The sequence below is a fragment of the Eudoraea algarum genome (assembly GCF_050589645.1).
In the GTDB taxonomy this organism is placed as follows: domain Bacteria; phylum Bacteroidota; class Bacteroidia; order Flavobacteriales; family Flavobacteriaceae; genus JBNGOQ01.
In genome coordinates, this window is sequence record NZ_JBNGOQ010000004.1 from 173,015 (window position 1) to 230,685 (window position 57,671).

The window sequence follows — 57,671 nt, forward strand, 5'->3', positions numbered from 1 at the left end:
ACCAGACAGGTCAGGAAGACCAGGTGGTCCTCGGCTTCCGGTTCTGTACAAGGTTTTGTAGATGATATATTGATTAACGCATCGGAAAAAAAGAGAAGGGAAATCCCAGCCAAGATCAGCCATTGGAATTTGAAGGAATTGGTGGTTTTTAACTCCAAATATTTGGCGGGCTTTGTTACTGAAAAGTACACGATATCCCTTAAGGACGGTCACCATTTGTCCTTTCAAAAGGCCAAACAAATTGCCCATAGCTGGATACGACGGGACATAGGCGGGGATACCCAACGGATCCATCATGCAGACATAAAACTTACGGAGGAGACCTTTAAACACATTCTTTTACCTCTATACATAAGCTCCTATCGCTACAAAAACAAGGAATACCACTTTTATGTCAATGGGCAAACAGGTAGCATTAGTGGAACGCATCCCTATTCCTTCTGGAAAATCTTCCTATTGATTGTAGCGGTGTTGGTAGCAATAGGATTAATTGTAATATTTGCCCAATGAGAACATTGGTAATTGGGGATATCCATGGCGGACTAAGGGCACTTGAACAGGTTATGGACCGAGCAGGGGCCTCCCCTAGAGATCATCTTATTTTCTTGGGAGACTACGTGGATGGCTGGAGCGAGGCCGTGGAAACGGTCAATTTTTTAATACGCTTGGGCAACACCCACCAGTGTACCTTTTTAAAGGGAAATCACGATGAGCTCTGTATGGATTGGTTGCTGGAGGCCAAGGACAGGCCTCTTTGGTTCCAACACGGTGGAAAAACCACTGTAGCGTCCTATGCCAAGGCAGATAGCGCTACCAAGAAACGTCACATGGTGTTCTATCAGAATTTGGAGAACTATTATTTGGATGAAGGGAACAGGTTGTTTCTTCATGCCGGGTTTACCAACCTTAAAGGGGTGGCCTACGAATACTTTTCCAAAACATTCTATTGGGATAGGACGCTTTGGGAGCTGGCGCTTTCCCTTGATCCCCACCTTCCGAAGACCGATGCACGGTATCCTAAAAGACTATTGCACTACAAGGAGGTCTATATTGGGCATACCCCTGTAACCCGAATTGGGAAGACTACTCCCCAACGGGCGGTCAATGTGTGGAACGTGGATACAGGAGCAGCATTTAAAGGTCCTTTGTCCATAATTGATGTGGAAAGCAAGGAAGTTTGGCAAAGCGATCCGGTCTTTAGTTTATATCCAGGAGAAAACGGGCGGAACCAAAATTAATAGTCCTTTGTGACTATATTCCAATATTAATAGGGATATTTACCAAAAATACCAACATGTCTCCCAAGAATATCCGCATAGAAGTAATGAATGCCATAGAACATAAAGTGGATGGGTTTATAGATTCCTTCCTTATTCCTATTGAGGAAATATGGCAGCCCACGGATTTTTTACCCGATTCCCAAGGCGAAGGATTTATGGAAGACGTACATCAAATACGGGAAGAAGCCAAGGAATTGGGATATGATTTTTGGGTCACCATGGTCGCCGACACCATCACGGAAGAGGCATTGCCCACTTACGAGTCCTGGCTAATGGATGTTGAAGGGATCGATCAGCACGATGGGAACAAAAACGGTTGGTCCAAATGGGTCCGGGCCTGGACGGCGGAGGAGAATAGGCACGGTGACGTACTGAACAAGTATTTGTATCTCTCGGGACGGGTAAATATGCGGGAAATGGAAATTACCACGCAGCATCTAATCGCCGATGGTTTTGATATAGGCACCGATAGGGATCCCTATAAGAATTTTGTATATACCAGTTTCCAGGAACTGGCTACCTATATCTCCCACAAACGTGTGGGGCAAATGGCCAAGAAAAAGGGCAATACCCTTTTGGGAAAAATGTGTACCATCATCTCCGGGGATGAGATGCGCCATCATTTGGCCTATCGGGAATTTGTGAAAACCATCTTCGGGGAGGATCCCAGCGGAATGTTATTGGCCTTTGCGGATATGATGAAAAAGAAGATTGTGATGCCGGCCCACTTTTTAAGGGAGTCCGGTGGAAGCATAGGGACGGCCTTTGAAACCTTTTCCAATTGTGCCCAACGTTTGGGAGTATACACCGCCCAAGATTATATTGATATTCTTGGGAAGCTCAACACCTATTGGGATTTGGCCTCTTTAAGAAGCCTTAGCGACGACGCCGAAAGGGCGAGGGACTATTTGATGAAGTTACCCGATCGTTTAAAGCGCATTTCGGACCGTATGAAATTTCCCGAGGAGCAATACCATTTTAAATGGGTGGAAGCCAATGGCATCATCTAAAGAGGGACCTATAGACGTATCTTAGGCCCCGCTTTTTGGGCTTATAGTTTTCCGTGCTTGTGCTTGTCCTGCCATTTGGCAAGATCTTTCCATTTACCTTCATAACACATTTTACCCTGCATGGGCCATGAGGCCGGGTCGTGCATTTTATAACGATTTCCACCCGAATTTAATACGTCGCGGCATTTGGCCACCGTAGTTTCCGATAAGGCCTTCCAAGTCTTGATATCATGGTTATGGAACAAACCTTCTATTTTTGGACCTATTCCTTCCACGATGGTCAGATCGTCCTGTTTTATTTTGAAGCCCATGTCCGATTTGGCTGCAGCTGCATTGAACACCGGGCCCTTTGCAGCGGTGGTACCGGACGGTGCCATGGAGGCCACGGGAGTACTATCCGAGCTTGAGGTCAGTTTTTTGTTGCAGGCCGCAAGCTCGGCCTCCAATTTTGCGTTTTTGTCCTGAAGCAGTTTTAGGTTGGCCGGGCCATCGGTGGTTTGCGCACCGCTTTTACCGATCAGATATCCAAAATAGGCGCAGAGTACCCCTACCAGAAGGGGTATGGCCCAACACCATAGGTTCATATTTTCAAAATCCATGTCTCTTGTTTTACGGGTTAGTTGTTTAGTGTAGGTTCAGCTTTGCCTGTCCATGATCGGGTCTTTCCTTTCCACTTTGTGCAGTAGTTTCCATTTGCGGAAGATCGTCCTTGGGCACTGTGGCTTCGCTTGCAGAGACCTCCTTAGGGTTGGCCCCACATTCGCTGCAGTACATCACAAAAAAATAGGTCCCCGCCAGAATCGCAATGGCTATTCCGATCAGGTTGGTCGTTGTTTTTGTCATTGTTATAGTTATTTAGTGTTCGCTATACAATGTATTAAAAAAATCCTAAAAACTGTTTGCTGATACGGCTTAAATCTTACTATTCAGTTACTTATCCTTGAGGTCTCGCCGATAAAAAAAAACCTTTTTATTGTTCCGAAATGCACGAATAATTGATCAAATGAACCAATTATACAGTTTTTACTACCAATTGTGAAGTAACGGAATGCCGTCCCATATATAATTCGGACTTTAGTACCATCAATAAGGATAAACCCTATTTCTCCCGACAAAGATCCGGCATTGAGATAGGGTTCAACATATTTTAAGTGTAGTTTGATTTAGTTTAGTTGGTTGGAAAGACCCGCTGCCACTTTGGGTCCATCAAAGGGGCAGCGGGTTTTCTTATGGCATATGACCAAATACACGATCCCAGCATCCGTCCATATTATTTTTTAGGCAAGGAACACACAAGCGATAGGCATTCCATCATAGATGGGCTACTTTTACCTTGTCCATACCTTAAGAACCCGAGGATTATGAAAAGATCGATAAAAGAATTTGTGAATTTTTGCTGCATGCTCCTGATACTTGGCACACAAGCCTTGTTGCGAGGCAGTTGGACGGCAGAGACCAAACCAGTGAAAGTTGGGCCACAACCCAAAAATGGAATACGTTTAAAATAATAGAATAAGCCGAAAACCTTTCAAACGGTTTCCATATATATCCGGTTGTTAAGCTGAATTGAAAGCCCGCCGATGCTTTGAGCCAGTTACGCCTTTGACGTAATGAAGGAGCTAAGGCATCGGCGGGCTTTTTTTGGTGCCATTTGAGATAGTGCTATGCTATTTTTTAGCCAGCATTGCATGTAAAACTGCCTGACATTTTTCTTCTTTTTTCCATTGGTACACGATACCTCTTCGACTAGACTTTTTTATACACCAAATACACATAAATCCCTTATAATCAGATGTTTATATTATAATTTTAATGCTATATATAATCGTAAAATCATACAATTATGAAAAAAGCAATGAGATTTTTAATGTTGGGAACCATGGTCCTTGCCATGGTGTTGACCTCCTGTTCCGCGGAGGATGGGGAAGACGGTGCAATTGGCCCTCAGGGTCCTCAAGGAATTGCAGGAACCGATGGGGTAGATGGTGTTGATGGGAATGCCAATGTAATCTACTCGGAATGGGTAGATTTTGTAGCTGCAGAATGGAGTGCATTGTCGAGCGATTTTGGTATCGATGTTCGTAACTACCCTGTAGTGGCAAATGATCTTACCCAAAATGTCCTTAACAACGGGGTGGTCTTGTTATATGTTCGATTTATCGGATTTGGTGATGACGCCATTATTACCCCATTTACCGGAGGTATTCTTTCAGGGGTTCAAACCATATTTCATCACGACAGTGAAGCACTTATCACTATCAAGTTTATCAATTCCGACGGGGTTGGCGATCCTGGGACATTTGGCGGTTCCGGAAACGCATTTAGATATATTTTAGTCCCCGGGAGCCAATTGGCTTCCAAAGGGTTTTCAAAACAGGATTTTGAAAAAATGTCCTACTACGAGGTCATGGACCATTTTGGGCTGGAATATTAGGATCCTTAAAACCAATGGGGTTTGTGAAGCCCCTGACCGTTAGAGCGGCCAGGGGTTTTTTAGTTGAGGTTTACAGGTCAAATTTGATGCCCTGGGCCAAGGGCAGTTCTGTTGTATAATTGATGGTATTGGTTTGCCGGCGCATATATACCTTCCAGGCATCCGACCCAGATTCCCGGCCACCACCGGTTTCTTTTTCCCCGCCAAAGGCGCCGCCTATTTCTGCACCTGAAGTTCCAATATTTACGTTGGCTATACCACAATCACTTCCGTTAGCCGATAGAAAACGCTCGGCTTCCCTAAGATTGTTGGTCATAATTGCAGAAGAAAGTCCCTGAACAACACCGTTCTGCAAGGCAATGGCGTTTTCCACGCCACCCGAATATTTTAGCAGATAAAGTACGGGGGCAAAGGTTTCATGCTGCACTATCGCAAAGGAATTATCCGCTTCCGCAATAGCGGGTTTCACGTAGCATCCACTTTCATAGCCCTCACCTTGTAGCACCCCACCTTCTACAATGAGTTTGCCTCCTTCGTCCACGACTTTCTGTAACGCTTGCTCATAGAGCGCAACGGCATCCGTGTCGATAAGTGGGCCAACATGGTTGTTTTCATCCAGAGGATTTCCGATACGCAACTGTTGGTAGGCGTCCACCAGGGCATCCTTTACCTTGTCGTAAATGGAATCATGGATAATCAATCTGCGGGTCGAGGTGCAGCGTTGTCCTGCGGTACCCACGGCTCCAAATACCGCACCGATGACGGTCATCTTAATATCAGCGTCCGGACTTACGATAATGGCATTGTTGCCACCGAGCTCCAACAGGGACTTTCCCAAACGCGAGGCCACTGCCTGTGCCACGATTTTCCCCATTCGGATAGATCCCGTAGCAGAAACCAGTGGAATTCGGGAATCCGAAGTCATCATTTCCCCTACTTTGTAATCCCCGTTGATTAGGCATGAAATTCCTTCGGGCAGTCCATTGGCGCTAAATACGTCCGCTGCAATATTTTGGCAGGCAATCCCACATAAAGGGGTCTTTTCCGAAGGTTTCCAAACACAAACATCCCCGCATATCCATGCCAGGGCGGTATTCCATGCCCAAACGGCAACCGGAAAATTAAAGGCGGAGATAATGCCCACAACGCCCAAGGGATGGTATTGTTCATACATGCGGTGTCCGGGTCTCTCAGAATGCATGGTGAGCCCGTGGAGTTGCCTGGACAATCCCACGGCGAAATCGCAGATATCGATCATTTCCTGTACCTCACCCAGGCCTTCTTGATAGGATTTTCCCATCTCGTAGGAAACCAATTTTCCCAAAGGCTCCTTAAGTTCGCGCAGCTTTTCCCCAAATTGACGCACTATTTCCCCGCGTTGCGGAGCTGGTACCGTCCTCCAATGGGCAAAGGCCTTGGTGGCGACCTCCATAACTTTTTCATAATCTTCTTTGGTGGTGCTTTTTACGGTAGCGATCAGGGCACCGTCCACTGGGGAATAGGAGGAGATTATCTCTCCTGATGCAAAATTGTCCGAGCCGGTAGCGGTACCATTATTTACGGTTTGGATCCCCAGTTTGTCCAGGGCTTCCTGAATTCCAAATGCAGCAGCAACTTTATTCATTTTATAACTTTTTAAGCAAGAATTGTTAGATTTTCAGCAAAGCTACAAATTAGAAGCAACTTTTATAGGGCTGGGAAAGGATATCTTGAGCGCATCTATGGCAATAGGACGAAAAGGATGCCCAAGAGGGCAGGAAGCGCCTGTACAAAAAATATTTTGCGATCGGCGGTAAGGGCTCCGTAAATTCCGGCAATGGCCACACACCCAAGAAAGAACAGGGAAATATTATCCCGCCAAAGGGGATCTTCTATAAAAAAGGTCCAAATAAGACCTGCCGCCAAAAAACCGTTGTACAATCCCTGATTGGCGGCGAGCGGCTTGGTCGGTTCAAATAGTTCTTTAGGGAAGTTTTTGAATACCTTTCTTCCTCTAGTGGTCCACGCAAACATTTCGAACCATAGAATATAACAGTGGATAAACGCCACTAATCCTACCAAAATCCTAGCAATACTATCCATATGTTTTTATTCTTGTGCAATAAACCTTGGGTCTACCGGCATTATGGTTCCACAGTTATCGCAGGTACGTAGTTTTTCCGATCCGTAAAAGGTCTTGAAATGACCTAAAAAATCCTTTTCGATGTCATGTAAGGTAAAATACGCCTCATACAGCTTGTTGTTGCAGTTGTCGCAGAACCATAGGAGTCCATCATCCACATTCATATCGGCCCTTTTCCGCTCTATGACGAGCCCTATGGAACCCTCGTGCCGTACTGGGGAATGGGGCACCTTGGCTGGGTGCAGATACATATCACCTGGGCCCAGTTCCATGGTCTTTTTTTTGCCATCCTCCTGAATATGTACTTCAATTTGGCCTTCCAACTGATAAAAAAGTTCCTCGGTCTCGTTATAGTGATAATCCTTTCTGGCATTGGGGCCGGCCACCACCATGACAATATAATCGCCCGCCTCCTTGTATAGATTTTTATTGCCAACGGGAGGTTTAAGCAAATCCCTGTTTTCGCTTATCCAATGATGGAGGTTAAATGGGGCTCGTATCGCCATAGCCATATTGTTCTTATGCTAATGTAAGAAAAGAAAATGGCTTTGACGGAGCCTATCTGTAGAATAACTGGGTAAAGTAGAGATTGCCACTTGGGTCCTTTTTGACGCTCACGGCCGTATCGGTAAAATCCCCCTCCATGGTTTTTTTGTGGTTGGTGCTGTTTAACCACCCCTGTAGGGCGGCGGCGGCATTGGAATAATCTTTGGCCACATTCTCCGCTACCTGAGCTGCATTTACCTCCGAAGATATTCCAGAAGCCCTGGAAGAAAAATTATCGTGACTTAAGCTTCCCTTGGAAATCATATAATCCGTGTGGGCATTGGCATATTCATAGGCCACGGCGCTGAATTTCAGGGCAGGTTGCCCTATAGATATCCTGTGCTCATTGACCAGGGCCAACAATTCCTCTTCAACTTCAACGGCATTTGCTGCCTCCGCAATAGGTTTGGGCGATTCCTCCAAGGATTCCGTACTGCAGGAACCGAGGACAACAACGAGCAATGCCCATGCCATACCCTTCATTTTCATTTTCATATAGTGTTCTATTCGCCATAAATAGAAAAAGGAAGAATGGGGTGTTCTTGTATTCCAGGGATAAGTAGAGGGAAGAGTTGGGGGTTCTCGTGCTATCGATACAAATCGAATCAACTGGGTAATATTAAAAAATATTATCGGAATAATCCATGAAAAAAGTGTTTTTTTCGACCATCTGCACCTTTTTTATCGCTTTTGCAAGTCGAAAACGGCTCTGCGGCATGCTTTCTGAAAAATACGTGGAAGGGACAAACCAACAGGATTGGAAGCCCGGGACAATGATGGTAATTTTTGCCCGGAATGGGCCGGGATTTTGCGTTAACCGCCGCCGCAAGAATGTTCTAAACCGTTATATTTACATGTACAAACACTTTCCATGAAAACAAAATCACTTTTATACTTACTCGCCTTCTGCATGGCGGTAGGTTGCACAACAAAAAAAGAGGGCGAGGCACGTTCCTATGATGACCTCAGTGCCTATGAGGCCTACGTTGCAGAGGTCTCCCCTGGGATAATTTCGGCAAAAAGCGATATCCGGGCCGTACTAAACCAGCCCGTGACCTCATGGAACAAGGGAGACGAGTTAAACGAAGATTTGATTCGCCTTTCCCCTAGGGTAAAAGGCAAAGTGTTGGTCCTGGACGAGCGAACCGTTGCTTTTGTTCCGGATGCTGGTCTTGAACAGGATACGGAATACCGTGTTACCCTGTCACTGAACAAGATTATCAAGGAAATTCCTCGGGAATTGGGCACCCTGGCCTTTGGGGTCAGGACCCTGAAGCAACAGTTCAATGTATACACCAATCCCCTGCAGTCCTATTCCAAAGAGTTACAGTTTATTGAGGGCCAACTGCGAAGTGCGGATCAGTTGTCCTTGGACACGGCCAAAAAATTGATTCGGGTCCGGCAGGGAGGAAAGCCGGTACGGCTCAAGTTTGATGAGGCCGTTACGGAAGGAACCCAATTTCAATTTACTATTGACAGCATCCAACGCCAAACCCATGACACGGAGTTGGAAGTTTCTTGGGATGGATCCGATTATGACATGGAGAGCTCAGGGAGAAATGTCCTGGTAATTCCGGGGAAAAACAACTTCACTATTACGGATGTCTCCGTAGATTTGGCAGAAAATAGGACGGTACAGATCAATTTCTCCGATCCGCTTAAAAAAGACCAGGATTTTAAAGGCCTTGTCGTCCTTGCAGATGATGATCAAGCCCGATTTTCGGTAGCGGGCCACACCCTAAAAGTATATCTGTCCACGGTGATCAAGGGAACAGCTCAATTGGAGGTTTTTGCAGGCATCCAAAGTGAGGACGGACATAAATTAAAGTCGAGGTTCACGGAGCAGATTGCCTTTGAGGCATTAAAACCACAAGTACGGATGCTTTCCAATGGAACCATACTGCCATCGTCCAGTAATCTCAAGATAAATTTTGAAGCTGTCAACCTAAAGGCGGTGGATGTTTCCGTATATAAAATTTATGGGAACAACATCCTACAATTTTTACAGAACAACACCCTCAATGGCAGTTATAGTCTAAAGACAGTTGCACGTCCCATTGCTCGCAAGAAGATTATACTTCAAACAGCATTGTCCAATACCGGTAAATGGGCCGCCCATGCCCTGGACCTAAAATCACTAATAAGCACAGAGGCCGGAGCTATATATCGGGTAGCGCTCAACTTTAGGCCTTCCTACAGCAGCTATACCTGTGAGAATACCAATTTTGATTCGGACGGGGATAACAATGAAGATTTTGATGTGGAGGCGGAAGCCAGTTTTTGGGACGGGGCAGAAAACTACTACAATGACTACTACGGCTATGATTGGAACGAGCGGGAAAACCCCTGTCATATTTCCTACTATTACGTTAAGAAAGTGGGAACCAACGTACTGGCAACCGATCTTGGTGTAACCATCAAGAAGGGGGTCAACAAAAGCTATTTTGTGGCCGTTAATGATATTCTCAACACCAACCCGGTTGCCGGTGCCACCGTCACGTTTTACAATTTTCAACAACAAGCCCTGGGGCAAACCGTAACGGATGCGGACGGCACCTCCATTTTTGATTCGGACCACAACGCCTATTTTGCCATAGCGGAAAATAATGGGCAAAAGACCTATGTAAAATTAAACGATGGGGGCGTGCTATCCATGAGCAAGTTTGCCGTTTCCGGGGTTCGGTTACAAAAAGGGATCAAAGGATTTATTTTTGGGGAACGTGGCGTTTGGAGGCCGGGGGACCAACTTTTTCTTTCCTTTATGCTGAACGATAATGCCAACAATCTTCCTGCGAACCATCCGGTGAAGTTAGAACTCCTAGACCCTTATAATAAAGTGGTGCACCGGGAAATACAGACCTCCGGATTGAACCGTTTCTACCACTTTTCCGCAAAGACCGATGCCAACGCGCCCACGGGAAATTGGACGGCCAAAGTATCGGTTGGGGGAGCAAGCTTTACCAAGACCTTAAAGATAGAGACCATAAAGCCCAACCGTTTAAAAATAAAAGCGGACTTTGGGTCAGAGATGCTTTCGGCCAACAAAGCGGTGAACGCTGACCTGGAGGTAAAATGGTTGCACGGTGCTATTGCCAAGGACCTCAAGGCCGATGTAACGGCAAAATTCACATCCCAAAAGACCAGTTTCAAGACCTTTCCCGGCTATACTTTTGATGACCCCTCCCGCAGCTTTGCCACAGAGGATCAAGTGGTATTTAGCGGCAAGGTGAACGCGGAAGGGAAAGCTGCGTTTTCGATAGACCCACAACTAAAAACGGTAGCTCCCGGAATGCTCAATGCAGCCTTTGTGACCAAGGTATATGAAAATGGTGGCGATTTTAGTACCGACGTATTTACCAAAACCTATTCTCCCTTCACCACCTATGTGGGACTTAACGTGCCCAAGGGTGATAAAACCAGGGGTATGTTGCTGACCGATGTAAAGCATACTTTCGAGGTGGTCAGTGTGGATGAACGGGGGAGGCCAAAAGCAACCGAAGAGCTCAAGGTGTCAATCCATAAAGTAAATTGGCGATGGTGGTGGGACACTTCGGCAGACAATCTTTCTAGCTTTAGCAGCAGCAATTACCGTGAAAAGCTTTTTGAAGAGACCATTAGCACCGGGCCCGATGGAAAAGCAACCTTCAATTTTGAGTTAAAGTACCCTGATTGGGGACGTTATCTGGTACGCGTAGAAGATACACGAGGTGGGCACGCCACTGGAAAAGCCATCTATATTGATTGGCCAGGTTGGGCAGGAAAATCCAGAAAGAACGACCCCTCTGCCGCAACCATGCTGGTATTTTCTACGGATAAGACCAATTATCAGGTTGGGGAAACGGCTACCATCAGCTTTCCGAGCTCAGAGAAGGGCAGGGCCTTGGTAACGGTTGAAAACGGGAGCGAAGTATTGGAGTCCCTATGGGTAGAGAGCGCCAAGGGAGAAACCAAATTTCAACTCCCCATCACCAAATTATATGCCCCCAACGTATTCATCCATATTTCCCTGTTACAACCGCATGCCACCACCTTGAACGATTCCCCCATCCGTTTGTACGGAGTGGCTCCCATTGGTGTGGAGAACCCTGCCACAAAACTGCAGCCCAAAATTGATATGCCCGATGTGCTCCGGCCCGAAGAACGTATTACTGTGAAGGTGAGCGAAAAAGAAGGACAAGCCATGACGTATAGCCTTGCCATTGTGGATGAGGGCCTCTTGGATCTCACCCGATTTAAAACACCCGATCCATGGAGTACTTTCTATGCCCATGAGGCGCTAGGGGTCAAGACTTGGGATGTTTATGATGATGTGGTCGGCGCTTATGGCGGACGCATAGATCAAGTCTTTGCCATTGGTGGTGATGGGGAAATTGCGGGGGCCAAAAATAAAAAAGCCAATAGGTTCGAGCCCATGGTAGTTTATCTCGGCCCTTTTGAACTCAAGGAGGGTGCCAGCAAATCGCACCAGATAAAAATCCCGAAATATATAGGGTCTGTGCGTACCATGGTAGTGGCCGGGGACAGTGGCAAAGAAGCCTATGGCATGGCAGAAAAAACTACACCGGTCCGTAAACCGCTTATGGTCCTGGCATCACTGCCAAGGAAAATCACCCCTGGGGAGCAGGTAACGCTGCCGGTTACCGTATTTGCCATGGAAAAGAAAGTAAAAAATGTACGGATACAATTAAAACCAGACCCTTCATTTACCATAGTAGGCAATGCTACACAGTCGATTTCCTTTATGGGTCCCGATGAGAAAATGGCCTATTTTGAATTAAAGGTGTCCGATTTCAAGGGGATAGGAAAAGTAGTGGTAGAGGCATCGGGCCATGGGGAAAGTGCTTCGTTCGAAGTGCCCATTGATGTGGTAAATCCCAACCCGGTGACCACGACGGCCCAAACCCTGACCTTGGATGCGAACAGCAGTAAGACCCTCACTGTAGAAACTTTTGGTATAGCGGGCAGCAATGCCGTCCAAATTGAATTTTCCACACTTCCGCCCATGAATTTCAACGGAAGGATGCAACAACTCATACGATATCCTCACGGCTGCGTGGAGCAGACCACCTCGGCCGCTTTTCCCCAGTTGTTTCTGGCCGATATTTTTGATATTACCGCGACCAAAAAGAAGCGGATACAAGATAATGTAACCCATGCGATCAATCGCTTGGGAACGTATCAGTTGCCCAATGGGGGATTTGCCTATTGGCCTGGACAAAACCATGCCAACGATTGGGGTACCTCCTTTGCTGGACATTTTTTGTTGGAGGCCGAAAAAAAAGGATATGTGCTACCACTCGGGTTTAAGGCTGCCTGGATCGGGTATCAAAGACAAATTGCAAAGCAATGGCGGGCAGGGATCCACACCCCTGACCTGGCCCAGGCGTACCGCCTGTACACCCTGGCGCTTTCCGGAAACGCGGACATAGGTTCAATGAACAGGCTTCGGGAAACCTCTAAACTGTCCGGTCAGGCCCGCTATCGCTTAGCAGCGGCCTATGCCCTGGTAGGGCAGACCAATGTGGCCCAGCAACTGCTACGCAATGCAAATTTGGATTTTACCGACAACACCCAGGATTACTACACCTATGGTTCCGCGGACCGTAACAGGGCCATGGCTTTGGAAACCCTTGTTTTGCTACAGGACAGGACCCAGGCGCAACAAATGGCTAAGACGGTGGCCCAAGGATTGGGCGAAAGGCGGTACATGAGTACGCAGAGTACTTCCTACAGCTTGCTGGCGATGGCCAAATTTGCCGAGATGGTGGGCGGCAAGGGTATTGAGGGAAGCGCTGTGGTAAATGGGAAGACAGAGCCTATCCGTACCGAAAAGACCTTGGCCAACCGCAGTTGGAACATTAAAAGCGGAAATGCGAACGTACGGTTGGAAAACGCCTCGGGCCATACGCTCTTTGTGAGCGTGGTCAACAGTGGTATTCTGCCAGTTGGCCAAGAGAAAGTGGTGCAACGGAACCTATTGGCCACTACAATTTTTAAAGGCCGGGACGGAAAACGTCTGGACGCTTCCAAATTGGTACAGGGGACAGATTTTGTCGCTGAGGTTACCCTGACCAATACGAGTGCGGAGGCCATAAAAGATATGGCATTGACGGAAATTTTTCCGAGCGGTTGGGAAATTGTGAATACCCGCTTTACCGATTTTGGAGACTTTACGGACAACAAGGTTAGCTATACAGACCTAAGGGATGATCGGGCCAATTTCTATTTCGATTTAAAAAGAAAGGAGACCAAAACTTTTAGGGTGCTGCTCAACGCTTCGTATTTGGGGAGGTACTATCTGCCCGGAACACAGGCAGAGGCCATGTACGACAGTGATTATGCAGTCCGGACAAAGGGGAAATGGGTAACGGTAGTACGGCCATAATCCCTTTAGGAGGATAGGGTTTTGCTGTTGGCGATTTCCTGAGCCCAGGCAATGGCATTCTCCAAGGACTTAAACCGCTTTACCTTGCTCTTTAAAAAAATTTTTTCCAGTCCGGCATTCAGAAAGCCTGCCCGGGTATAGCTCACAATTGCATACCCTTTTAGTTTATAGCTGTTCTTGAAGAACTTTATCCAATCCGTTGGCATTACGGAATACGCATTGATACGATGTGTAATCAGCACATAATCCTGACCGTCATTGTCGTAAAGATTGGTCAAATCCTCGGCGACCCTTTTTCCATGATTTTCCCACGTGAACAGGACGTCCTCGTTTATTTCGGCAATAATAAAGGAATCGAACAAATAGTAGTTGCCGAAAGAGTAATTTATTTCCTGCAGTGCTTTGCGGTAAAAGGGCGTGTCCTTTAGTTTCTTCACACCAAAATCCATTTCCAAGTTCTCGGCCACAAGATAAGGGAACTAAACCTAGGATGTTCCTTCCATCGTTTAAGAACACCAAAAATCTGTGTACTGCATTTTTTATGGACAAGTGTTATTATGGTTCCTTGGGAGTTTCCGCTTCTTTCAACACCTTGCTAAAGACAAAAGCCCCGATCTCCCTAACCGGGTTGTAAAGGACGGATTGGTTCAAGGTATCTTCCTCCACCAGTTGAATCGAGGTATTTGCCCTGTGGAAAAATACGAGCAATGCCCCAAGGATTACGGCAACTTTCACGGCCCCAAAAACCCCTCCCGCAATTTTGTTCAAGAGGCCCAACAGGGCAAAATCGGCAATTTTGGTCAAAAATTTTCCGGCCAAATGTACTACCAAAACAATAATGACAAAGGTAATGATAAAGGCGGTCAGGTTAATATATCGCTCGTTCCACTCCATATTTTTGGAGAGGTAGTCCCCCGCGATATAGGAAAAATGAATGGCACCGTAAAGTCCGGCGACCAAGGCTATTATAGAAGCAATTTCCACAAAGAGACCATTTTTGAGGCCTTTATAAAGTCCCCAGATCAATAATAGCCCAATAACGATGTCCAAAAAACCCATAGGCATTTTTTAATGGTATAAAATCTCTTTGTAACGATTGGTTTTCATTGGCAAATATAGAACTTTGATTTGTACCTTTGATGGCATAAAACGGAAGTAGGCCTACGACCAACCTAAAACGCCAAAAAGACGCCGCTAAATGTCAAGAGACATCATTTTAAAGGAACGCTGGGATTTGCTGGTGGAAAAGCTGTCCGCACAGTTCTCTGATGGCGATCCCCTGGAAATGGATGCGATAATCTATTTGGTTGGGGTACAAGAATTGGGACAGTACCACAAGAAGTACAAGAAGGACGAAAAATTGAACCTCATGCACATTGCCATATGCAGGTTGTTGGAACCCTATGGATATTACGAGTTTGAGTTTTTTGATGAAGACGGATGGCCGCATTACAAAGTAAAGGAAGCATTGCCCCATTTAAAGGCCGGCGAACAATCGGTCCTGATGAAGGAGGCACTGGTCAATTATTTTTTGGAAAAAAAGTATTTGGACTAAAAGCTGTTAAACCATAATGTCTTGAACAACACAACACCTTATTACGCAGTTATATTCACCTCCACGCGGACCTCTGGGGAAAACGGATATCCCGAAATGGCGAAACGTATGGAAAATTTGGCCCGGCAACAACCGGGCTATCTGGGCTTTGAAAGTGCCCGTGAAGAAATTGGGGTCACCGTCAGCTATTGGGAGTCCCTGGAAGCCATTGCCAATTGGAAGGCACATGCAGACCACCACTTTGCACAGGAAAAGGGAATATCGGACTGGTACAGCTGGTACAAAGTCCGTATCTGCCTGGTGGAAAGGGAATACGAGTTTAAGCGGTAGGCAAGTTTTATCAGCCCATCGGGCAAGGGATTTGTATGGGCACATTTAAAACGTTCCTGGAAAAAAGTATAGCGTACCTTAAAGGGCACCCTAGAAAAATACTGTTGTTATCGCTTCTTTTGATCGGCTATTATTTCTGCCTTCCAAAACAACTCTTCAACAAGCCCACCGCAACGATAGTCGAAAGCGCAGACGGAACCCTTTTAGGGGGTAAAATTGCGGATGATGGTCAATGGCGCTTCCCTGTAGCGGATAGCTTGCCCTATAAATTCAAGACCTGTTTGTTGGAATTTGAGGACACCTATTTTTATCAACATCCTGGCTTTAACCCCGTTGCTATGGCCAAGGCATTGGGGGCCAATCTGAGAGCCGGTAAAACGGTAAGGGGCGGGAGCACCATTACCCAACAGGTCATTCGCCTCTCCCGAAACGGTACCAAAAGAAACTACTTCGAAAAGGCCATTGAACTTATTTTGGCCACCCGCCTGGAATGGAGGTACTCCAAAGAGGAAATCCTGAACCTCTACGCGGGCAATGCACCTTATGGCGGCAATGTGGTAGGATTGGAAGTAGCAGCCTGGCGGTATTTTGGCCTAAGGCCACATCAATTATCCTGGGCGGAAGCGGCCACCCTGGCTGTACTGCCGAACGCGCCAGCGCTTATCTATCCGGGAAAAAACCAAGAGCGATTACTGGCAAAACGAAACAGGCTCCTCAAAAAAATCTATAGCAAGGAGCTAATGGACAGCATAACCTACACCCTGGCCCTCTTGGAGGAATTACCCCAAAAACCCTACCCTTTGCCCAAAGTGGCTCCGCATATGGTGGAGCTTGTTTCCAAAAAGTACAAGGGGCAACGGATACGGACAAACCTTAAGGCCGATCTTCAAAGAAACTTGAATAGTCTCGTGGACAAACATCACAAGGCACTACGGCAAAATCAAGTGCACAATGCAGCGGTCTTGGTCCTGGACGTGCACAGTAGGGCCGTCTTGGGGTATGTCGGAAACACAGATACCAAAAAGGAGCATCAAAAAGATGTGGATATGGTACAGGCCAACCGCAGTACCGGAAGTGTTTTGAAACCCTTGCTCTACGCGGCGATGTTGGATAGTGGGGAGCTACTGCCCGATATGTTGGTTCCTGACGTTCCCACCCAAATTGCCGGGTACACTCCCGAAAACTTTGATGAGCGGTACAGCGGTGCCGTAAGGGCCAAAAAGGCCTTGTCCCGATCATTGAACATTCCGGCCGTGCGCCTACTGCGGTCCTATGGCCTACATAAATTTCGGGATCAATTGGATCTATTTGGGCTAAAGGGCATTGACAAGTCTGCAGATCATTACGGGCTTACCCTTATACTGGGCGGCGCGGAGAGCAGTCTATGGGACCTGTGCAAAACCTATGCCTCCCTGGCGGCTACCATAGCGCACTTCAATACGACGTCGAGCGAATATTATACAGGTGAATTTGTCGAACCCATCCTGATAGCGGACAAATTGGCCGATTTTGGAAAAAAGAACACCCAAAAGACCATTTTCAATGCGGGCAGTATCTATCTCACGTTTGAAGCCATGAAGGAGGTAAACCGGCCAGAAGGAAACGAGGCCTGGGAATTTTTTGACTCCTCCAAGGAAATCGCATGGAAAACAGGGACCAGCTTTGGGAACAAGGATGCATGGGCCATTGGGGCTACCAAAGATTTTGTTGTGGGCGTTTGGATAGGCAACGCTGATGGAGAAGGGAGGCCTAATGTATCCGGGCTAAGCAGTGCCGCTCCGTTGCTGTTCGATGTTTTTGACCTCTTACCAAGATCTAGCTGGTTTGCCAAACCCCTGGACGAATTTACAGAAGTAACGGTATGTGCCCAGAGCGGATTTTTAGCTGGGGAAATCTGTGAAAAAAAAAGAATAGACATTCCCCAGGCACCAAATTCGGTAGGTCCCTGTCCCTACCACCAATGGGTACACCTGGACGCCCAACACCAGTTTAGGGTCAACGCTTCCTGTGAAGATCTTTCCCAGGTGCTACGGGTACCCTGGTTTACCTTACCACCATTGCTGGAGTTTTATTATCGGGGAAACCATCCCACGTACAAACAGCTCCCGCCGTATCGGGAGGACTGTAGTCCCATAACAGCGCCCGTTATGGAATTTATCTACCCCAAGGACGGCAGCCGTATAAGCCTAACCAAGAATTTTGAGGGAAATAAAAATGAATTGGTGCTGAAATTGGCACATGCCAGAATAGGTGCCACTGTCTTTTGGTATCTGAACGATATCTTCCTGACACAAACGAGGGAATTTCATGAAGTAATTATGCTCCCTCCTCCAGGAACCCATAAAATTACTGCTGTTGATGCCTTGGGTCATGAAGTTGCCATTACTATAACGATAGAGTAGATGCCACCCTTTGAATTAGGAATATAAACATTTATATTTGAGGCTCTTATCTGGATTAAAGCTAGCAAATTATATGATTTCGTTGGACGGGTTCACCGCCCTTTACGGTGAGCGTCTTATTGATAGTGAAAAAGAAAATTGAATTAAAAAAATAGTGTGAAAGAGAATATCAAATTTTCAAACTTGGACAGGTCAAAGACCGTTAAAAAATTGGCCAGCGAGGTTTTTGATCTTGTAGTGATCGGGGGCGGTATTACTGGTGGTGGCATCACCCTGGACGCGGCCTCTAGAGGGTTAAAAGTGGCGTTGGTAGAGAAGAACGATTTCGCCTCGGGAACGAGCAGTAAATCTACCAAACTGATCCATGGCGGCCTGCGATATTTAAAACAGTTTGATTTTTGGTTGGTCAAGGAGGTGGGGTCGGAACGCGCCATCGTACATAAATTGGCGCCCCATATTGTACTTCCGGAGAAAATGTTGCTTCCCCTGATCGAAAATGGCTCCTATGGTAAATGGCTTACCTCCATCGGTTTAAAGGTATATGATATTCTTGCCCAGGTAACCGGGGACGATAAGCGAAAAATGTTGGAGAAAAAAGAGGCATTAAAGCTAGAGCCCCTATTGCCCAAGAAGATCCTGAAGGGGGCGGGCTATTATGCGGAATACAGGACCGACGATGCCCGTTTGACCATTGAAACCATAAAGACCAGCCTTCAACATGGTGCCCTGGCACTCAACTATGCAGCGGTAACCGATTTTGACTATACCGACGAAAAAATTTCGGGCGTCAAGATAAAGGATGGTACTTCGGATAAAGAGTTTACCATAAAGACGAAATATGTAATCAGTGCTGCCGGCCCATGGGTAGACGAACTTAGGAGTATAAACAATTCCAAAAAGGGGAAACGCCTACATCTTACCAAAGGGGTACACCTTGTGTTCCCGCACGAAAAACTCCCGGTAAAACAGTCGGTGTATTTTGATGTTCCGGATGGCCGAATGATGTTCGCGATTCCTAGGGGCAAGGTAACCTATGTGGGTACTACAGATACCAATTACAACAACGATAAGGACGATGTTAGGGTAGATTTGGCAGATGCCATGTATTTGATTTCGGCAGTAAACAATATGTTCCCCAAATTGAATTTGGAGATGGAAGACATTGTTTCTTCCTGGGCAGGCTTACGGCCCTTGATCCATGAAGAGGGAAAATCCGCTTCGGAACTATCCCGCAAAGACGAGATTTTTACCTCAGAAACCGGACTGATCAGTATTGCTGGGGGAAAACTTACCGGCTACCGTAAAATGGCCGAGCGGGTGGTGAACAGGGTGGCCAATAAAATGAAGGAAGACTATGATCGGGAGGTCAAGGAGTGCAGTACCGATACTATTCCCTTGACCGGAAATGATTTCAAGAAGTTTAAGCACGTGAAACGATATATTACCGAAGTGTTCGATAGGATCAAAGCGGATGGCTTTGTAGCATACGATGCATGGTTTTTGGTGACCAACTACGGGAAGCAGACCGAGATGATCCTGGAGGGCTACAACAAATTAAAGGACGAGGACCCCTATGTGCGATTGGCCAAGGCCGAACTCCATTTCGGTATCGCCTATGAGATGATACAGTACCCCACAGATTTCTTTGTGAGAAGAACGGGACGCCTCTATTTTGACATTGATGGCGTTCGCAAACTGATGGACCCCATTCTCGAGGAATTCGGAACCATCTTCAAGTTGGACAATGCCAAGCTCATGTCCTATAAGGAGGAGTTGCAGGCCTTACTGCTGGATCATTCCGACTTTTCCCTAGACCGCGTTTAGCCGCCTATTCCGTTTAATTCTATTCCCAGGGGATAGGACCGCTTTTGGCCGCACAGGATAGATCGGGCCTTTCCTGGGGGCTATCCAGAAATGCACGGCAGGTTTCAAAAAAACACGAATTGAACAGGGAATGGCCATCCCGTTTAAATTCCATGTAGTAAGAGTTTTTTAAGTTTTTGGACAGTTCCACGGCATTGCTAGCAGGTGTTATGGGATCTAAACGGCCATTGGCTATAAGGGTCGGAATGTTGGAAACAACAGGCTGATCCTCATGGGCCTTGGCCCTAAAGGAGTGCCAGTTTTCCAAGGCCTTGGGGTCCGAATTAAAAAAGGCGGGCCCCGTACTGAATTCCGGATGTCTTTCCAGGTCTTTGGAAAATTCCAAAGTTCCGTTAAAGGGCAGTTCCTCATAGGCCATGACCGACATATACATGGCGAAATTGATAAAATTTACGGTTGCAGTGGTGGGTCCCAATGCCTGCCGGAGCCCGTCCGGATCCCTCTTGTTAAGCGCTTCAACATAGGCGGGTAAAAACCCGATCATCCTCTTTTGATACAATAGTTGATGTGCTACCAACAGGGCATCCTGCACATTTAAAACAAAGGGTTCCCCGTTGTAGGAAAAGGAAATGGGCTCTTTTTCCAACTGCTTCAGTGCTTCAAAAAAACGGGCCTTGACCCTTGGATAACGGATATTGCAATCGGGGTCCTCACCGCATTCCTCAAAAGCGGCCATCAGGGCGGTGTTGAAATTGCTGATGAAGTGGGTGTAAATTTCGGAGTCGGGCGCGAAGATTCCAAATAGGATGGAAGAACGCACGCTGTTTGGAAAATCTCTCATGATGGTCAGCCCAAGTCTTGAGCCGTAGGAACCCCCGAGAATGTTCCACCTGTGATACCCCAGCTTTTTACGTAGTGCCTCAAAATCTGCGGCGTTTTCCCTACTGTTGTACCCGGACAGATCGGTCCCTTGGGCCACAGCTTCCTTTTTACAGCGCTCTGTGGCCTCCAGAATTTTGACTTCCTCCTCCTCAGGGGTCAGGTCCATGGACAGGATCTGAATCAACCGGGCACCTAAATCACTGCAAATGGCATTGGATTCACCTGTGCCCCGTTGGTCCATTAAAACAATATCCCTATCGGCTCTCAGGGCATTGTTGCTCCAGAAATTTTGCATGATCAGCGTAGCACCTCCCGGACCTCCCTGCAAGTAGAGAATGGGATCCTCTTTAGGTGAATCACCCTTGGCCTTTAGTACACGATAGGCCAAGCGTATGGTTTTGCTGTTCTTTACCGATCGGTTTTCCGGAACTTCCAAAAAGCCCGATACAATACCTTCTTGAGAGGCGTGTGCTTCTTGATTTAAACGTGCACCAACTTCTTTGGAAGTGTGCTTACAAGACATGGAAAAAACGAACAGGATGCAAAAAAGAAGGGATTTCATAGGAACGACTTTAATTGATGAATCCTAAAAATAGTGAAATTAATCAGGATTCAGCCGCTCTTTCTCCCACGGTTCCTGGGCTAGTTTTGTACAGGTATGGTGGACAGTCCGGCAATTTCCCGGGCCCAGTTCACAATTTGCATGCTGATGTTTTCCTCCCATTTGCCAGGATTCCCCTCAAAAGAGTCCTTGGCGGTTTGATGAATGGTGTTCCAGTGGTCCAGCCCCGGATATTCGTACAGCACATGATCCTGATGGCCGTTCCGCTTAAGTACTTCAATGATCATCTTGTTGTCAAAGGAAGACATGATCCAATCGTTTGTGCCCCGCATGATCCTAACAGGGACCTTCACCTTTTCCCAAGCTCCGGCCAAATCAAAGTCCTGCAACTGTTGATAATAGGCCACGGGCCTCCCGTACATATGCCCGGGAGCGTGATAGTTGTATTCAGATAATGCGGGGTATTCATCCACTACCTGTTGATAGGTCTTTTTCTGTATGAGCATCCCGTAGTACAAAGGGATGTAATATCGATTCATTTGCCGTACGATCTCCGTTTCCGAAAGTCCCTTGAATTGCAGGATACGCCGTTCAATTTCCAACATATGCTCATACCAGGTCTTAAAGAAGGTACCATCGGAGATAACACCGGCCAAATTAAACTCATTGGCCAATAGGGGGGCCAGGGCACTGCCCATACTGGAGCCGTAAACAATAATGCGGTCCGGGTCTACATAGGGTTTTGATTTCAGGGCGCTAATGGCAGCCTTAAAGCCCGCCACGTCGGTCCTAAAATCGGATCGGGAACAATCACCCTCGCTGTCCCCAACCCCCGGTTTTTCTACCCGCATTACGACCATATCGGATTTTTCAACAAGATCTCGGAGCACTTTGGCCCAATTGCTGTTTCTACCCGGGTAGTTCTCAATGCTTGAACAGCTTAGCCCTCCGATCAGGATAATCGCAGCTTGCCTGCCCGGGCGCTTGGGTTTGGTGATGATCGTTCGTTGAGACAAACCATAAACACTGGTAACCGCTTCATACAAGGTTTCGATACCCGCATGTTGTTCTTTTTTTATGGCCGGCAACAAAACGCTTGATCGTATTAGCTGTCCTCCCCTTAAGACTTCCAATTTTATGGGACTGCCCGCTCGGATACCATAGGACATTTCGGTCCATACCTCGTCGGACGAAATAAGGACCTCATCTATCTTAAGAATACGGTCTTGTGGCCGTAATCCCGCTTTTTCCAAAGGACTGTTTTCGGTAATGGACTGGATGACAGCCCCAATTTGTTCGCTGGAAGGACCAGAAATTTTGGCCTGCCAGGAGGCCCGACGATCCAATTTTTGGGCATGAAGGACAGCTCCCAAAAGCAGGAAGCAAAGTACTTGGAACAGGAAACTCTTTTTGGATATCATAATAGGAATTTTATATTTTCCTTAAAATTAGATTGTCTATATTTATCCAAATCGATATTTATATAACCCCACAGTTATATTATGCGAATACCCTTTATATCATGATAAGTTTTAAGGTACATGAAGCTCATCAAAGATTTTTACCTGTTTAATTCGCGCATCGCCACCCATATCATTTTTTGGATAGCGTACTATATTTTTTTTGGGCTGCTCTGGGTCACCGATGAGGGTTATCTCGCGTCCTTCTATTTGGAGTTCGTATTGTTGCCCACACGTATAATGGCTGTCTACCTGGTAATTTATTTTTTATTGCCCCGTTTTTTACTGAAAAGCAAGTACCCACATTTCTTTTTGGGCTATGTTCTGGTGTTGCTTTTGGCAGGTGCGCTTCAGCGGATATTCATACATTTGTTTTACGAAAATCTCTTGCTCAATACGGCCGGACATGGCCTGTTCAGCGCCACCATGTTCATTAGGGCCGTGGTGTTGATCAATACCACGGTGTTATTGGTACTGGGGGCCAAACTGTTTCAACTTTGGCAAATAGCCCATGAAAAAAACAAGGGCATCGATCAAAAATTTCTTGAAATACGGTCTAACCGAAGGATGCACCGTGTACCTTTGGACAGCATATTGTTTGTGGAAGGATTGGGAAACTATGTGGTTTATCGCCTTTCCGATAAATCCAAGATCACCGCCTATGGGACCATTAAGGAGGCTTTGAGGCTGTTGCCTTCAAATTTTGTCCGCGTGCACCGTTCCTATATCGTGAACAGGGACCATATAAAGTCCTATGATGCCAATACTATTGATGTCCAAAATGAATCGGTCCCTCGAGGGAAGAGTGTAACCGATGAGGTATTGCTTAATTGATCGGGCTTCCCCGTCATAGCTCAATCCAAACGATCCGTAAGATTTTTAAAAGTTTTTTTGGCACTTTTGCCTTTATATAAAATGGCATAAACGGCGTCAATAATGGGCGTCTTGGTTTTTTTTCGAAATCGTACTTTTAGCTGAAACGCACTTTTGGCGGCATAATACCCTTCGGCGACCATATTCATATCCATCATCGCACTCTGTACGGTATAGCCTTTCCCGACCATTGTGCCGAACATCCGATTACGGCTAAAGCGCGAGTAACCGGTAACCAAAAGATCGCCCAAATAGGCAGAATTGTTAATGTTACGCTTCATTTTGTGCACCTGTTTTATGTAGCGCTCCATTTCGCGGATGGCATTGCTCATCAACACACTTTGAAAATTATCGCCATAACGTAGGCCATGAGCGATTCCAGCTGCTATGGCATAGATGTTTTTGAGCATGGCCGCATATTCTGTCCCAATAATATCATCTGAAATCTTGGTTTTGATATAATGGCTATTGAGATGATGCGCTACCAGTTCGGCCTTCCGCTCATCGGCGCAGGCTATGGTGAGATAGGATAAGCGCTCCAGGGCCACCTCTTCCGCGTGGCATGGCCCGGTGATGACCCCTATGTTTTTAAACGGAATATCGTAGGCCTCATGGAAATGTTCCCCTACGATCAACCCGGTTTCGGGGACGATGCCCTTTATGGCCGAAAAAATGATCTTGCCCTTTAGGGACGAGCTCATCTTCTTAAGTTCTGCCTCTAGGAATGCGGAGGGAATGGCAAAGATCAGGATATCGCTCTGCCCAACAATTTCATCGAGCGATTCAAATAGGGCCAATTGTGATTCTTGAAACTCCACGGAACTCAAATAGTTAGGGTTGTGCCCTTGCTGCTCAATATGTCGTAGAGCGTCCACATTGCGCATATACCAATTCACCTTATCTATGTTTTCGGAGAGCATTTTTACCAGGGCCGTGGCCCAGCTGCCTCCGCCGATGACGGCAAATGTGGGTGTTGTATCCATATACTTTATGATAATTGCCTCAAAAGTAAATAAAAAAATCTTTATGTTAACACTTGATAATCAATAAGTTAAAAATAATGGCACGGCATTTGTTTTAACCAGGGCAGAACCACAACACTGTTATTTATGAGAGGTATAAAACTACTACTAGGATTTTTAATGATCGGAACATTGAGCACTTCCTGCTACACGGAAGTCATCTTGGATGATGATTTTGTAGCTGTTCCCATATTCAACGTAAACACCGCCCTGCAGTCGCACGAACTGTGGTACGTGGATATCAATGCTACCAGAGGAAATGGGGAAGTCCCTTTTTTACAGCGGGCCTTTACCATCTCTTTTAAGGGAGGTGCGGTATATGCCAACAATAACATTGTGGGGATAGGCAAGACCGGCAACGGACTGGGGATTGATGTGGGCTATTACGACCCCTTGGCCGGCGCTGTGGAAATAGATCACGATGTGGATGGGCGCTGGTTGTTTGATGTATACGAGATTAATGGAAGTACCTTGGAACTCTACCACGCACCTACGGATACCTCCTACTTTTTAAAAGGGTACCAACGTAGTAATTTTGATTACGATCAGGTGTTCTATGATAACATCCACTATTTTTTACAGGAGTACGGAGCCTGGGAAAAGGTATTTACGAGTGAAGCTGGTGCCATTAACGACTTTGATGACGAAATCTATTTGCAATTCCTCTCTGGAGACAACGGGGATTTCTTCAGGTCGTCCATAGACCCCAATGGTACACCAATAGGTGATTTGGTCTGGGACTACGAAGGTGATTATCAGGTGTATGATGTGCAGGGCGATGACACCTTAAAAACTTTAACACTGGATTATGATTTTCTGGGCAATGATTATTTTGAACTGTACGTTATCAATGATAGTACCATAGAATTATATCACCCCAGCAGCGAAACGGTATATGAATTTAGAGGAAGGGGATATATACAATATTTGAAATCTGGCGATACCGCTCAGGGCAAGAAGAGGAAGAAGAGCTCCAATCCGGTCATGAACGTAAAGCGCAAAAGGAAATAAAGAAAGCGAACCCAAATAACGGTTTGGGACGCAAAGAGTTTTTGGTTGGTTATTTAGTTGGGAACCGCTCTGGACCTTCAGGTTCAGGGCGGTTCTTTTTTAACCGTTGATACGCAGACCCGAATGTCTTCTCCGAAACCCGGAGGGATTTTCCCTGACCACCTTTTTAAACGTACGATTAAAATACGACAGGCTCTCAAAGCCGCACTCGTAACATGCCTCGCTTACGTTCTTTCCGGTGAGCAACAGACGTTTTGCCTGACTAATACGATATTGGTTCAAAAACCCGACAAAGGTGTTTCCTGCCGCCTTCTTAAAGTAGCGACAAAAAGCGGCCTTCCCAAGATTGCATATGGCAGCCACCTCGTTGACCTCTATTTTCCTGTGGTAGTTTTCATCAATGAAGGCATAGATCTTCCGTAGGCGTTCCTGGCCTTTTTTGCCATATCGGTTAATCACCGGGCGTTCGTGCAACAGAATATACTCCTCACTTTTCGACAAAATTTTGAAGATGTGCAGTACCTCCAAAAATTGCTCAAATGGGGAGAGGGCATAAAGGCGCTTTAGACGTTCGCCTACCTCGGCCTTGGTGGCCCCGCTAAAGGCAATGCCGTATTGCGACTTTTCAAAGAGTTCGAATATTTCGGAAAGTTCCGGGATTTCCTGGAACAGTTTATTTTTAAAGGAGGTGTTAATATGCAGTACCTCCTTTTTGTAATCGGTCCGTACGCCATGGTCAAAATTAAGGTGGGGAATATAGGAACCGATGAGCACCAGATCACTTTCCCTATAGGTAGAGATATGATCGCCCACATGGCGCGTACCGTTGGCTCCCTCAATATAAACCAGCTCGTACTCGGGATGAAAGTGCCAATAGAAAAGGTCGTTCAAACGGGGGTTGTGCAGCAATCTAAACGAGCCTTCGGCTTCTTGCTTAAACGTTTCCAATTGTATTTTCATATCCAAAATTTAACTAAAATGTATTTATTATCATAATTTGGATTAAAAAATATCAATATTATTCAAATTTTAGTCAATATGGAGGTTGAACCCATAAGCCCTCTCCAGCTATATTTGCTTCAGTTATTCACTCTTAAACCGCTACGATTATGAAAAGCACGAAGACAAAAATGGCAAATACGGCCCACGAGGACATTCCTGGTAACCCATCAACGGCTACCAGTAGCAAAATACAATTAAGTGATCGGAGCAACGGTAGACCGTTAAAGGTACTGAGCGAAGACGATTGGAAGTTTTGGATGCACAACGGTTATATCGTTATAAAAAATGCCGTTCCCAGGGAACAGGCTCTGGCCACGGCCGATTTTATCTGGGAATTTGATGAGAAAGACCCCAAGGATCCTGAGACCTGGTACGCCCCTACACGTGCCGAAATCGAAATGAAAGAACTTGCAGGTACCGGAATGGTAGAAGTATACAACAATCAGTTTCTTTGGAACAACCGGCAATCGCAACGGGTATACGATGCTTTTGTAGATATATGGGGTACGGAAAAATTATGGGTGACCATTGATCGTGCCAATTTGAACTTCCCCATTAGGCCCGGACATGAGTACAAAGGATTTATCCATTGGGACTATGACCCTGAGACCCAACCGCAAAATGTGCAGGGTGTATTGGCCTTGGCCGATCAAACCGATGAAAATATGGGCGGCTTCCAATGCATACCCTGGCTGTATAGAAATTATGATAGCTGGAAACAGACCCAACCCAAAGACCGTGATCATTTTAAACCGGATGTTTCCGATTTGCAGGACAAGATTGTAAAGGTAAAAATGGAAGCGGGGGATTTACTTATCTTTAACAGCACAGAACCCCATGGTATTCGTCCCAACCTTTCCAAGGACAAGGTGCGTATTGCCCAGTATATTTCCATGATGCCGGCAGAGGAGGATAATGAGGCCTTGCGGCAATGGCGTATAAACTCCTGGAAAAATAGGATCGCCCCTGATGGATATGCCTTCCCCGGAGATCCACGGAATTGGGAGCAGACCAAATACGGAGTGGCCGATCTGAACGAGCTGGGCAAAAAACTATTGGGACTGGAAAAATGGTAAGCTTGCGCCAACCACCAAACTGTAAATTAACCAAAAACTACATATGTTCAACCATCTTGGTCCCTGGGACATTGCCATTATCCTTGTTTATTTTGGCGTAATATTGTGGATTGCCCGTTGGGCGGCCCAAAGCAAATCGGAATCCCGTGGTTCCGTAGATTATTTCCTTGCAGGTAAAAGTCAAGGTTGGCTGGTGGTAGGGACTTCCCTTTTCGCCTCCAATATTGGTTCTGAAATTATTTTGGGCGTATCCGGAGCGGGAGCTCGAGGAGATATGCCCTTGGCCAATTTTGAGATTATCGCATCGCTCGTGCTGATCCTGTTGGGATGGGTATTTGTACCCTTTTACCTGCGGACTGGTGTTTATACCATGCCCGAATTCCTGGAAAAAAGGTATTCCAGGGCCTGCCGCAACTACCTGTCCGTAGTTTCTATATTGGCCTATGTGATTACCAAGATCTCCCTTATAATTTTCGCAGGGGCCTTGGTGTTCGAGACCATTGGCATCCCATTTTGGACTGGGGCCATTGTCACCGTGATCGCAACGGGCTTTTACACCGTTCTGGGAGGCCTAAAGGCGGTCATCTATACCGATATGGTCCAGGCCTTTATCCTATTGGCAGGCACTATTGCCGTTACCCTCTTTGGCCTACATCATTTAGGCGGGTGGGATGGTATGGTCAATACCTTGGCGGTTGCCGCGGAACAGCCTTCCAATCCTCCCGTAGAACGTTTTTTTAATCTGTGGCGCCCCATGACGGATACGGAGTATCCCTGGACCGGCATGTTGTTCGGAGCACCCATATTGGGTGTGTGGTATTGGTGTACGGATCAGTATATAGTACAGCGGACCTTATCGGCAAAGGATGTTTCCAATGCCCGGAAGGGAGCGTTGTTTGCGGGTTACTTGAAATTGTTACCGGTCTTTATCTTTTTTATCCCTGGGGTCATTGCTTATGCCCTGTTGCAGCAAGGGGAACTGAGCTTTGCCATGGAGAATGCGGATCAGGCGCTGCCCGCAATGATTACCACTTTTCTGCCGGCCGGACTCAAAGGTATTGCCATAGCCGGCTTGTTGGCTGCACTTATGAGTTCCTTGTCATCGGCCTTTAATTCGAGCTCTACCTTACTTACAATCGATTTTTACCGGGAATGGAAACCCAAGGCCTCGGAACGGGATCTGGTCCGTTTTGGACAATTGGCCACCGTGGTCCTTGTCATTGTGAGCTTGGGCTGGATCCCATTCATGCGGGCCCTTATGGATGGAGGAATTTTTAAATACCTTCAAAGCGTACAAGCCTATATCTCACCCCCGATTGCTGCGGTCTTTTTGTTTGGTCTTTTTTATAAATGGATCAATGCCCGTGGGGCTATTGTGGCCCTTTGGGCTGGATTTGTACTGGGAGTTTTACGTTTGGTCACGGAGTTTATGAGCAAGGAAGGAAGTCTAAACGTGGAAAAGGACTCGCTCTTGGGCATCTTCCTAGAGATTAATTTTCTGCATTTTGCCTTGTTTCTGTTTCTTTTCTGCGCCCTAGTCCTGATGGTGGTCAGTAAAACTGGAAAACAGCAATCGGCAGAAGTGCTCCAAGCGGTAACCTTTGACCGCGTTCGTCCAAGGCCCCCCTTTACCTTTTCCACCGATGTGGTGTTGACCATCGTTTTGGTCCTGCTCGTTCTACTCTTGTGGTGGGTGTTTAGCCCGTGGGGAATATGGACTTGATATCAGGGCGGAAAAAACAATCAATTTAATAATCGAAATAGTCAAAAAATATGGATTTGCAGTTAAAGGGAAAAACCGCCTTTGTATCGGGCTCTACCTCCGGTATCGGATTTGCGGTAGCAAAGAGCTTATTGCAGGAAGGGGCCCATGTGATCATTAATGGCAGAAAGACCAAAAAGATCGATGAAGCTGTCTCAAGTTTGCAACAGGAGACGGGCCTGGACACTGCCAGCGGTCTGCAGGCCGATTTTTCTGATACGGCATCCATAGCGGCCCTGCTACAAAATTTACCTGAAATCGATATTTTGATCAATAATATGGGCATCTACCGGGCCAAGTCTTTTTTGGAGACGACGGACAAGGATTGGAACGAACAATTTGATGTAAATGTGATGAGCGGGGTACGTTTATCCCGTCACTGTTTGCCCAAAATGTTAGCGAGAAATTGGGGTCGTATCCTGTTTGTATCCAGCGAGTGTGCAACCTTGGTGCCTCCTGATTTAATTGCCTATAGTGTTACCAAAACGGCTATATTGTCGGTGTCCAGAGGTTTGGCGCAACTCACCAAAGGCAGTGGGGTAACCGTAAACTCGGTAGTGCCGGGCTCTACCTTATCCGAGGGCGCCGAACAGTTTTTGGAGGCCGCCGCCCTTAAGCAAGGGAAGACCATCAGCGAGGTGGAGGCCAACTTTTTTAAGGAAACCCGTACGTCCTCCCTCCTGCAACGGTTTGCCTCTGTGGAAGAGGTGGCCCATACCATTACCTATATGGCAAGTCCGCTTTCTGCCGCCACGAACGGGGCCGCCATTAAGATTGATGGAGGCAGTATGGGAGGTATTCTCTAGCCTACACCCAATTTTTCACGGATTAGTCGTGGCAAACGATGATTATAGCTTACTTTTGCGCCCTTAAATTAAGGGGTTTATGAAGAAGTACCTGAACCTATTCGATTTTTCGCAGAAAGTAAACTATAAAACGGAAGTGCTTTCCGGGCTCACCGTTGCTATGGCCTTGGTACCCGAGGCCATAGCCTTTGCTTTGATCGCTGGCCTTTCGCCTTTGACCGGCCTGTACGCCGCTTTTGTTATGGGTTTGGTTACCTCGGTGTTGGGTGGCCGTCCTGGCATGATTTCTGGCGCCACCGGTGCGGTGGCCGTTGTACTGGTAGCTCTGGCAAAATCGCATGGGGTGGAATATATCTTCGCCACGGTTATTTTGGCCGGAGTCCTACAGATGGCTGCGGGCTTTCTCCGATTGGGAAAACTAATGCGCCTGGTGCCCCATCCTGTAATTTTTGGTTTTGTCAATGGTCTGGCCATTATCATCTTTATGTCACAGTTGGATCAGTTTAAGACTGCTGAGGGCGCCTGGCTATCCGGCACACCCTTATATATCCTGTTGGGACTTGTCTTTTTGACCATGGTCATGATATGGGGACTGCCCAAATTGAGCAAGGCCGTGCCCGCCTCCCTGATTGCCATCCTGACCATATTTGGACTGGTCGTATTTTTCGATATCGATACCAGGACCATTGGTGATATCGCCTCTATTGAGGGAGGGTTTCCACCCTTTCACATACCGACTGTTCCCTTTTCCTTGGAGACCTTGGGACTCATATTTCCCTATGCAGCCATTGTTGCCGGTGTAGGTTTGATCGAAAGTTTGTTGACCCTGAATATTATTGATGAAATTACGGAAACCCGCGGTCGGGGCAATAAAGAAGCCATTGCTCAGGGTACGGCCAACGTGCTTTCCGGGTTGTTTTCGGGGATGGGCGGTTGTGCTATGATCGGACAGAGTTTGATCAACACCTCCAATGGCGCAAGGGCCAGACTGTCGGGAATTGTGGCCGCTGTGATGCTCCTGGTATTTATTATGTTCGGTTCGGGACTTATAGAACGTATGCCTATGGCCGCGCTTACAGGACTGATGATTATGGTGGCCCTGGGGACTTTTGAATGGGCAAGCCTAAGGACCTTTAGGAGAATGCCCAAATCGGATGTGCTGGTGATGGTGCTCGTGACCTTGGTAACCGTGTTCTTGCATAATTTGGCCTTGGCCGTCTTGGTAGGGGTAATTATTTCCGCCCTGGTATTTGCCTGGGACAATGCCAAACGCATCCGCGCCAGAAAATATATCGATGAGGAAGGGGTAAAACATTATGAAATTTATGGCCCTTTGTTCTTCGGTTCGATTACCATGTTCAACGAAAAATTCGATGTCCTCAATGACCCGGATGAGGTAGTCATCGATTTTAAAGAAAGCCGTGTCGTGGACATGTCGGCCATTGAGGCCTTAAACAAGATTACGGAGCGTTACCACAAGGTGGGCAAGAAGGTCCATTTAAAACATCTGAGCAGGGATTGTCGAAGACTATTGTCGAACGCCGACAAGATCATCGAGGTCAATGTCCTGGAAGACCCTACCTACAAAGTGGTGGTAGACAAAATATGATCTACGGACAGCTTATTCCATGGCAAATTTTACATTGACCGTGCTCTCCACTTTAATTTTTTCAAATTCCACGGCCAAGGGTTGTGAGGAATCAGCAGCTTTGGCATACTCCAATCCATAGGTGGCGCGCTGTTGAAAGCGGACGATATTGGTATTTAGATCGGAGATGAAAAGGGCTCGGCCCAAATTTTGATTCAAGGGCTCCAACATGGCCTCTGCCTGTGTTTTTGCCTTTCCTACCGCTTGCTTTCGCAGCGCAATTTTAAGCTCCTCAATTTTGGAGTATTCGGTCTTGACAAGATTTACGTTCGCAATGCCAATGGATTCCAACGCTTGGATGGCCCTGCCCGCTGTTAAGCCATCATACACTACTAACAGGTACTCCTTGCTTTTCTGAATATCCGTCTTCCGAAGGAAATACTTCTTAAAATTACTTCCCAAATCGGATAGGGATAGTTGCTTATCGGTATCTATGCCCAACGCCTTTAACTCTGTGGCCATTCTGTTTTCCAATTTCTCCACGGACGTCCTCCCCTTGGTGTCCGCTTCGGTTATTAGGACAGACATATGGATCCTGTCGGGAACCACAAGCGTGTCTACCCTAGCGGTAGTTTCCAAATAGGGCTGATCGATAAAATTCTTGGTTTGTGAGTGGCCGGCAAGCGATACCGCAAAGAACAACAACAGAAGTGCAATTTTGGTGATTTGTTTCATGTTTAGATTTTTTATGGGATATTTTTTACGAAGCTAAAACTTATATTGGCATTTTAAAAGCGATAATGAGCCAACACCCCTTTTTGGTTATGGATTGGTACCAATAGCATGTTTTTGGATTATAGATCTGGCATTGCTTGGCTGCAGCTTACTTGCTGACTTTCCCGATCCTGGTAAAAATTGGAAAACGAACTTTTTTGATCGCCCCCTTGCCCCAATGGGCTTTTAGCTGGGTGATAAATGGATTGACCGGGTTCTCTCCCCGGGCTTCCTTAAAATTCTGAACACTGGACCAGGAGTTTAGATAACCTTCCATAGTTTCGAGTTCCCATTGTGCCTCTATGGCATAGGAGCCGGGTAATGTTATCTCTTGAAAATTAAACCGAATGTTGCGATATTCCTGATCAATATGTCGGCGTTCCGGGCGCCAAAAGGGTCCTACGATTTCACTATAAAAACGTTGCATCAGGGCATCAACGTTCCTATCTACCTGCACCAGGTCATAACCCCACAGCGCTACAAGGGCTTGAGGCTTTGCCACTCTTTTGAATTCCTGGTTGAACGCATCCATATCGAACCAATGGGCGGCCTGGGCCACGGTAATCAGATCAAAGGTATTTTCCTCGAAATCGGTGGCTTCGGCCCGTTGCTGGGAGTACCGGATGTTGGGGGCCTTTACTGCCTTTGCCAATTGGTTTTTGCTGATGTCCGTCGCCTCTACGGTCCTAAAGTGCTTTGCCAACACTATGGCCACTTGCCCATTGCCCGTACCGCAATCCCAGCAACATTCCCTTCCCTGGGTGAGGGCCAGGATATCCGTAAGTAAAGCTTCGGGATAGCTAGGCCGATACTTTTTGTAGAAGTCGGTCTGTTTTGTGAACTGCTGTTGCGGTTTTTTCATAAGGTTTTGACCAAAAAAAACACCTATCCCAAAAGTAAGGGTAGGTGCTTTCATAGTTTTAAATAAGCCCTATAGGGTCCTAAGGTACTCGGCCACTGCCCTTGCTTCCTCTTCCGAAAGGTTTTGGTTTAGCATGATGGCATTGTTGTATTCCTTTAACAGCGCCTTGGCAATGGGATCTTCCTTAAGCATGCCATCGGGGTTCAGGATCATGTTCATTACCCATTCCGGACTTCTACGTTCGTATACACCAGCCATGGCTGGACCAATCATGCGCTGATCTACCATGTGGCAGGCCGTGCATATGGTTTTGAACTTGGCTTCACCCTGGGCGACCAGCTCCGTGTCGATTTCATCATCAAATGTTACGGAAGTAATGGGTCCCACGCCCTTATTGCTCAAATCCACAGGAACTTCCTCGGAGACGACGGACTTGGTCTCTTTTTTGGTACGGCTCATTTCAAAGCCTTCCTTTTTTTCTTCCTTTTTTTCACCACAACCAAGGACCAGAGCGGCCAGTGCTAGAATGGTAATTATTTTTTTCATCGGTAATTGGTTTAAGACCACTAATATAAGCAATACCACATTTAAATGGACTCTTGCAGAAATTTTAATGCCCTTTTTTCCGTGTAGGTGGTGTTTTTTGGCGCATAAAAGCCAACGTGACCCCCGTATTTAGGCATTTCGAGGTAGAGTTTCCCATGGTTTTCGGCTTCCCTTACGGGATAACATTCGGGTCCTAGGAAGGAATCGTTGATAGCATTTATGATCAAGGTTGGGATTTGAATCCCGGACAGAAACTGCAAGGAACTGCATTGGGTATAGTAGTCAATCGCATCCTTAAATCCGTGTGCCCGACTGGTATAAATATCATCAAAATCCTTTAGGGTAATCACATTTTTGATATCGGCATCCGAAATTAGTTCCGGGAACAACTGCTGTTTGGCCCTTAATTTTTCTATTAAATGCCTCCTAAAACGCTTGGCATACAGGAAATTTTTGGGTTTCAGCAATTCCAGCAGGGAGCTGTGTAGGCTACAGGGGGCAGAAACTGCTACCACCGCCTTCACCTGTTCGGGCACCCTTAGGCCTTCGCCTAAATATTTGAGTGCCATATTTCCGCCCAGACTAAATCCCTTAATATAGATTTGGGGATAAGGTTTTGTGTGGAGAACATGGTTGACCACTGCATCCAGATCTTCAGTAGCTCCGGAATGATAGGAACGGAACAGGCGGTTGGTTTCCCCACTACAACTTCGATGGTTCACCGCGCAGACATCAAAACCCGCGGCAACGAACCGTTTGGCACTCCCGGTAATATAGGGCCTTTGGGCGTTACCTTCCAGGCCGTGCAAGAGGATGACCACCCCAAGTGTTTTGACCGAAGCGTGACTCCAATCCAGGTCCAGAAAGTCGCCATCGGGGAGGGTAATTCGCTCCCGGTGCTGCTCCAGACCGTTCACTTTCCGAACAATGCCGGCATAAATGGTAGCGATATGGCCGTTCTTAAAGGGAAACGGAGGGTCATAGGTAGTGGGAACCAGCGGCATTAATACAAAATATTATCTTTTGGCTTAATAGGTTCGGGTAGTTCTTCCTCATCGAGCATATCCCTGAGGTCAATTTCGATAGTTCGGCACAGGGCGGTCATGGGTACATCATTGGCCCGGCCCTCAAAGGGATCTTCACTATTGTCCCCCACGGTTTCCATGGTTACAAAAATCCAGGAAATCAATACGGAAAAGGGAATCTGTAAAAAGATCATCCAGCCCATGGTATCCTCATCGTATTCCAATAAATGTTTTTCAAAGACATCTAACAGGCCAAAGGGGAGCAACAGAATAAAAATCCAGGTGAAAACCCTTGAAAAATAGCCATATTGTCTTGGGAAAGGAGTGTTTTTAATGCGTTCGCACTTCCCTTGTAAATTGTAGAACTCTTCCAGAATGCTCTGAAGCTGATCCTCTTGAAAACCATCAATAATGTCTCCCTGTCTCAATTTTGTCACTTCCATGCCCTGGTTCTTGATCAAATGGGTGGCGGGGTTTACCCGTTTTTTTAAATCTGAAAATTCCCGCATACTTACATAGTTGTACGCTTCGTTACAGGAAATATTCCGTTCGGCGTGGCGATCGTACAACTTCTCCACTGTCCTGGCTTCCCTTAGGCTCCAAGAGCGTGCTTGGCGTAGCTGTACCCGTAGTGCATTGATCCAGGCAATGTGTCTATGGATCAGCTGTCTTTGCATTTCCCTGTCCTTTTCAGCATCGTTGGTCCGAACAAAGGAGAGCACTTGTAAGGCCCAAGTACGGCTGTAATTCACGATACCGCCCCAGATTTTTCTGCCCTCCCAAAAACGATCGTAACTCTGACTGTTTTTGAAACCGATATAAAAGGAAACGGCAATACCAATAACGGTGAGCGGTTCAAAGGGCAGGTTGATGAAGTCCCACCCCAAAAAGGAGTATATCCCAAAGATGATGAAGGAATACAGAATAAAAAAACAGATGTTCTTCCAGCTAAACCTTAAGATCAGTCCCCAACCAATATTTCTTTTTACGTACATGGCCTTTTATCTATTCCGGGTATAGTTCCAGGAGCTGTTTCTGTTCTGCAATGGCCGTATGAAATTCGGATTTTAAGGAGGAAACCAGTGCCGCTACAGATACGACATCATCTATGGTTGCTACTCCCTGGCCCGCGGACCATATGGTTTTCCAGGCCTTGGCCTCTGTATCCAATTCCTTTCCAAAGTCTACTTTAACGTCCTTTTTAAGGTCTTCCTGGCTAATGCCGGCCGCTTGAAGGCTGGCCCCCAAAAAGTTGGCATGTACCCCCGAGATGGCTGCGGTATATATCACATCGCTGGCCCCTGCTTCAACAATCATTTTCCGGTAGTCCTCCGGTGCCTTGCTTTCCAAGGTGTTGATAAAGCGGGTACCCATATAGGCAAGGTCGGCGCCCATTTGCATTGCCGAGGCAATATCCCTACCGGTACTGATACAACCCGATAGAATAATGGTCTTGTCATAGAATTTTTTGATTTCGGCCACCAAGGTCATCGGATTTATGGTCCCTGCATGTCCTCCTGCTCCGGCAGCTACTAAAATAAGTCCGTCTACCCCGGCACCTGCCGCTTTTTGGGCATGTCTTTTTTTGATAACATCGTGAAAAACGAGTCCGCCATAACTGTGAATGGCATCCACAACCTGCGACACTGCGCCCAAGGAAGTGATAATTAGGGGGACCTTGTGTTTCATGCACAACTTTAGATCGGCCTCCAACCTTGGATTGGTCTGATGCACAATAAGGTTTACCCCAAAAGGCGCCGCTTTTTTTCCCGTCTCGGATTCAAAGGCGTCCAGAGCGGTCTTAATTTCGATCAGCCATTCCTCGAAACCTTCACTGCTACGCTGGTTCAAGGCAGGAAAGGTCCCTACGATTCCGTTTTTACAACATTCTATGACCAATTTTGGTCCGGAAATCAAAAACATGGGAGCCGCAATGGCCGGTAGGGAAAGATCTTTTATAAAGGACGCTTTTTTGCTCATAGTGAAAAATTTTGTTCGATTTAAAAATAAGGATATTCGTTAAATTTATGAGGGTGCCTATCGGCTTTTCCAAAACTATGGTATTTTTAACAGTATATAAACGATATACCAAGAAAACCTAACAAACCGTATGTATCTAAAGGAATTTGAAGTACGATGGAGCGATGTGGATGCCAATAGACATTTGGCCAATACCGCCTATATCAATTTTATGGTCCACACCCGAATGTGTTTTTTGGCAGACCAAGGTTTCACCCACCGGATCATGGCCGAACGCAATATAGGACCGGTGGTGTTTTATGAACATATGTACTACTATAAGGAGGTTTTTCCGGGCCAACCCGTACGGGTCTCCCTGGAAGTGGTGGGGACCAGCGAGGATGGGAAATTTTTTGAGTTTCGACATAACTTTTATGATGCCAAGGGGATGAACTTTGCGCATTGTGAAATGATGGGCGCCTGGATGGATTTGGGGCAACGCAAACTTGTTGCCCTGGAAAAGGACCTGCTGCAAATGTTCAGCACCGTAGAAAGGGCAACCGATTTTCGGGTGCTTACCAAAGAAGATACACGGCGCATGTCAAAATTCCCTAAGGACTTGGCTTAGGCCTTTTACTAGAAAGGTACACGCCCAATAAAACCATGGCAGCTGCTAGAATTTTGATGCTTGTTAGGTGGTCCTTTCCACTGAATAGCGCAAAAAGAATCCCGATCAGGGGCTGTACATAGGTAAAGGCGCTCACGGTAGAAGCCCTTAACTGTGTTAGGGCAAATACATTGAATAGGTAGGTCAGAAAAGTAGTGCCTATGACCACGAAGGCTATGGCACCGATGACCTCCATTGGAAGTTGGGCCCACTGAATTTCCATAAACTCCCCATAGGTAATCGGTAAGTTAATAAGCACACCAATGGTAAACAACCACTTCATCAGGGTGAAAGGGTGGTATTTATCGAGCAATTTTTTAATCACGATAAGATAGGAACCATAACAGGTGGCATTGACAATGAACAAGGTATTGCCCAGGGGAATGTTGGGGGCGTCCTGCCGTATTTCCGCACCAAAAAGAATAAGGGCCAGAGCGCCTACGAGACCCAAGAGAATACCCAAAGCTTTTTGCCCTGTTACTTTTTCCTTAATGAACAGGGCTGAAAGCACCACTACAATAATGGGCGTAATTGTTACCAGCACCGAACTGTTTATGGGAGTGGACAGCTCAAGTCCCTTAAAGAATGCCAACATGTTGATGACCATGCCCAGGATGGAACAGACTAAAATACGGCCCCAATCCCTTCGCTCTATTTTTTCTTTCGGACCGAGGCCCGAAATGCTCCAAAACAATATGGCGGCACCCACCACGCGCAGCAGGATAAACCCAAAAGGTTTTACATAGAGGGGCATAACCCCTTTGGCAATGGTATGGTTTAAGCCATAAATGGTTGTCGCCCCCAGGGCCGCGAGTATGGCTAAGGACCTTTTGTTCAAGAATGTATGGTTTCTTTGGCAGCGGCGACCTCTTTTTTGCTGTTGCCTATGAAAATTTTGTCATGTACAATGACCACCGGACGCTTTAAAAAAGTGTAATGTTCCAAAATAAGGTCCTTGTAATCGGTCTCGGAAAGTGCCTTGGCCGCCAAATTGCGTTCCTTGTACAAACGTGCCCGTTTGCTGAACAGCACTTCGTAATTTCCGGTTAGCGCATGCATCGCTTCAAGTTGTGAAGGGGTAATACCTTCTGTCTTAATGTCCTGCAGGTTAAAGCCTTCCAATGGCTGTAATTCCTTTAGGATTCGTTTACAGGTATCACAGGTTCCGAGGTGGTAGATTTTTTTCATTTTAAACGGATTTGGCATTATGAACCGGTCAGCAGATGATGTCACCGGAAAATCGCATCACAAAGAAACCTAATTCCTGCGAATTGTACTATTTTTAAAAACTGATAAAACAATCCCTTTGGAAAATCTACTGAATATAACACTGCAAAACAGAAGGCTGCTCCACAGCCTGCTCTTGAGAACACCCCGGGAAAGCCTGTTGAAGATTCCCGATGGCTTTAGTAACAACATCTGGTGGAACATAGCCCATGTGGTTGTGACCCAACAATTACTGGTCTATCGCAGAAGTGGACTTCCCATGCTCGTGGATACGGAATTGGTGGAGAAGTTTAAAAAGGGAACCGTGCCCGATGGTACGGCAAGCGATGAGGAAATTGAACGTTTGAGTGCCTTGCTGCTTACTACTATTGAAAAGACCCGGACAGATTACCGGGAAAACGTGTTCCAAGAGTATATGGCCTATGAGACGAGTACCAAGGCCCAATTGAATAATGTGGTAGATGCCCTTTCCTTTAATTTGTACCATGAAGGCCTACATCTTGGGTCCATTCTAGCGCTTAGGAAGGCCTTGGCAAGGGAGTCGGCGGCTTAGGATCTGGTTTTACCGGATAAGTAGCTTTTTACCTCGGCATAGGGCAAGATGAGAACAATGGGCCCGTCGGCATAGGAGGCCACTTCGTATTGATTGTAAAGCAACTGCAGGCCCTCCTGGGTAAAACCAATATTTTCCGGGAGGTAAAACTCGTTCCTTTCAAACATAAAACCCGTGCTGTTGATGGGTGCATCCTGGGGGATATCCTCTTGGATCCGAAATTTGGTTTCGGCAAATCGCTTAAAATCCTTTTGGTTTCGGAACAGTTCCCAATCTTCAAGTTCTACCCCTTTTTTCTTATCAAAGTTTAGAAAACGTGTAGCGCTATAGCCGTGTGCTCCACCTGTAAATATGTAGGAACCTAGCTCAACGGTCAGAATACGGACGTTTTCATAGGCGATACTTCCTTCGATGTTGGCTTCCCATCCGATGGTTTCGGTCGGATACTTTTTTTTTAGCTCCAAAAAACCGTTTTTAAAGGAACCTATGGCACCCTCAATGTCCACCGCTTTAACATCATCGTCAAAGGTCAATAGGGAAATTACCTCTTCCTTCAAGGTCGTGTTAATGGTGGTGGCTATCCTATCCTCTGCCAGGGCCATAGGGATACTAACCGAAACCTGGGGACAATCCGTACAGGTCCCTGCATTGAAATTTGCCGCCTCGAACGTAAGTTTGCCGTTGTCTGTACAACTAATGAGCATCACCGCTAACAATAGGTAGGTTACTGGGGTCTTCATAAAATGTAATTTAATGGATACTGCAAAACTACACCTTCATTGTATTCTCCAAAAGATAACGATACATTTGTAGCGATAATTTTACCATATGAGCGAAAAAAAACTAAAATTCAACAGCAGGACCATCCATGGAGGGCAAGAACCGGATAAGGCCTACGGCTCCGTAATGCCCCCCATTTATCAAACCTCTACCTATGCGCAGACCACTCCTGGAGGACATCAGGGGTATGAATATTCCCGAAGTGGCAATCCTACGAGAACGGCCCTCGAAAATTCATTGGCCAGCATAGAGAACGGCAATTATGGTCTGGCATTTGCCAGTGGCCTTTCGGCTATCGATGCCGTAATTAAATTGTTGGAACCCGGTGATGAAGTGGTTTCCACGAACGATCTGTACGGGGGCAGCTATCGTCTCTTCAGACAGGTGTATGAAAAATATGGTATTGTATTCCATTTTATCGGGATGCAGGATGCATCCGAAATCGCATCGTACATTACAGATAAGACCAAGCTGATATGGGTAGAAACTCCCACCAACCCCATGATGCATATTGTGGATATCGCCGCCGTGTCCGGCCTGGCCAAAAAACACGATATTTTGCTTGCAGTGGACAATACCTTCGCCACCCCTTATTTGCAGCGGCCGTTGGATTTGGGTGCTGATATCGTGATGCATTCAGCTACCAAATACCTGGGTGGCCACAGCGATGTGGTGGTAGGGGCCCTGGTGGTAAAGGATAAGGAACTGGCGGATAAGCTCTATTTTCTTCAGAACGCCAGTGGGGCGGTCTGTGGCCCCATGGACAGTTTTCTAGTACTTCGGGGAATAAAGACCCTACATGTTCGGATACAGCGCCATTGCGAAAACGGAAGGGCGGTTGCGGAATATCTGGCCAAACATCCCAAGATTGAAAAAGTGTACTGGCCTGGCTTCGAGGACCATCCCAACCATGATATAGCTGCCAGTCAGATGGATGATTTTGGCGGAATGATCTCCTTTGTTACCAGGGGATGCGCGTATGCCGATGCCATTAAAATCGTGGAAAGTTTAAGGGTATTTACCCTGGCCGAGTCCTTAGGCGGTGTGGAAAGCCTTGCAGGACATCCGGCGAGTATGACCCACGCCAGTATTCCCAAAGAGGAACGGGAAAAAAGCGGGGTGGTGGACGCATTGATCCGTTTAAGTGTGGGCATCGAGGACAAGGACGATCTTATTGCCGATCTGGAGCAGGCTATCGGATAGACATTTTATCAATTTTTTAAAAAAATAGGGTTCAAATTATAGAAATAATATAATTTTGCCTAAATATTCCGAATCCCTAAGATTTCTTTAATTTTTGTCTGAGGTTTTTGGAGGAGACAGTCTGTCCTGAGCGGTAGTGCACGGGCAAATATTAACCGATAGCAAAGTCTTTATGGAAGCAAAAATCAAAGCATTTATGGATGAGGTCAAGGGTCGAAACGGCCATGAGCCTGAATTCCTCCAAGCGGTACAGGAAGTTGCCGAAACCGTAATACCCTATATTGCCGCCAACGAAATTTACAACGGCAAAAATATTTTATTACGGATGGTAGAACCGGAACGCTTATTGTCCTTTAGAGTGGCCTGGGTAGATGATGATGGAGAGATCCATGTAAACCGGGGGTATAGGGTACAAATGAACTCGGCCATAGGACCCTACAAGGGAGGCCTAAGGTTCCACCATTCGGTAAATGCCAGTATTTTGAAGTTTTTGGCGTTTGAGCAAGTGTTCAAAAATAGCCTTACCACCCTTCCCATGGGCGGCGGCAAAGGAGGATCTGATTTTGATCCCAAAGGCAAATCCGATGATGAGGTAATGCGTTTTTGCCATGCCTTTATGACGGAACTTTGTAGGCACATAGGTCCAAATACCGACGTTCCCGCAGGAGACATCGGGGTGGGCGCACGCGAAATAGGATTCCTTTTCGGAATGTACAAGAAAATAAGGAATGAGTTTACTGGAGTGCTTACCGGAAAGGGACTTTCTTGGGGAGGATCCAAAATACGTCCGGAGGCAACAGGGTATGGTACGGTATATTTTGCGCAAAGCATGCTGAATACCCAAGATATGGACGTAAACGGAAAAACCGTTGTGATCTCCGGTTCGGGGAATGTGGCCCAGTACGCTGCGGAAAAAGTGTTGCAGTTGGGCGGCAAGGTGGTTACCCTTTCCGATTCATCGGGGTACATCCACGACAAAGACGGAATTGATAATGAAAAACTGGCCTTTGTTATGGACCTGAAGAACAACCGTAGAGGTCGTATATCGGAATATGCCGATAAATACAGCAGTGCGGAGTTCCACAAGGGCAAGACGCCATGGGAAGTAAAATGTGATATTGCACTGCCCTGTGCCACGCAGAACGAGTTGGGCGGGGATAGCGCCAAAACCCTTATAAAAAATGGATGCATTTGTGTGGCCGAGGGCGCCAATATGCCCTCTACCCCCGAAGCGATCCACGAATTCCATGAGGCAAAGATTTTATTTGCACCAGGAAAAGCTTCCAATGCCGGCGGCGTGGCTACCTCAGGGCTCGAAATGTCACAGAATTCCCTACGTATTAGTTGGACAAGGGAAGAAGTAGACGATCGGCTAAAGGGTATCATGAAGGAAATACACGATTCCTGTATTGAATACGGGAAGGAAGCGGATGGTTACTGCAATTATGTTAAAGGAGCCAATATAGCCGGATTCGTCAAGGTGGCGGATGCGATGTTGGCGCAAGGGGTCATCTAATAGAAAACAGCTTAGGTTAGGAAGGCTTTCCATTGGGTTGGAAAGCCTTTTTTTGATACCATATTGTCCAGGATAGGCTTATCTTAGAGCATTCAAATTTCTGTCCATGCCAATCACGACCAAGGCCATTGTTTTATCGGCGCTTAAGTATGGGGATACCAGCCTGATCGTAAAGGCATTCACAGCCTCGAGCGGTATGAAGACCTATCTGCTAAAAGGAGTGCTGGCCTCGAAGAAGGGAAAATTGAAATCGGCCTATTTTCAACCCCTGATGCAACTGGAACTGGTGGCCAACCATAAGGACAAAGGAACATTGGAAACCATCCGTGAGGCAAGGGTAGACTACCACTACAACAGCCTACATACCGATATCACCAAGAACGCGATGAGCATGTTTCTTGCCGAGGTGCTAAGAAGCAGTATCTTTGAGGAAGAACCCAATCCGCAACTTTTTCATTTTATAGCTGCTTCGTTGCAATGGTTGGATACCCACGACAAAATTGCCAATTTCCATCTTTACTTTTTGCTTGGTCTTACGAAATATTTGGGATTTTATCCGGACACCGCCCACCACGATGCCCCTTATTTTGACCTCCAGGAGGGAAACTTTGTGGTTGCCCCTTCCCTGAACCCGATGATACAGGATAAAACGCTGGCATATTTTAAAAGGTTTTTGGGCACAAATTTTGATGCTATGCATACAATCAAGATGGGAAAAGCCAGCAGAAGGGATCTGTTGCAATCGCTTGTTCTCTATTTTGAATTACATTTGCAGGGGTTTAAAAAACCGAGATCACTTGCCATTTTGAATGAAGTATTTAGCTAGTATGCGAAGGACAGGTTTCATCATTATTTTGTTTTTATGGGTTCATGGTCTTTCCGCACAAATGATACGCGTTTTGGATGTAGAGACCCAAACGCCGGTGCCGAATGTCGCAATTTTTAACACCGATCAAAGCAAGACCGCACTTACCGATGCCAATGGCAGGTGTGATCTCGCCGTTTTTGATCGAAACGAACGACTAACGCTGAAGCACATTAGCTATCAGACCAGGAAAACAACAAAATCACAACTTTTGCGACGAGGAGGCAGGGTGTATCTTACCCTACGGGCACAACAGCTCGATGAGGTGGTGATGTCCATCTCCAAGTGGGAGCAACAAAAAAAGGACATCCCCCAAAGAATAGCGTCGATCAATGCCAGGACCATTGCCTTTACCAACCCCCAGACGGCGGCAGACCTGTTGCAACAAAGTGGAAAAGTGTTTGTACAGAAAAGTCAGCTTGGAGGTGGCAGCCCTTTGATTCGCGGTTTTGCTACCAATAGACTGCTGTTATCCGTAGACGGGGTTCGTATGAACAATGCCATTTTTAGGGGAGGTAATATACAGAACGTCATTTCTATTGACCCCTATACCATAAAGAATACGGAAGTTATTTTTGGGCCGGGTTCGGTTATCTATGGAAGCGATGCCATTGGTGGGGTCATGAACTTTTACACGCACAAGCCTCAATTTTCGGATACCGATAGTTTGATGATTACGGGCAATGCCAGTTATAGGTATGCCTCCGCGAACAACGAGAACACCGTACACGCAGACCTTAATCTTGGCAAAAAAAAATGGGCTTTTTTGAGCAGCATTAGCTATAATGATTTTGACGATCTTACCATGGGCCGTCATGGCCCCGATTCATATCTAAGGAATAATTATGTGGTACGCAGGGACGGGGAGGACATACTGGTGCCCAATGGGAGCCCCCGTGAACAGATTACCTCGGGCTACGACCAGATCAATTTGATGCAAAAGGTGGCATTTAAACCGAACAACTCCTGGAGTTTTGACCTGGGAGCCTATTATTCCGAGACCTCGGATTATTCCAGGTACGACCGCCTGATCAGGCCGAACAGCGAGGGCGATGGCCTGCGTTCTGCGGAATGGTTTTACGGCCCCCAAAAATGGTTTATGGGCAACGTGCATGTATTTCAGCAGGGCCGGGGCAAATTTTACGACGGACTCAAGATTACCGCGGCCTATCAACGATTTGAGGAGAGCAGGAACAACCGGGACTTCCAGGATCCCATCCGATTTTCTACCAAGGAACAGGTAGATGCCCTATCGGCGAATATCGATTTTGAGAACAAACGGATCGGCAACCTAAGGCTGTACTATGGCACGGAATATGTTTTCAATCATGTGGCCTCTGAAGGTAGGCAGCATCATATAGAAACGGACGTACGCTCCGCTGCGGCCTCCAGATATCCCGATGGTGCTACCTGGCAAACGGCTGCGGCCTATGTTACTGCCGAGTATAAGGCAAAGCCAAATTTCAGCATGCTCTCCGGACTCCGATATAGTCATGTTTGGATCGATGCCCTATTTGACCAGACTTTTTTCTCCTTTCCCTTTGACGATGCCAGGTTGAGTACCGGAGCGTTGACGGGGAGTGTCGGGTTTAGCTGGTTTCCCAAGGCTGATCTGCAGATTACCTTAAACGGTTCTACCGGGTTTAGGGCGCCCAATATAGATGATATCGGAAAGATATTCGATTCCGAACCGGGTTCCGTGGTGGTGCCCAATCCCGATCTGGAACCGGAATATGCGTACAATGTTGAATTTGGGTTGCGCAAGAACTTTAAGGATAAAGTGGTACTGAAGGGTACCGCCTTTTATACCTTTCTAGTGGATGCCCTGGTCCGGAGGGATTTTCAGTTCAACGGGGAGACCCAGATCGTATACAATGGGGAACTGAGCAACGTGCAGGCCATACAGAACGCAGCCAAGGCCTATGTATACGGATTTGAATTTGGTGCGGAGGCCTTTCTTACCGAAAACCTGTCCATTTCCTCGAACCTTACCCTAACCGAGGGGATAGAGGAAGATGATGACGGGACCGATTCTGCGGCAAGGCATGTAGCGCCCACTTTTGGGGATTTTCACCTTGCCTGGAAAAATGAAAGGCTAAAGGCAGACCTCTTCTTAAATTACAACGGGGAGATTTCATTCGATGATCTTGCGCTTTCGGAACGTAGCAAGCCCTTTATCTACGACACGGATGCCGACGGAAATCCGTTTTCCCCTTCCTGGTACACGCTTAATTTCCGTTCCCAATACCATATTTCCAACGCATTGAAGGCATCCCTTAGTTTGGAAAATATTACAGATCAACGCTATAGGACCTATTCCTCTGGAATAGCCGCACCGGGAATGAACTTCATTATGGGTCTGGGTTACCATTTTTAGGCCTAATTTCCACATTTGGCCCCCTAGATATCACAAACAGTTGGCCATGACTCCTTTTAATGCCCTTTTCATGGGTCGTGAAGGCTTTAAATTCAATCTAAATTTATAATTTTGCATCCTTAATTTGAGTTACCGAAACAGGTCTATGAAGTTTGCTGAATACAAAGGACTAAACTTGCCCAAAGTGGCGGAAGCCGTATTGGCCGATTGGAAAGCACATCATATTTTTGAAAAGAGTGTTTCCAACAGGGAAGGCAAGGACGGTTTTGTTTTTTACGAGGGACCGCCTTCCGCAAACGGTTTGCCCGGGATCCACCATGTCATGGCAAGGACCATCAAGGATATTTTTCCGCGCTATAAGACCATGAAAGGTTTTCAAGTAAAGCGAAAGGCGGGTTGGGATACCCATGGCCTGCCCATAGAGCTTGGGGTGGAGAAAGAACTTGGCATTACCAAGGAGGATATTGGCAAGAAGATATCCGTAGAGGCCTACAATGCCGCTTGTAGAAAAGCGGTGATGCGCTATACCGATGTTTGGAACGAGATGACCGAGAAGGTGGGCTATTGGGTAGATATGGACGACCCCTATATCACCTATAAGTCCAAGTACATGGAATCCGTTTGGTGGTTGTTAAAGCAGATTTATGACAAGGGACTTATCTATAAAGGATATACGATACAGCCCTATTCCCCAAAGGCGGGAACAGGCCTTAGTTCCCATGAACTCAACCAGCCGGGCACCTACCAGGATGTAACCGATACCACGGTTACGGCCCAGTTCAAAGTGAAGCGGGATTCCCTCCCCCAGGGGTTCGATGGATTGCCCGGGGAGTTGTTCTTCCTTGCCTGGACCACCACACCTTGGACCCTACCCAGTAATACCGCCTTAACGGTAGGTCCAAAAATAGACTATGTTGCGGTTAAGACCTTTAATCAATACACCTTTGAACCCATTACCGTGCTATTGGCGAAAGCCCTGGTCGAAAAACAATTTGCAGGGAAATTTGTATCCGTGGATACCGAAGCCGCCCTACTGGAATATAGCGCTGGGGACAAAAAAATACCCTATAGGATTGCCGCCAACTTCTTGGGACGGGATCTTGTGGATATCCGCTATGAGCAATTGCTCCCTTATGCCCAACCCTATCAGCATCCGGAAAATGCATTTCGGGTAATCGCTGGAGACTTTGTGACCACCGAGGATGGAACCGGAATCGTACATACGGCCCCTACCTTTGGCGCGGATGATGCCTTTGTGGCCAAACAGGCGAAACCCGAGGTGCCGCCTTTATTGGTCCTGGACGAAAATAACAACCCAGTGCCCTTAGTAGACCTGCAGGGAAGGTTCCGTCCGGAACTTGGAGAATTTGGGGGCAAGTACGTGAAGAATGAATACTATGAGGAGGGCGAGGTCCCGGAGAAATCGGTGGATGTTGAGCTTGCAATCAAATTGAAGGAGGAGAACAGGGCCTTTAAAGTAGAAAAATACCTGCACAGTTACCCCAATTGCTGGCGGACCGACAAGCCTGTACTCTATTATCCGCTGGATTCCTGGTTCATTAAGGTAACCGATGTCAAAGACCGGATGTTCGATCTCAACGAAACGATCAATTGGAAGCCCAAGGCAACCGGTGAAGGACGGTTTGGCAATTGGTTGGCAAATGCGAACGATTGGAACCTCTCCCGTTCAAGGTATTGGGGCGTACCCCTGCCCATTTGGCGCACCGAAGACGGGAAAGAAGAGTTGATGATCGGCTCCATGGCCGAATTGAAGGAAGCCATGGCCAAAGCGGTAAAAGCAGGCGTTTTGGAAGCTGATATCTTTGCCGATTTTGTTGTAGGCGATATGAGCGAGGCCAACTATGACAGAATAGACCTTCATAAAAATATCGTGGACCAAATTACCTTGGTTGCTCCTTCAGGGAAACCGATGAAACGGGAGAACGACCTTATAGATGTTTGGTTCGACAGCGGCTCAATGCCCTATGCACAATGGCACTATCCCTTTGAGAACAAGGACCTGATCGATCAGGGTTCGGCGTTCCCGGCCGATTTTATTGCAGAAGGTGTGGATCAGACACGGGGTTGGTTCTATACCCTGCATGCCATAGCCACTATGGTGTTCAATTCGGTAGCATACAGAAACGTGCTGTCCAATGGGCTCGTGTTGGACAAGAACGGCAAGAAGATGTCCAAACGCTTGGGCAACGCGGTAGACCCCTTTACTACCATGGAAGAGCACGGCGCAGATGCCACACGCTGGTATATGATCTCGAACGCCAACCCATGGGACAATCTAAAATTTGACAGCGATGGCATTGTGGAGGTGAAGCGCAAATTTTTTGGAACCTTGTACAATACCTACTCCTTCTTTGCACTCTATGCCAATATAGATGCATTTGATTATTCGGAAGCCGATGTTCCAATGGATGAACGCCCGGAGATCGATCAATGGATCTTATCGGAACTGCACACACTGATCAAGAAGGTAGACCTAGCCTATGCCGATTATGAACCTACCCTGGCGGCCAGGGCCATATCGGACTATGTGCAGGAAAACCTGAGCAATTGGTATGTGCGTTTATGCAGGAGACGTTTCTGGAAAGGCGATTATGGGAGAGACAAGATAGCGGCCTATCAGACCTTGTATACCTGCTTGGAAACGGTGGCAAAACTTTCGGCCCCTATAGCACCCTTCTTTATGGATCGTTTGTATACCGATCTTACAGCTGTCACACAAAAAGAGCGTTTTGAAAGTGTTCATCTGTCCAATTTTCCGCAATGTGATGAGGCCATGGTGAACAAGGCCTTGGAGAGCAAAATGCAAAAGGCACAGACCATATCGTCCCTTGTGCTATCTATTAGACAGAAGGAAAAGATCAAAGTAAGACAGCCCTTGCAGAAAATTATGATTCCGGTGCAAGACGAAGGACAACGGCAAGAATTGGAGGCGGTTGCGGATTTGATCAAATCGGAGGTCAATGTTAAGGAACTGGAACTGCTCGATGATGCCTCTGGGATTTTGGTGAAGCGGATAAAGCCTAATTTCAAGGAGTTGGGCCCCCGTTTTGGCAAGGAAATGAAGGAAGTGGCCATGGCCGTCAGCACTCTAAATCAGAAAGATATCCAAAAAATTGAGCAAGAAGGCGAAATATCACTTGCTTTAGAAAATAAAATTATTAAATTACGGTTAGAGGATGTAGAGATTTCCTCACAGGACATTGAAGGTTGGCTGGTGGCCAATGAAGGCGCACTGACCGTTGCGTTGGACATTACGATCAACGAGGACCTTCGAAAGGAAGGAATAGCGAGGGAGTTGGTAAACAGGATTCAGAACATACGGAAAGAATCCGGGTTTGAGGTAACGGACAGAATAAATATAAAGATATTAAAAGACGGTTTTGTTGAAGAGGCGGTTGCGAGCAACATGAATTATATTAAAACGGAAACGCTGACAGCAGAATTGGATTTTGAAGAACAAATGGAAAAGGGAACAGCGATTACCTTTGATGAAGTAAATACAAAATTGTTTATCCAAAAACAGTAAAAGATGGCACAAGATTTAAAAATAAGATATTCGGATAAAGATCTTGAAGAGTTCAAAGTTCTGATAGAAGAAAAAATAGAAAAGGCAAAAAGCCATTTGGATCTTCTCAAAAGCTCCTATATGAATGATGGCAACAATGGTACGGATGATACAGCACCTACCTTTAAAGCTTTTGAAGAGGGTTCTGAAACGATGAGCAAGGAGGCCAACACCCAATTGGCCATACGTCAGGAAAAGTTCATCCGCGACCTTAAGAATGCCTTGATGCGTATAGAAAACAAAACGTATGGCATTTGTCGGGTTACAGGAAAACTCATCAATAAGGAGCGTCTTAAATTGGTACCACATGCTACATTGAGCATCGAGGCCAAGAACATGCAGAAATAAAGATGCAACGCCGGAAAAGGTGGTTTTTTGCGGGGGGATGAAGAAGGGACTATTTATTTCGGTACTGTTGTGTGCTAATTTGCTGGCTGCCCAGAAGCTTGTAAAAAAATCCTACATTGACGCTACCACCTCTTCTATTCAAATAGAAACCAACAATTGTTTTGAAGTGGATCTGAGGACTTCCTTGTCGGATCAAATGGTGGTTGAGGCTACTATAGATGGGGAATACAAAAAGGATTTGCTGCTCAATATACGGAAAGCAGGTACCACGGTCTTCGTCAGTACAGGTTTTCAGCCCAATTTCGTAAACCCAAACGACAAGTTAAGTGCACATAAGGTCATATCCATCGCCTTAACGGTCATGGTCCCCCGGCACAAAAGTGTAAAGATATATGGGACCAGTAGCAATATTACCGTTACGGGCTCCTATGAAGAATTGGATGTTGTTTTGGAAGATGGCAGATGTACTCTGAACAACACCGGCCAAACCGTAGCCGTCACTACACAGAGCGGAGATATTTATGTAAGCCAAGGGGCTGCGGAAATCAAGGCTTCCTCCAAATATGGAAAAATATTCGAGGAGACCATTCCCGAGGGAGACAATCGTTTTACCCTACGCACAACTACGGGCAACATACATCTTAAGAAAACCAAATAATATGTCTATTTTTGCCCAACCTATTTTTGACGCATGAGTTTAAAAAAGTCCCTTATACTAATTACTTTGGTACTATTGGTGGACCAAGTAAGCAAAATCTACATCAAGACACATTTTATCTATGAGCACTCTGTAGAGGTCTTTAGTTGGTTCAAAATATATTTTATAGAGAATTCTGGAGCGGCATGGGGTACCAAACTCAGCGATTTCCTGCCTATTTCGGAATCGGCCGGAAAATTGATTTTGACCATTTTTAGACTTTTTGCTATTGTGGGAATCGGTTATTGGTTGCACGACACCATTAAAAAGAAGGCTTCCAGAACCCTTATTTTGTCCGTTTCCCTGATTTTTGCGGGAGCTTTGGGCAATATTTTGGATTCCATCTTTTACGGGGTTTTGTTCAACGACAGTTATAACCAGGTGGCCACTTTGTTTTCGGATGAGCCCTACGGCAGTCTTTTTTATGGTAGGGTGGTAGATATGCTTTATTTCCCCATGGTAGATACTACCTGGCCCGATTGGGTTCCCTATTTTGGGGGGAACAGGTTTCGATTTTTCGAACCCGTATTCAATATAGCTGACACGGCCATCAGCACGGGGGTAGGTATATTGTTGGTCTTCAACAAAAAGGCTTTTGCAAAGCAAGACGCCTAGAACCTGTACGTTTTACTGGGAGTAACGCAGTAATCCATGGGAATATCGTTCTTATGAATGTCAGCAATGGGTTCATCTTCCGCTTCAAAGAGGGAAAGCCCTATTTTCAGGACTTTGGGATGGCAGGCTTCCAAGAAATGGTCGTAAAACCCTTTTCCATAACCCACCCGATTGCCCAATTGATCAAAGGCAAGGAGTGGCATAAAAACTACATCCAGCTGATATGCAGGCACTTCGAGTCCACCGGTAGGTTCGGGAATATGCCACTTGTTCTTTTTTAGGACGGTATTGTCGGTAAGCAAGTAATGCCGTAGGATCCCGCCCTTTTCCATTTTGGGAAGCACCACATTTTTGTCCTTTCCCAATAGAATGGAAAGGATGTAAGAAGTATCAACCTCTTTTTTTTCTGCAAGCTGCAAAAAAAGATGATAGGTATCAAAGGACCAAATTGGGAGTTCAAGAAGTCTGTTCGCCAGTTGCAGACTTAGCGAGGATAATTCTTCTGAAGATAAACTGTTTCTAAGATTTTGATAGTGTAATCGAAGTTCCTGCTTCAACATATGATTGCTAAGCTCTCGGAAAAATTGGGGAAACGATAAAACTAAAACTACTCCTTAACAACAACTGCATAGTAAATTTTGAAGAAGAGCATCAAAATAAGGTAGGTGCCTCCAACAATAAAGTAATTCTCCATACGATTATAAATTTTTGATGAAATAAATGTAAAGAAAAATCTTTATAAATCCCATAAAAGGCACTTTTTTACCGATGAAATGCGCTTTTTTAATTGTTTTTTAACATTTCCCTTTCCTTTGGATTACAAAAAGTTTACAAAGATCTTATTTTAAACAGATGATATTCAATATTTTAGATGGCCAAATAAGGAATTGGGAACAATTTGGGCATTGGGCATTTCGTCCTTATTTTTTTTGAATTTTTAAGAAAAAAAAGAAAGATATGGCAAAAGACGGCCCCTGGATTTTCGAAAAACCCAAATCAAGGCGTCAAAAAAACTATAGCTGTACTCCCAAGCGCGCAGCCTTGGGTTTTTCCTGTTCTGGAATACCCAAACACTGCGTATGGGCCAATTACGGGAACCGTTAAAGAAGGGAAGTTAAAAAAAACAAAAGCCCTATCCCTTTCATAAAAACATAGTAATTTAACTTTGTAAACAATGATCTGTAAAATCGCGTTCAATTAGATGTCCGAAATTTCCATTGAGGTACAACTGAGTACATTGCCCAACAGCCCCGGAGTATACCAGTTCTATGATTCGGACGAGGTAATACTTTATGTGGGCAAAGCGAAGAATCTAAAAAAAAGGGTTTCTTCCTATTTTACGAAAAAACACGAATACGGAAAAACGCGGGTGCTGGTTAAAAAAATAAGGTCCATTAAGCATATTGTGGTCCCTACCGAATCGGATGCGCTCCTGTTGGAGAACAACCTGATCAAGAAATATCAGCCCAGATATAATGTAATGCTCAAGGATGATAAGACCTATCCTTGGATCTGTATAAAAAAGGAGCGCTTTCCCAGAATATTCCCCACCCGTAAGTTGATCAAGGATGGTTCCGAATACTACGGTCCCTATACGAGTATGAGGACCGTACACACCTTATTGGATCTCATAAAGGGGGTATACCCTTTAAGGACCTGCAACTACGATCTTTCCAAGGAAAAGATTGAAGCGGGCAAATACAAGCTATGCCTGGAATACCATCTGGGAAATTGCAAGGGCCCGTGCGAAGGCCTTCAGGAAGAGGAGGAGTACAACAGGCAAATAGCCGATATTAGGCAGATAATAAAAGGGAATTTCAAAACCTCCCTGCAGTACTTTAAAAAACAAATGCGGTCCTTGGCCGCACAAATGCATTTTGAGGAGGCACAGCGGATAAAGGACAAAATAGAAGTACTGGAAAACTACCAGGCCAAGTCTACCATAGTGAACCCCAAGATCAACAATGTGGACGTATTTTCGGTGATATCCGATGAGGTCTTTGCCTATGTTAACTTTTTGGAACTTTCGCACGGCTCCATCATACGTTCGCACACCATGGAAATAAAAAAGAAATTGAACGAATCTGATGAAAACCTCCTTCAGATGGCGATAATAGAGATACGGCAGCGTTTCAATTCCAATTCGAGCGAGATCTATGTGCCGTTCCGGATTACGGTAGCACCTGACTTAAAGGTCACCGTTCCCAAATTGGGCGACAAAAAGAAGTTATTGGAGCTTTCCGAGCGGAATGCCAAGTTCTTTAGGCAAGAGCGCTTTAAGCAGATCAAGATTACGGATCCCGATAGGCACGCCAATCGGATTGTGGCCCAGATGAAAAAGGACCTGCGCCTGTCCGAAGAACCACGCCATATAGAGTGTTTTGATAATTCCAATATACAAGGGAGCAATCCGGTAGCCGCCTGTGTGGTCTTCCGAAATGCAAAGCCCTCCAAAAAAGAGTACAGACATTTTAATATTAAGACGGTGACCGGGCCCGATGATTTTGCCTCCATGGAAGAAGTGGTCTTTAGGCGTTACAAGCGCATGTTGGACGAAGAGGAGTCCCTACCGCAGTTGGTCGTCATTGACGGGGGCAAGGGCCAGTTGTCATCGGCCCTTAAAAGCTTGGAATTGCTGGATTTAAGGGGCAAAGTGGCCATCATTGGGATTGCAAAGCGCCTGGAGGAGATTTATTTTCCGGACGATCCCATTCCCTTGTACCTGGATAAAAAATCGGAAAGCTTGCGCATCATACAGCAATTGCGTAATGAGGCCCACCGTTTTGGGATTACCTTTCATCGGAACAAAAGAAGCAAAGCGGCCATTGATTCGGAACTGGAGGGTATAGCAGGAATCGGAGAAAAAACGGCCCAAGAATTATTAAAGGAGTTTAAATCGGTAAAGCGCATCAAGGAGGCCTCTATCGAAAACTTGGCCAAATCCGTCGGGATGGTCAAAGCAAAGAAAATATATGAAACCTTTCACTAAAGAACCTGTACAGGGCAGGTGCAAACCGTATCTATGGGTAGCCCTGTTGCTCATGTCCCTGTCCCTTACGGCACAACAACAGGCCGAGGATGTAAAAGTCGGATTGGTGCTCAGTGGGGGTGGTGCCAAGGGGATGGCACATATAGGGGCATTGAAGGTGATCGAAGAGGCCGGAGTGGAAATCGATTATATTGGGGGGACCAGTATGGGGGCCATTGTAGGGGCACTGTATGCCTCCGGATATTCTGCGGGGGAATTGGACTCAATTTTTAAAAATACCGATTTCACCGAGCTTATACAGGATAACCTGCCCAGAAATGCAAAAACGTTCTATGAAAAAGAGGATTCGGAAAGATACGCGCTTACGTTGCCCTTCAGCAATTTTAAGATCTCCTTCCCTTCAGCAATCTCTAGAGGACAAAATATCTATAATGAATTGGTCCGTCTTTTATTTCATGTAAAGGATGTAGATGACTTTGGCCGCTTGCCCACCCCTTTTTTCTGTATAGCCACCAATATTGAGACGGGGGAAGAAGTGTTGTTGGACAGGGGATATCTCCCCGAGGCCATTTTGGCCAGTGGCACCTTTCCCTCCCTGTTTGAACCTTCGGAGATAGACGGGAACATTTTGATAGATGGAGGCGTGGTCAATAACTATCCCGTGGAAAGGGTAAAGGCCCTGGGAGCGGATATCATCATTGGTGTAGATGTTCAGCACGGTCTGTCGGACAGGGAATCCCTAAATTCCGCCACAGAGATCTTGTTGCAGATCAACAATTTTAGAACGGTCAGCGATATGGTCGAAAAATCCAAGCAGACCGATATCTATATCACGCCGGATATCGCCAATTTTTCGGTCATCGATTTTGACCTTGGTGGCCAGATCATCAAAAGTGGGGAAGTGGCCGCTAAACAGCACACTGTGGCATTAAAGGCCCTTTCCATGCGGCAAAACCGTCAAAAAACGATAAAACAGGCCATTGAGCCGCAGGACTCCATTACCATAAACCGCCTTATTTTGCGTGGAAACAAGAATTATACCCGCGGTTATGTTAAAGGAAAGTTGCGATTTCCCCTAGGAGAGAAAACGACCTTCGAAAAACTGCAACAGGGAATCAGCAACCTTTCGGCTACCAGTAACTTTCAAGGACTGAGGTACGAGTTGGTGTCCAATGGCCTTGGGGTAGACCTTATTTTAAAACTGCGGGAGAACCCTACAAAAACTTATATCCGCCTGGGCGCACATTATGATGACCTGTATAAAAGTGCGGCCATGATCAATTTAACCCGTAAGAACTCTTTACTTAAAGATGATGTGGCTTCGTTCGACTTTATTTTGGGCGATAATATCAGGTATAATCTGCAGTATTATGTGGATAAGGGATTTTATTGGAGCTTTGGGGTCAATTCCAAATTTGATCAGTTCGAGGAAGAAATAGATTTTGATCTGATTCGATCAAATTTTGAGGTCACTGACGACCCCAATATCAATTCCATTAACCTGGATGTTTCGGACCTGACCAATCAAATTTATCTACAAACCGTGTTTCAGGAGGAATTTGCCGTAACCCTGGGCGCAGAACACAAATTCCTAAAATATAGCACCAGGACATTACGGGATTCCACTGCTGGGAACAACATGGCCCTGAACCTGTCTTCCGAGGGCCGAACATTCTTTGAAAAGAGCAACTATTTTAGCGCCTACGGGAATCTCATTCTGGACACTTATGACGACAATTATTTTCCAAGCAAGGGCTTGTACTTCAACGGAGACTTCCACTTGTATTTGTTTTCATCCGATTTCAATGATAATTTCAAGGAGTTTTCCATTGCCAAGGCCAGAATGGGTGCGGCCTTTCCCTTGGCTGGGAAATTTTCCCTGAACATAGAGACCGAAGGGGGCTTTAAATTGGGCACCTCCGGGGTTACTTCCTTTGATTTTGTGCTGGGAGGCTTTGGGAACAACCTGACCAATAATTTTGTACCCTTTTTGGGCTATGATTTTTTAAGCCTGCCAGGAAACAGCTATGTAAAGGCATTTGGGCGGTTGGATTATGAATTCTCCCCAAAGAACCATCTTATGTTCTCGGCAAATTTTGCCAATGTGGACGACGATCTTTTCCGGACGGGGGAGTGGTTTACGGAGCCCAGCTTTTCCGGTTATTCACTGGGATACGGATGGGAGTCCTTTATGGGCCCTATGCAGGTATTGTATTCCTGGTCCCCGGAAATAGATAGCAGTAACATCTTTATTAGTATAGGATATTGGTTTTAAGCCGTATGCCGTATCGAGAGTTGATCGTTTTTTTACGATATTTGTACTTCGGATTCCCGATGATATGCTAGAAACACGGATTGATATAACTGCCCATCTCAGGGCTATGTGGTAAGGACATGGTGGAGACTTTCCACCACACATATCCTTATTCAATATTTAGTTAATCTATTCAAAAGAACATCATGGCAGCAGAAATAAAGAATTTAAAAGATTTAAAGAACACGGAATATTCCCTGAAGAAACTATTTTCGGACGCGGAGGATTTCCTTCCACTCCTGGGCACGGACTACGTGGAACTTTATGTAGGAAACGCGAAGCAGTCCGCCCATTATTACAAGACGGCCTTTGGGTTTCAGTCCGAGGCCTATGCCGGTTTGGAAACAGGCCTTAAAGATCGGGTGTCCTATGTTTTGAAACAGGGAAAAATTAGATTGGTACTGACCAGCCCTTTGCAAAAAGGGGGCGAAATCAACAGACACATAGAGGAACATGGAGATGGGGTCAAAGTGGTGGCCTTATGGGTCGAAGATGCCACTAAGGCATTCGAGGAAACCACCAAGCGCGGGGCCAAGCCCTTTATGCAACCCACCCGTGAGGAAGATGGGCAGGGCCATACCATACGGTCTGGAATCTACACCTATGGTGAAACGGTGCATATTTTCGTTGAGCGCAAAAACTACCAGGGCGTTTTTCTGCCCGGATACAAAAAATGGGAGTCGCACTACAACCCTGAACCAGTGGGATTAAAATTTATAGACCATATGGTGGGCAACGTAGGTTGGGATGAAATGAACACCTGGTGCAAGTTTTACGGGGAAGTTATGGGCTTTGCCCAAATCATTTCCTTTGTGGACGATGATATTGCAACGGAG

General features: G+C 46.2%; 50 protein-coding genes (2 of these 50 running past the window's edge). 28 read left to right on the forward strand and 22 right to left on the reverse strand.

Annotated features, from left to right (window positions below; genetic code table 11):
- The 3 genes in view from ACRD67_RS15855 to ACRD67_RS15865 are tightly spaced (at most 56 nt apart) and all read left to right on the forward strand, a layout consistent with a single transcriptional unit that may run on beyond the window.
- Positions 1–510, forward strand: partial view of a TFIIB-type zinc ribbon-containing protein gene (locus ACRD67_RS15855; protein ID WP_430968202.1) — the end only. It extends 573 nt beyond the left edge of the window; 510 of the gene's 1,083 nt are visible here — the last part of the coding sequence; its start codon lies beyond the left edge, outside the window; the stop codon is at positions 508–510.
- Positions 507–1,238, forward strand: coding sequence for a metallophosphoesterase (locus ACRD67_RS15860; RefSeq protein ID WP_430968203.1), 732 nt, complete (start codon positions 507–509; stop codon positions 1,236–1,238). The genes ACRD67_RS15855 and ACRD67_RS15860 overlap by 4 nt, the downstream gene beginning before the upstream one ends.
- A gap of 56 nt (positions 1,239–1,294) precedes the next feature.
- Positions 1,295–2,290, forward strand: a complete 996-nt coding sequence (locus ACRD67_RS15865) for an acyl-ACP desaturase (RefSeq protein ID WP_430968204.1) — start codon at positions 1,295–1,297, stop codon at positions 2,288–2,290.
- 41 nt (positions 2,291–2,331) lie between these two features.
- On the opposite strand, the gene ACRD67_RS15870 is transcribed toward ACRD67_RS15865, so the two are convergent.
- Together ACRD67_RS15870 and ACRD67_RS15875 are read right to left on the reverse strand one after the other, a co-directional pair.
- Complete coding sequence (locus tag ACRD67_RS15870; RefSeq protein WP_430968205.1) at positions 2,332–2,889, reverse strand: hypothetical protein; 558 nt, start codon at positions 2,887–2,889, stop codon at positions 2,332–2,334.
- 25 nt (positions 2,890–2,914) lie between these two features.
- A complete protein-coding gene (locus tag ACRD67_RS15875; protein WP_430968206.1) occupies positions 2,915–3,133 on the reverse strand; it encodes a hypothetical protein in 219 nt (72 codons plus the stop codon).
- 1,000 nt (positions 3,134–4,133) lie between these two features.
- Between ACRD67_RS15875 and ACRD67_RS15880 the strand changes: the two genes are divergently transcribed.
- A complete protein-coding gene (locus ACRD67_RS15880; RefSeq protein ID WP_430968207.1) occupies positions 4,134–4,724 on the forward strand; it encodes a collagen-like triple helix repeat-containing protein in 591 nt (196 codons plus the stop codon).
- 70 nt (positions 4,725–4,794) lie between these two features.
- On the opposite strand, the gene amaB is transcribed toward ACRD67_RS15880, so the two are convergent.
- From amaB to ACRD67_RS15900, 4 genes are all read right to left on the reverse strand, one after another.
- On the reverse strand, positions 4,795–6,348 hold the full coding sequence (gene amaB / locus ACRD67_RS15885; RefSeq protein WP_430968208.1) for an L-piperidine-6-carboxylate dehydrogenase: 1,554 nt from the start codon (positions 6,346–6,348) through the stop codon (positions 4,795–4,797).
- Between the two features lie 95 nt (positions 6,349–6,443).
- The gene (locus ACRD67_RS15890) at positions 6,444–6,806 is read right to left on the reverse strand and encodes a DUF1304 domain-containing protein (RefSeq protein ID WP_430968209.1); all 363 of its coding nucleotides are present in this window, start codon (positions 6,804–6,806) and stop codon (positions 6,444–6,446) included.
- A 6-nt stretch (positions 6,807–6,812) separates the two neighbouring features.
- Positions 6,813–7,352 (reverse strand): 3-hydroxyanthranilate 3,4-dioxygenase, encoded by a 540-nt coding sequence (locus ACRD67_RS15895; protein WP_430968210.1) that lies wholly within the window; start codon positions 7,350–7,352, stop codon positions 6,813–6,815.
- A 52-nt stretch (positions 7,353–7,404) separates the two neighbouring features.
- The gene (locus ACRD67_RS15900; RefSeq protein ID WP_430968211.1) at positions 7,405–7,887 is read right to left on the reverse strand and encodes a CAP domain-containing protein; all 483 of its coding nucleotides are present in this window, start codon (positions 7,885–7,887) and stop codon (positions 7,405–7,407) included.
- Between the two features lie 376 nt (positions 7,888–8,263).
- Between ACRD67_RS15900 and ACRD67_RS15905 the strand changes: the two genes are divergently transcribed.
- Positions 8,264–13,777 carry an alpha-2-macroglobulin family protein gene (locus tag ACRD67_RS15905; RefSeq protein WP_430968212.1) on the forward strand — a complete coding sequence of 1,838 codons (5,514 nt, stop codon included), beginning with the start codon at positions 8,264–8,266 and terminating at the stop codon, positions 13,775–13,777.
- A gap of 5 nt (positions 13,778–13,782) precedes the next feature.
- Here ACRD67_RS15905 and ACRD67_RS15910 read toward each other — a convergent pair whose 3' ends face one another.
- Both ACRD67_RS15910 and ACRD67_RS15915 read right to left on the reverse strand, forming a co-directional pair.
- Positions 13,783–14,214, reverse strand: coding sequence for a hypothetical protein (locus ACRD67_RS15910; protein WP_430968213.1), 432 nt, complete (start codon positions 14,212–14,214; stop codon positions 13,783–13,785).
- 118 nt (positions 14,215–14,332) lie between these two features.
- The gene (locus tag ACRD67_RS15915) at positions 14,333–14,836 is read right to left on the reverse strand and encodes a CvpA family protein (protein ID WP_430968214.1); all 504 of its coding nucleotides are present in this window, start codon (positions 14,834–14,836) and stop codon (positions 14,333–14,335) included.
- A 139-nt stretch (positions 14,837–14,975) separates the two neighbouring features.
- Between ACRD67_RS15915 and ACRD67_RS15920 the strand changes: the two genes are divergently transcribed.
- From ACRD67_RS15920 to ACRD67_RS15935, 4 genes are all read left to right on the forward strand, one after another.
- The gene (locus ACRD67_RS15920) at positions 14,976–15,332 is read left to right on the forward strand and encodes a hypothetical protein (RefSeq protein ID WP_430968215.1); all 357 of its coding nucleotides are present in this window, start codon (positions 14,976–14,978) and stop codon (positions 15,330–15,332) included.
- Between the two features lie 21 nt (positions 15,333–15,353).
- Positions 15,354–15,662, forward strand: coding sequence for an antibiotic biosynthesis monooxygenase family protein (locus ACRD67_RS15925; RefSeq protein WP_430968216.1), 309 nt, complete (start codon positions 15,354–15,356; stop codon positions 15,660–15,662).
- 35 nt (positions 15,663–15,697) lie between these two features.
- Positions 15,698–18,064 (forward strand): penicillin-binding protein 1C, encoded by a 2,367-nt coding sequence (pbpC, locus tag ACRD67_RS15930; RefSeq protein ID WP_430968217.1) that lies wholly within the window; start codon positions 15,698–15,700, stop codon positions 18,062–18,064.
- A gap of 156 nt (positions 18,065–18,220) precedes the next feature.
- A complete protein-coding gene (locus ACRD67_RS15935) occupies positions 18,221–19,888 on the forward strand; it encodes a glycerol-3-phosphate dehydrogenase/oxidase (RefSeq protein ID WP_430968218.1) in 1,668 nt (555 codons plus the stop codon).
- A 19-nt stretch (positions 19,889–19,907) separates the two neighbouring features.
- On the opposite strand, the gene ACRD67_RS15940 is transcribed toward ACRD67_RS15935, so the two are convergent.
- Positions 19,908–21,332 (reverse strand): alpha/beta fold hydrolase, encoded by a 1,425-nt coding sequence (locus ACRD67_RS15940; RefSeq protein ID WP_430968219.1) that lies wholly within the window; start codon positions 21,330–21,332, stop codon positions 19,908–19,910.
- An 80-nt stretch (positions 21,333–21,412) separates the two neighbouring features.
- The gene (locus ACRD67_RS15945) at positions 21,413–22,753 is read right to left on the reverse strand and encodes an alpha/beta hydrolase family protein (protein ID WP_430968220.1); all 1,341 of its coding nucleotides are present in this window, start codon (positions 22,751–22,753) and stop codon (positions 21,413–21,415) included.
- Between the two features lie 120 nt (positions 22,754–22,873).
- On the opposite strand from ACRD67_RS15945, the gene ACRD67_RS15950 reads away from it, so the two are divergent.
- The gene (locus ACRD67_RS15950; protein ID WP_430968221.1) at positions 22,874–23,626 is read left to right on the forward strand and encodes a LytR/AlgR family response regulator transcription factor; all 753 of its coding nucleotides are present in this window, start codon (positions 22,874–22,876) and stop codon (positions 23,624–23,626) included.
- 20 nt (positions 23,627–23,646) lie between these two features.
- Here ACRD67_RS15950 and ACRD67_RS15955 read toward each other — a convergent pair whose 3' ends face one another.
- A complete protein-coding gene (locus ACRD67_RS15955; RefSeq protein ID WP_430968222.1) occupies positions 23,647–24,648 on the reverse strand; it encodes an NAD(P)H-dependent glycerol-3-phosphate dehydrogenase in 1,002 nt (333 codons plus the stop codon).
- Positions 24,649–24,774: 126 nt separating this feature from the next.
- Between ACRD67_RS15955 and ACRD67_RS15960 the strand changes: the two genes are divergently transcribed.
- On the forward strand, positions 24,775–25,698 hold the full coding sequence (locus tag ACRD67_RS15960) for a nicotinic acid mononucleotide adenyltransferase (RefSeq protein WP_430968223.1): 924 nt from the start codon (positions 24,775–24,777) through the stop codon (positions 25,696–25,698).
- A gap of 99 nt (positions 25,699–25,797) precedes the next feature.
- Here ACRD67_RS15960 and ACRD67_RS15965 read toward each other — a convergent pair whose 3' ends face one another.
- Complete coding sequence (locus ACRD67_RS15965) at positions 25,798–26,658, reverse strand: helix-turn-helix domain-containing protein (protein ID WP_430968224.1); 861 nt, start codon at positions 26,656–26,658, stop codon at positions 25,798–25,800.
- A 149-nt stretch (positions 26,659–26,807) separates the two neighbouring features.
- On the opposite strand from ACRD67_RS15965, the gene ACRD67_RS15970 reads away from it, so the two are divergent.
- The 4 genes from ACRD67_RS15970 (at position 26,808) to ACRD67_RS15985 (ending at position 31,953) form a co-directional block, all read left to right on the forward strand.
- The gene (locus ACRD67_RS15970) at positions 26,808–27,776 is read left to right on the forward strand and encodes a phytanoyl-CoA dioxygenase family protein (protein ID WP_430968225.1); all 969 of its coding nucleotides are present in this window, start codon (positions 26,808–26,810) and stop codon (positions 27,774–27,776) included.
- 43 nt (positions 27,777–27,819) lie between these two features.
- Positions 27,820–29,499, forward strand: a complete 1,680-nt coding sequence (locus ACRD67_RS15975; RefSeq protein ID WP_430968226.1) for a sodium:solute symporter — start codon at positions 27,820–27,822, stop codon at positions 29,497–29,499.
- Between the two features lie 50 nt (positions 29,500–29,549).
- On the forward strand, positions 29,550–30,344 hold the full coding sequence (locus tag ACRD67_RS15980) for an SDR family NAD(P)-dependent oxidoreductase (protein ID WP_430968227.1): 795 nt from the start codon (positions 29,550–29,552) through the stop codon (positions 30,342–30,344).
- 79 nt (positions 30,345–30,423) lie between these two features.
- Positions 30,424–31,953 carry a SulP family inorganic anion transporter gene (locus tag ACRD67_RS15985; RefSeq protein ID WP_430968228.1) on the forward strand — a complete coding sequence of 510 codons (1,530 nt, stop codon included), beginning with the start codon at positions 30,424–30,426 and terminating at the stop codon, positions 31,951–31,953.
- Between the two features lie 12 nt (positions 31,954–31,965).
- Here ACRD67_RS15985 and ACRD67_RS15990 read toward each other — a convergent pair whose 3' ends face one another.
- From ACRD67_RS15990 to ACRD67_RS16015, 6 genes are all read right to left on the reverse strand, one after another.
- Positions 31,966–32,667: an SIMPL domain-containing protein gene (locus tag ACRD67_RS15990; protein ID WP_430968229.1), complete on the reverse strand. Its 702-nt coding sequence runs from the start codon at positions 32,665–32,667 to the stop codon at positions 31,966–31,968.
- Between the two features lie 148 nt (positions 32,668–32,815).
- Positions 32,816–33,622, reverse strand: coding sequence for a class I SAM-dependent methyltransferase (locus ACRD67_RS15995; RefSeq protein WP_430968230.1), 807 nt, complete (start codon positions 33,620–33,622; stop codon positions 32,816–32,818).
- A 15-nt stretch (positions 33,623–33,637) separates the two neighbouring features.
- Entirely contained in the window at positions 33,638–34,114 is a 477-nt protein-coding gene (locus tag ACRD67_RS16000) for a c-type cytochrome (protein ID WP_430968231.1), read from the reverse strand.
- A gap of 41 nt (positions 34,115–34,155) precedes the next feature.
- Positions 34,156–35,118 carry a YheT family hydrolase gene (locus ACRD67_RS16005; protein ID WP_430968232.1) on the reverse strand — a complete coding sequence of 321 codons (963 nt, stop codon included), beginning with the start codon at positions 35,116–35,118 and terminating at the stop codon, positions 34,156–34,158.
- A complete protein-coding gene (locus ACRD67_RS16010) occupies positions 35,118–36,134 on the reverse strand; it encodes a bestrophin family protein (protein WP_430968233.1) in 1,017 nt (338 codons plus the stop codon). Before ACRD67_RS16010 ends, ACRD67_RS16005 begins: the two co-directional genes overlap by 1 nt.
- A gap of 10 nt (positions 36,135–36,144) precedes the next feature.
- Complete coding sequence (locus ACRD67_RS16015) at positions 36,145–37,119, reverse strand: NAD(P)H-dependent flavin oxidoreductase (RefSeq protein WP_430968234.1); 975 nt, start codon at positions 37,117–37,119, stop codon at positions 36,145–36,147.
- A gap of 130 nt (positions 37,120–37,249) precedes the next feature.
- On the opposite strand from ACRD67_RS16015, the gene ACRD67_RS16020 reads away from it, so the two are divergent.
- Positions 37,250–37,726, forward strand: coding sequence for an acyl-CoA thioesterase (locus tag ACRD67_RS16020; protein WP_430968235.1), 477 nt, complete (start codon positions 37,250–37,252; stop codon positions 37,724–37,726).
- On the opposite strand, the gene ACRD67_RS16025 is transcribed toward ACRD67_RS16020, so the two are convergent.
- Positions 37,710–38,603 (reverse strand): DMT family transporter, encoded by an 894-nt coding sequence (locus tag ACRD67_RS16025; RefSeq protein ID WP_430968236.1) that lies wholly within the window; start codon positions 38,601–38,603, stop codon positions 37,710–37,712. The two genes, ACRD67_RS16020 and ACRD67_RS16025, sit on opposite strands and share 17 nt — an antisense overlap.
- Positions 38,600–38,953 (reverse strand): arsenate reductase family protein, encoded by a 354-nt coding sequence (locus ACRD67_RS16030; protein ID WP_430968237.1) that lies wholly within the window; start codon positions 38,951–38,953, stop codon positions 38,600–38,602. Before ACRD67_RS16030 ends, ACRD67_RS16025 begins: the two co-directional genes overlap by 4 nt.
- A gap of 118 nt (positions 38,954–39,071) precedes the next feature.
- Here ACRD67_RS16030 and ACRD67_RS16035 point away from each other — a divergent pair, with 118 nt between their 5' ends.
- On the forward strand, positions 39,072–39,545 hold the full coding sequence (locus ACRD67_RS16035) for a DinB family protein (protein WP_430968238.1): 474 nt from the start codon (positions 39,072–39,074) through the stop codon (positions 39,543–39,545).
- Here the strand turns inward: ACRD67_RS16035 and ACRD67_RS16040 are convergent.
- Positions 39,542–40,285 (reverse strand): DUF3298 and DUF4163 domain-containing protein, encoded by a 744-nt coding sequence (locus ACRD67_RS16040; protein ID WP_430968239.1) that lies wholly within the window; start codon positions 40,283–40,285, stop codon positions 39,542–39,544. The two genes, ACRD67_RS16035 and ACRD67_RS16040, sit on opposite strands and share 4 nt — an antisense overlap.
- An 88-nt stretch (positions 40,286–40,373) precedes the next feature.
- On the opposite strand from ACRD67_RS16040, the gene ACRD67_RS16045 reads away from it, so the two are divergent.
- From ACRD67_RS16045 to ACRD67_RS16080, 8 genes are all read left to right on the forward strand, one after another.
- Positions 40,374–41,528 (forward strand): cystathionine gamma-synthase, encoded by a 1,155-nt coding sequence (locus ACRD67_RS16045; protein WP_430968240.1) that lies wholly within the window; start codon positions 40,374–40,376, stop codon positions 41,526–41,528.
- A 172-nt stretch (positions 41,529–41,700) separates the two neighbouring features.
- A complete protein-coding gene (gdhA, locus tag ACRD67_RS16050) occupies positions 41,701–43,044 on the forward strand; it encodes an NADP-specific glutamate dehydrogenase (RefSeq protein ID WP_430968241.1) in 1,344 nt (447 codons plus the stop codon).
- 106 nt (positions 43,045–43,150) lie between these two features.
- The gene (recO, locus tag ACRD67_RS16055) at positions 43,151–43,870 is read left to right on the forward strand and encodes a DNA repair protein RecO (RefSeq protein WP_430968242.1); all 720 of its coding nucleotides are present in this window, start codon (positions 43,151–43,153) and stop codon (positions 43,868–43,870) included.
- On the forward strand, positions 43,854–46,286 hold the full coding sequence (locus ACRD67_RS16060; protein WP_430968243.1) for a TonB-dependent receptor: 2,433 nt from the start codon (positions 43,854–43,856) through the stop codon (positions 46,284–46,286). The genes recO and ACRD67_RS16060 overlap by 17 nt, the downstream gene beginning before the upstream one ends.
- A gap of 145 nt (positions 46,287–46,431) precedes the next feature.
- A complete protein-coding gene (ileS, locus tag ACRD67_RS16065; RefSeq protein ID WP_430968244.1) occupies positions 46,432–49,833 on the forward strand; it encodes an isoleucine--tRNA ligase in 3,402 nt (1,133 codons plus the stop codon).
- 3 nt (positions 49,834–49,836) lie between these two features.
- Entirely contained in the window at positions 49,837–50,220 is a 384-nt protein-coding gene (locus ACRD67_RS16070) for a TraR/DksA family transcriptional regulator (RefSeq protein ID WP_430968245.1), read from the forward strand.
- A gap of 37 nt (positions 50,221–50,257) precedes the next feature.
- Positions 50,258–50,878, forward strand: coding sequence for a DUF4097 family beta strand repeat-containing protein (locus ACRD67_RS16075; RefSeq protein WP_430968246.1), 621 nt, complete (start codon positions 50,258–50,260; stop codon positions 50,876–50,878).
- A gap of 33 nt (positions 50,879–50,911) precedes the next feature.
- Positions 50,912–51,532 carry a lipoprotein signal peptidase gene (locus ACRD67_RS16080; RefSeq protein WP_430968247.1) on the forward strand — a complete coding sequence of 207 codons (621 nt, stop codon included), beginning with the start codon at positions 50,912–50,914 and terminating at the stop codon, positions 51,530–51,532.
- Here the strand turns inward: ACRD67_RS16080 and ACRD67_RS16085 are convergent.
- The gene (locus ACRD67_RS16085) at positions 51,529–52,092 is read right to left on the reverse strand and encodes a 5-formyltetrahydrofolate cyclo-ligase (protein ID WP_430968248.1); all 564 of its coding nucleotides are present in this window, start codon (positions 52,090–52,092) and stop codon (positions 51,529–51,531) included. The two genes, ACRD67_RS16080 and ACRD67_RS16085, sit on opposite strands and share 4 nt — an antisense overlap.
- Before the next feature lie 641 nt (positions 52,093–52,733).
- On the opposite strand from ACRD67_RS16085, the gene uvrC reads away from it, so the two are divergent.
- The 3 genes from uvrC to hppD all read left to right on the forward strand — a co-directional run.
- On the forward strand, positions 52,734–54,521 hold the full coding sequence (gene uvrC / locus ACRD67_RS16090) for an excinuclease ABC subunit UvrC (RefSeq protein ID WP_430968249.1): 1,788 nt from the start codon (positions 52,734–52,736) through the stop codon (positions 54,519–54,521).
- A gap of 52 nt (positions 54,522–54,573) precedes the next feature.
- The gene (locus ACRD67_RS16095) at positions 54,574–56,796 is read left to right on the forward strand and encodes a patatin-like phospholipase family protein (RefSeq protein WP_430968674.1); all 2,223 of its coding nucleotides are present in this window, start codon (positions 54,574–54,576) and stop codon (positions 56,794–56,796) included.
- Between the two features lie 185 nt (positions 56,797–56,981).
- A protein-coding gene (gene hppD / locus ACRD67_RS16100) for a 4-hydroxyphenylpyruvate dioxygenase (RefSeq protein WP_430968250.1) crosses the window boundary here: on the forward strand, positions 56,982–57,671 show its 5' portion. 474 nt of this gene lie beyond the right edge of the window; 690 of the gene's 1,164 nt are visible here — the first part of the coding sequence; its start codon is at positions 56,982–56,984; the stop codon falls past the right edge of the window.

What these genes read in the sequence shown, in the direction of transcription:
- ACRD67_RS15860 (WP_430968203.1), top strand. Translation starts at nt 507, where the DNA reads ATGAGAACATTGGTAATTGGGGATATCCATGGCGGACTAAGGGCACTT.
- ACRD67_RS15865 (WP_430968204.1), top strand. Translation starts at nt 1,295, where the DNA reads ATGTCTCCCAAGAATATCCGCATAGAAGTAATGAATGCCATAGAACAT.
- ACRD67_RS15870 (WP_430968205.1), bottom strand. Translation starts at nt 2,889, where the DNA reads ATGGATTTTGAAAATATGAACCTATGGTGTTGGGCCATACCCCTTCTG.
- ACRD67_RS15875 (WP_430968206.1), bottom strand. Translation starts at nt 3,133, where the DNA reads ATGACAAAAACAACGACCAACCTGATCGGAATAGCCATTGCGATTCTG.
- ACRD67_RS15880 (WP_430968207.1), top strand. Translation starts at nt 4,134, where the DNA reads ATGAAAAAAGCAATGAGATTTTTAATGTTGGGAACCATGGTCCTTGCC.
- amaB (WP_430968208.1), bottom strand. Translation starts at nt 6,348, where the DNA reads ATGAATAAAGTTGCTGCTGCATTTGGAATTCAGGAAGCCCTGGACAAA.
- ACRD67_RS15890 (WP_430968209.1), bottom strand. Translation starts at nt 6,806, where the DNA reads ATGGATAGTATTGCTAGGATTTTGGTAGGATTAGTGGCGTTTATCCAC.
- ACRD67_RS15895 (WP_430968210.1), bottom strand. Translation starts at nt 7,352, where the DNA reads ATGGCGATACGAGCCCCATTTAACCTCCATCATTGGATAAGCGAAAAC.
- ACRD67_RS15900 (WP_430968211.1), bottom strand. Translation starts at nt 7,887, where the DNA reads ATGAAAATGAAAATGAAGGGTATGGCATGGGCATTGCTCGTTGTTGTC.
- ACRD67_RS15905 (WP_430968212.1), top strand. Translation starts at nt 8,264, where the DNA reads ATGAAAACAAAATCACTTTTATACTTACTCGCCTTCTGCATGGCGGTA.
- ACRD67_RS15915 (WP_430968214.1), bottom strand. Translation starts at nt 14,836, where the DNA reads ATGGGTTTTTTGGACATCGTTATTGGGCTATTATTGATCTGGGGACTT.
- ACRD67_RS15920 (WP_430968215.1), top strand. Translation starts at nt 14,976, where the DNA reads ATGTCAAGAGACATCATTTTAAAGGAACGCTGGGATTTGCTGGTGGAA.
- pbpC (WP_430968217.1), top strand. Translation starts at nt 15,698, where the DNA reads ATGGGCACATTTAAAACGTTCCTGGAAAAAAGTATAGCGTACCTTAAA.
- ACRD67_RS15940 (WP_430968219.1), bottom strand. Translation starts at nt 21,332, where the DNA reads ATGAAATCCCTTCTTTTTTGCATCCTGTTCGTTTTTTCCATGTCTTGT.
- ACRD67_RS15945 (WP_430968220.1), bottom strand. Translation starts at nt 22,753, where the DNA reads ATGATATCCAAAAAGAGTTTCCTGTTCCAAGTACTTTGCTTCCTGCTT.
- ACRD67_RS15950 (WP_430968221.1), top strand. Translation starts at nt 22,874, where the DNA reads ATGAAGCTCATCAAAGATTTTTACCTGTTTAATTCGCGCATCGCCACC.
- ACRD67_RS15955 (WP_430968222.1), bottom strand. Translation starts at nt 24,648, where the DNA reads ATGGATACAACACCCACATTTGCCGTCATCGGCGGAGGCAGCTGGGCC.
- ACRD67_RS15960 (WP_430968223.1), top strand. Translation starts at nt 24,775, where the DNA reads ATGAGAGGTATAAAACTACTACTAGGATTTTTAATGATCGGAACATTG.
- ACRD67_RS15965 (WP_430968224.1), bottom strand. Translation starts at nt 26,658, where the DNA reads ATGAAAATACAATTGGAAACGTTTAAGCAAGAAGCCGAAGGCTCGTTT.
- ACRD67_RS15970 (WP_430968225.1), top strand. Translation starts at nt 26,808, where the DNA reads ATGAAAAGCACGAAGACAAAAATGGCAAATACGGCCCACGAGGACATT.
- ACRD67_RS15975 (WP_430968226.1), top strand. Translation starts at nt 27,820, where the DNA reads ATGTTCAACCATCTTGGTCCCTGGGACATTGCCATTATCCTTGTTTAT.
- ACRD67_RS15980 (WP_430968227.1), top strand. Translation starts at nt 29,550, where the DNA reads ATGGATTTGCAGTTAAAGGGAAAAACCGCCTTTGTATCGGGCTCTACC.
- ACRD67_RS15985 (WP_430968228.1), top strand. Translation starts at nt 30,424, where the DNA reads ATGAAGAAGTACCTGAACCTATTCGATTTTTCGCAGAAAGTAAACTAT.
- ACRD67_RS15990 (WP_430968229.1), bottom strand. Translation starts at nt 32,667, where the DNA reads ATGAAACAAATCACCAAAATTGCACTTCTGTTGTTGTTCTTTGCGGTA.
- ACRD67_RS15995 (WP_430968230.1), bottom strand. Translation starts at nt 33,622, where the DNA reads ATGAAAGCACCTACCCTTACTTTTGGGATAGGTGTTTTTTTTGGTCAA.
- ACRD67_RS16000 (WP_430968231.1), bottom strand. Translation starts at nt 34,114, where the DNA reads ATGAAAAAAATAATTACCATTCTAGCACTGGCCGCTCTGGTCCTTGGT.
- ACRD67_RS16005 (WP_430968232.1), bottom strand. Translation starts at nt 35,118, where the DNA reads ATGCCGCTGGTTCCCACTACCTATGACCCTCCGTTTCCCTTTAAGAAC.
- ACRD67_RS16010 (WP_430968233.1), bottom strand. Translation starts at nt 36,134, where the DNA reads ATGTACGTAAAAAGAAATATTGGTTGGGGACTGATCTTAAGGTTTAGC.
- ACRD67_RS16015 (WP_430968234.1), bottom strand. Translation starts at nt 37,119, where the DNA reads ATGAGCAAAAAAGCGTCCTTTATAAAAGATCTTTCCCTACCGGCCATT.
- ACRD67_RS16020 (WP_430968235.1), top strand. Translation starts at nt 37,250, where the DNA reads ATGTATCTAAAGGAATTTGAAGTACGATGGAGCGATGTGGATGCCAAT.
- ACRD67_RS16030 (WP_430968237.1), bottom strand. Translation starts at nt 38,953, where the DNA reads ATGAAAAAAATCTACCACCTCGGAACCTGTGATACCTGTAAACGAATC.
- ACRD67_RS16040 (WP_430968239.1), bottom strand. Translation starts at nt 40,285, where the DNA reads ATGAAGACCCCAGTAACCTACCTATTGTTAGCGGTGATGCTCATTAGT.
- ACRD67_RS16045 (WP_430968240.1), top strand. Translation starts at nt 40,374, where the DNA reads ATGAGCGAAAAAAAACTAAAATTCAACAGCAGGACCATCCATGGAGGG.
- gdhA (WP_430968241.1), top strand. Translation starts at nt 41,701, where the DNA reads ATGGAAGCAAAAATCAAAGCATTTATGGATGAGGTCAAGGGTCGAAAC.
- recO (WP_430968242.1), top strand. Translation starts at nt 43,151, where the DNA reads ATGCCAATCACGACCAAGGCCATTGTTTTATCGGCGCTTAAGTATGGG.
- ACRD67_RS16060 (WP_430968243.1), top strand. Translation starts at nt 43,854, where the DNA reads ATGAAGTATTTAGCTAGTATGCGAAGGACAGGTTTCATCATTATTTTG.
- ileS (WP_430968244.1), top strand. Translation starts at nt 46,432, where the DNA reads ATGAAGTTTGCTGAATACAAAGGACTAAACTTGCCCAAAGTGGCGGAA.
- ACRD67_RS16070 (WP_430968245.1), top strand. Translation starts at nt 49,837, where the DNA reads ATGGCACAAGATTTAAAAATAAGATATTCGGATAAAGATCTTGAAGAG.
- ACRD67_RS16075 (WP_430968246.1), top strand. Translation starts at nt 50,258, where the DNA reads ATGAAGAAGGGACTATTTATTTCGGTACTGTTGTGTGCTAATTTGCTG.
- ACRD67_RS16080 (WP_430968247.1), top strand. Translation starts at nt 50,912, where the DNA reads ATGAGTTTAAAAAAGTCCCTTATACTAATTACTTTGGTACTATTGGTG.
- ACRD67_RS16085 (WP_430968248.1), bottom strand. Translation starts at nt 52,092, where the DNA reads ATGTTGAAGCAGGAACTTCGATTACACTATCAAAATCTTAGAAACAGT.
- uvrC (WP_430968249.1), top strand. Translation starts at nt 52,734, where the DNA reads ATGTCCGAAATTTCCATTGAGGTACAACTGAGTACATTGCCCAACAGC.
- ACRD67_RS16095 (WP_430968674.1), top strand. Translation starts at nt 54,574, where the DNA reads ATGTCCCTGTCCCTTACGGCACAACAACAGGCCGAGGATGTAAAAGTC.